We start from the raw sequence: 57,671 nt of genomic DNA, 5'->3' as shown, positions 1-57,671 counted from the left end.
GAGGGTGTCGACGCCGGCATTTCCCCAGAGGATGTTGGCGTTGGCGTCGCCGGTGAGCGTGTCGTTGGCGCTGCCGCCGGCGAGGTGCTCGATGTTGGCCAACGTGTCGGTGCCGATGCTGGCGCCGGTGGCCGTGCCGGTGGCCAGGCTGGCGGTGACTGCCGTGGCTTGGTCGGAATAGTCGGCGATGTCGCCGTCGGTGGCGCCGATGCCGTGGCCGCCGCCGTCCAGGCTGTCGGTGCCGGCGCCGCCGCGCAGCGTGTCGTTGCCCGCGCCGCCCTGCAGCGTGTCGTTGCCCGCGCCGCCGGAGAGCAAGTCGTTGCCGTCGTTGCCGGCCAGCAGGTTGTCGCCGTTGTCGCCGGTCAGGCTGTCGTTGCCGCTGCCGCCCTGCACGTTCTCGAAACCGCTGAGCGTGTCGCTGCCGCCCAGGCCGTCGCTGGCGGTGCCGGCGAGCAGGTTGACGGTGACGGCGCTGCTGCTGGCGCTATAGATCGCGGTGTCGATGCCACCGCCGCCAATCAGTGTGTCGTTGCCGGCACCGCCGGTGATGCTGTCGTTGCCCAGGCCGCCATCGAGGCGGTTGGCGCCGCTGTCGCCCACCAGCGTGTCGCCACCGGCGCCGCCGGTGAGGTTCTCGATGGAGACAAAGGTGTCGCTGCCGCCGCTGCCGTCGGTGGCCGTGCCGCTGGCGAGGCTGGCGCTGACGGCGTTGGTCTCGGCGCTGTAGTCGGCCGTGTCGGTGGCCGTGCCGCCGTCCAGCAGGTCATTGCCGGCGCCGCCGGCCAGCGTGTCGTTGCCCAGGCCGCCGGAGAGGCTGTCGTTGCCGCTGCCGCCGGTCAGCGCGTTGAACTCGTCATTGCCGGTGCCGGTGGCGTCGGCGCTGCCGGTGAACACGAGGTTCTCGACATTGGCGCCCAGCGCATACACGGTCAGCGCGGTGCGCACGGTGTCGGTGCCGCCGCCGCCGAGTTCGGTGACGGTGTCGGCCGCGTCGTCCACGGTGTAGGTGTCGTCGCCGAGGCCGCCGGTCATCGCGTCGGCACCCGTGCCGCCGTCGAGTTGGTCCGCGCCGGCGTTGCCGATCAAGGTGTCGTTGCCACCGCCGCCGGTCAGCGTGTCGTTGCCGCTGCCGCCGGTGATGGTGTTGTCCAGCGCATTGCCTGTGCCGGTGAAGGCGCCGGTGCCCACGCCGTTGAAGGCGGCGTTGCTGTAGCTGAGGTTCTCGACATGGGCGCCGAGGGTGTAGCTGGTGAGCGTGGTGCGGACCTCGTCCGTGCCTTCGCCGGCCGCTTCGGTGACGCTGTCGCCCACCGCGTCGACGTTGTAGAGGTCGTCGCCGGCGCCGCCGCTCAGCGCGTCGTTGCCGGTGCCGCCGTCGAGCAGGTCGCTGCCGTCGCCGCCGCTCAGCGTGTCGGTGCCGGCCAGGCCGTAGAGGCTGTCGTTGCCGGTGCCGCCGGTGATGACGTTGTCCAGCGTGTTGCCGGTGCCGCTGGCGCTGCCGCCGGTGAGGCGCAGGTTCTCGACGTTGGCGGCGAGCGTATAGCTGGCGAGTGCGGTGCGCACTTCGTCCGTGCCCTGGCTGGCGGCCTCGACGACGCTGTCGCCCGCCGCGTCGACGATGTAGGTGTCGTTGCCCTGGCCGCCGGTGAGGGTGTCGTTGCCGGCGCCGCCGTCCAGCAGGTCGTCGCCGACGTTGCCGGTGATGACGTTGTCCAGCACGTTGCCGGTGCCGGTGGCGTTGGCGCTGCCGGTGAAGGTGAAGGTGAGCTTCTCGACGTTGGCGGTCAGCGTGTAGCTGGCCAGCGTGGTGCGCACCTCGTCGTTGCCTGCGTTGAGGTTTTCGACGACCACGTCGTTGGCGTCCACCACCACGTAGATGTCGTCGCCCGAGGTGCCGGTGCGCGTGTCGGCGGTGCCGGTCATGGTGACCGTGATGACCTGCTGCGTGCCGTCCGCCGAGGCCACGGTGAGGCTGTCGGTGTAGGCCGTGCCGGTGACGAACGCGTCCTGCGCGCTGCCCATGGTGTAGGTCCACACGCCGGCGGTGTCGATGCTGAACGTGCCGTAGCCGTTGCTGCCCGCGACGTTGGTCTGCGCGACGAAGCTGGCGGTGCTGTCGACATCGCTGACGGCCAGCGTGCCGCCGGTGCTCTGCGCGGCGTCGGTCTCGGTCAGCGAGGCGGTGCTGGTGCCGGTGATCACCGCAGCGTCGTTGCTGCCGGTGAGGGTGACGGTGATGACTTGCTGTGTGCCATCGGCGGTGGCGACGGTGATGCTGTCCGTGTAGTTCGAGCCCGCCACGAACGCGTTGTGGGCGCTGCCCATCGTGTACGTCCACACGCCGGCCGTGTCGATGCTGAACGTGCCGTAGCCGTTGCTGCCGGCCGCGCCGGTTTGCGCGACGAAGGCGGCGGAGCTGTCGATATCACTGGCGGCGAGCGTGCCGCCTGTGCTTTGTGCAGTGTTGCTCTCGGTCAGCGCTGCAGTGCTGGCGCCGGTGATGACGGCGGCATCGTTGCTGCCGGTGAGCGTGACGGTGATGACTTGCTGCGTGCCATCGGCGGTGGCGACCGTGAGGCTGTCGGTGTAGGCGTTGCCGGCGACGAAGGCGTCTTGCGCACTGCCCATCGTGTACGTCCACACGCCGGCCGTGTCGATGCTGAAGCTGCCGTAGCCGTTGCTGCCGGCCACGCTGGTCTGGGCGATGAAGGCGGCGGAGCTGTCGACGTCGGTCGCACCCAGCGTGCCGCCGGTGCTTTGCGCGGCGTTGCTCTCGGTCAGCGCAGCCGTGCTGCTGCCGGTGATGACGGCGGCGTCGTTGCTGCCGGTCAGGGTGACCGTGATGACCTGCTGCGTGCCGTCGGCCGTGGCGACGGTCAGGCTGTCGGTGTAGGTCTGACCGCCGACGAAGGCGTCCTGCGCGCTGCCCATCGTGTAGGTCCACACGCCAGCCGCATCGATGCTGAAACTGCCGTGGCCATTGCTGCCGACCACGCCGGTCTGGGCGATGAAGGCGCCGGAGCCGTCCACATCGGTCGCGCTCAGCGTGCCGCCGGTGCTTTGCGCCGCGTTGCTCTCGGTCAGCGCGGCGGTGCTGGAGCCCGTGATGACGGCGGCATCGTTCGTGCCGGTGAGCGTGACGGTGATGACTTGCTGCGTGCCGTCGGCGGTGGCGACCGTGATGCTGTCGGTGTAGGCCGTGCCCGCCACGAAGGCATCGTGCGCGCTGCCCATCGTGTACGTCCACGCGCCGGCCGCATCGATGCTGAAGCTGCCGTAGCCATTGCTGCCGGCCACGCCGGTCTGGGCGACGAAGGCGGCGGCGTTGTCCACGTCGGTCGCGGCCAGCGTGCCGCTGGTGCTTTGCGCTGCGCTGCTCTCGGTCAGCGCAGCCGTGCTGGTGCCCGTGATGACGGCCGCGTCGTTGCTGCCGGTGAGGGTGACCGTGATGACCTGCTGCGTGCCATCGGCCGTGGCGACCGTGAAGCTGTCGGTGTAGGCCGTGCCCGCCACGAAGGCATCGTGCGCGCTGCCCATCGTGTAGGTCCACGCGCCGGCCGTGTCGATGGCGAAGCTGCCGTAGCCATTGCTGCCGGCGACGCCGGTCTGCGCGACGAAGGCAGCGGAGCCGTCCACGTCGGTTGCGCCCAGCGTGCCGCTGGTGCTTTGCGCGGCGTTGCCTTCGGTCAGCGCTGCGGTGCTGCTGCCCGTGATGACGGCGGCGTCGTTGCTGCCGGTGAGGGTGACGGTGATGACTTGCTGCGTGCCGTCGGCGGTGGCGACCGTGAGGCTGTCGGTGTACGTCGAGCCCGCCACGAAGGCGTCCTGCGCGCTGCCCAGCGTGTAGGTCCACGCGCCAGCCGCATCGATGCTGAAGCTGCCGTAGCCGTTGCTGCCAGCCGCGCCGGTCTGGGCAACGAAGGCGGCCGAGCTGTCCACGTCGGTCGCGCTGAGCGTGCCGCCGGTGCTTTGCGCGGCATCGCTTTCGGTCAGCGAGGCGGCGTTGCTGCCGGTGATGACGGCCGCATCGTTGGTGCCCGTGAGGTTGACGGTGATGACCTGCTGCGTGCCGTCAGACGTGGCGACCGTGAAGCTGTCGGTGTAGGCCGTGCCCGCCACGAGGGCGTCCTGCGCGCTGCCCATCGTGTACGTCCACGCGCCCGCCGCGTCGATGCTGAAGGAGCCATAGCCGTTGCTGCCGGCCACGCCGGTCTGGGCGACGAAGGCGGCCGAGCCGTCGACATCGCTGGCGGCGAGCGTGCCGGCAGTGCTCTGCGCGGTGTTGCTCTCGGTCAGCGCCGCAGTGGATGCGCCTGTGATGACGGCCGCGTCGTTGGTGCCGGTGAGCGTGACGGTGATGACCTGCTGCGTGCCGTCGGCCGTGGCGACGGTCAGGCTGTCGGTGTACGTGCGGCCGCCCACGAAGGCGTCATGTGCACTGCCCATCGTGTACGTCCACACGCCGGCCGCGTCGATGCTGAAGCTGCCGTAGCCATTGCTGCCGGCCACGCCGGTCTGCGCGACGAAGGCGGCCGAGCCGTCCACGTCGGACGCGGCGAGCGTGCCGCCGGTGCTTTGCGCGGCGTTGCTTTCGGTCAGTACGGCGGTGCTGCTGCCGGTGATGACGGCTGCGTCGTTGCTGCCGGTGAGCGTGACGGTGAGGACCTGCTGCGTCCCGTCGGCCGTGGCCACCGTGATGCTGTCGGTATAGACCGTGCCTGCCACGAGCGCGTCCTGCGCGCCGCTGAGGGCGTAGGTCCACGCGCCGGCCGCATTGATGCTGAACGTGCCGTGGCCGTTGCTGCCGGCCACGCCGGTCTGGGCAACGAAGGCCGCCGAGTTGTCCACGTCGGTGGCGCTGAGCGTGCCACCCGTGCTCTGCGACGCGTTGCTCTCGGTCAGCGCCGCCGTACTCGTGCCAGTGATGACGGCCGCATCGTTGCTGCCGGTGATCGTGACGGTGATGACCTGCTGCGTGCCATCGGCGGTTGCCACGGTGATGCTGTCGGTGTAGGCCGTGCCTGCCACAAAGGCATCGTGGGCGCTGCCCGCCGTGTAGGTCCATGCGCCGGCCGCGTCGATGCTGAAGCTGCCGTAGCCATTGCTGCCCGCCACGCCGGTCTGCGCGACGAAGGTGGCCGGCTCCGCCGGGTAGGCCGCCTGCAGCGTGCCGGTGGCGGTGAGCGCAGCGTTGGTTTCGGTGAGGTTGGCGTCCGCCGTGCCGGTGATGTCGAGACCCGAGCTGAGCACCACGCCACCGCTGAGTTCCAGCCGCAGCGTGTCGCCGTCGTGCTCCCGTGTGTAGACGGTGACGCCGTTGGTGCTGCCCACCAGCGTCCATTGCTCGGTGACCACCACGCTGTCGCCCGCATCGCCGCTGATGCGCAGCGTGTCGCCATCGGCGGGCAGCAGCGCACGCAACGCCTCGCTCGACAACGCCACTTGCGTGGTGGAGCCACTGGCCCCGCCACCCAAGTCCAAGGCCTCGATGTTGCGCAGCACGACCTGGCTGTTGCCGAGGTCGGCATCGCCGTCCAGGCGCAGCGTGTTGACGCCGGTGCCGCCGTCGGCGCCGATGTCGTTGCCGTCGTAGACCAGCGTGTCGTTGCCGGCGCCGCCGCTGAGCTGGTCGCTGCCTGCGCCGCCGTCGAGCACGTCGTTGCCGCCGCCGCCCTGCAGCGACTCGTCGCCGGCGCCGCCGTCCACCGTGCCGCCGGCCGCTGGCGCGGTCAGCGTCGAGGTCAACTCCACGCCAGGCGCCAGGCGAATGACGATGGTGCCGCCCACGCCGTCGGGGCGGCTGTAGTCGGTGTAGCCGGCCGGCGTGTCGGGGCCGTTGCTCGGCTCCCAGACTTCGGTGACGCTGATCACGTCGCCCGCGTCGCCGTTGATGAGCAGCACGTCCTGACCGGCCGGCAGCAGGTCGCGCACCGTCGTGCCGGACAGGTCCACGTTGCTGGCGCCGCCGCTGAGGTCCAGTGCCTCGATGTTGCGCAGGTCCACCAGGCTGTTGCTGAGATCGCCGTCACTGCCCAGCTTCAGCGTGTTGACGCCTTCGCCGCCATCGGCGCCGATGTCGTTGGGGTCGTAGACCAGCGTGTCATTGCCGGCACCGCCGCTGAGCTGGTCGCTGCCCGCACCGCCGTCGAGCACGTCGTTGCCGCCGCCGCCTTGCAGCGACTCGTCGCCAGCGCCGCCGTCCACCGTGCCGCCGGCCGCTGGCGCGGTCAGCGTCGAGGTCAACTCCACGCCGGGCGCCAGGCGAATGATGATGGTGCCGCCCAGGCCGTCGGGGCGGCTGTAGTCGGTATAGCCCGCCGGCGTGTTGGGGCCGTTGCTCGGCTCCCAGACTTCGGTGACGCGGATCACGTCGCCCGAATCGCCGTTGATGAGCAGCACGTCCTGACCGGCCGGCAGCAGGTCGCGTACCGTCGTGCCGGACAGGTCCACGTTGCTGGCGCCGCCGCTGAGGTCCAGTGCCTCGATGTTGCGCAGGTCCACCAGGCTGTTGCTGAGGTCGCCGTCACTGCCCAGCTTCAGCGTGTTGACGCCTTCGCCGCCGTCCGCGCCGATGTCGTTGGGGTCGTAGACCAGCGTGTCATTGCCGGCGCCGCCGCTGAGCTGGTCGCTGCCTGCGCCGCCGTCCAGCACGTCGCCTCCGCTACCGCCCTGCAGCGTTTCGTTGCCCGCACCGCCGGCCACCGTGCCACCGCTGGCCGGTGCCGTCAGCGTCGAGGTCAACTCCACGCCGGGCGCCAGGCGAATGATGATGGTGCCGCCCAGGCCGTCGGGGCGGCTGTAGTCGGTATAGCCCGCCGGCGTGTCGGGGCCGTTGCTCGGCTCCCAGACTTCGGTGACGCGGATCACGTCGCCCGCGTCGCCGTTGATGAGCAGCACGTCCTGACCCGCCGGCAGCAGGTCGCGCACCGTCGTGCCGGACAGGTCCACGTTGCTGGCGCCGCCGCTGAGGTCCAGCGCTTCGATGTTGCGCAGGTCCACCAGGCTGTTGCTCAGGTCGCCGTCACTGCCCAGCTTCAGCGTGTTGACGCCTTCGCCGCCATCGGCGCCGATGTCGTTGGGGTCGTAGACCAGCGTGTCATTGCCGGCACCGCCGCTGAGCTGGTCGCTGCCTGCGCCGCCGTCCAGCACGTCGCCGCCGCTGCCGCCCTGCAGCGTTTCGTTGCCCGCGCCGCCAGCCACCGTGCCGCCGCTGGCAGGTGCGCTGAGGGTGGAGGTCAGCTCGACGCCAGGCGCCAGGCGAATGACGATGGTGCCGCCCAGGCCGTCGGGCCGGCTGTAGTCGGTATAGCCGGCCGGCGTGTTCGGGCCGTTGCTCGGCGTCCAGACTTCCGTCACGCGGATCACGTCACCCGCGTCGCCGGTGATCACCAGCACGTCCTGACCCGCCGGCAGCAGGTCGCGCACGGTCGTACCGGACAGGTCCACGTTGCCGGCGCCGCCGCTCAGGTCCAGCGCCTCAATGTTGCGCAGGTTGACCAGGCTGTTGTTGAGGTCGCCGTCACCGCCCAGCTTCAGCGTGTTGAGGCCTTCGCCGCCATCGGCGCCGATGTCGTTCGGGTCGTAGACCAGTGTGTCGTTGCCGGCACCGCCGCTGAGCTGGTCACGGCCTGCGCCGCCGTCCAGCACGTCGCCGCCGCTACCGCCCTGCAGCGTTTCGTTGCCCGCACCGCCAGCCACCGTGCCACCGCTGGCCGGGGCGCTGAGGGTGGAGGTCAGCTCGACGCCAGGCGCCAGGCGGATGACTATGGTGCCGCCCAGGCCGTCGGGCCGGCTGTAGTCGGTATAGCCGGCCGGCGTGTTCGGGCCGTTGCTCGGCGTCCAGACTTCCGTCACGCGGATCACGTCACCCGCGTCGCCGGTGATCACCAGCACGTCCTGACCCGCCGGCAGCAGGTCGCGCACGGTCGTACCGGACAGGTCCACGTTGCCGGCGCCGCCGCTCAGGTCCAGCGCCTCAATGTTGCGCAGGTTGACCAGGCTGTTGTTGAGGTCGCCGTCACCGCCCAGCTTCAGCGTGTTGAGGCCTTCGCCGCCATCGGCGCCGATGTCGTTCGGGTCGTAGACCAGTGTGTCGTTGCCGGCACCGCCGCTGAGCTGGTCACGGCCTGCGCCGCCGTCCAGCACGTCGCCGCCGCTACCGCCCCGCAGCGTTTCGTTGCCCGCACCGCCAGCCACCGTGCCACCGCTGGCCGGGGCGCTGAGGGTGGAGGTCAGCTCGACGCCAGGCGCCAGGCGGATGACTATGGTGCCGCCCAGGCCGTCGGGCCGGCTGTAGTCGGTGTAGCCCGCCGGCGTGTTCGGGCCGTTGCTCGGCGTCCAGACTTCCGTCACGCGGATGACGTCACCGGCGTCGCCGGTGATCACCAGCACGTCCTGGCCCGCCGGCAGCAGGTCGCGCACCGTCGTGCCAGACAGGTCCACCTTGCCGGCGCCGCCGCTCAGGTCCAGCGCCTCGATGTTGCGCAGGTTGACCAAGCTGTTGTTGAGGTCGCCGTCACCGCCCAGCTTCAGCGTGTTGAGGCCTTCGCCGCCGTCGGCGCCGATGTCGTTCGGGTCGTAGACCAGTGTGTCGTTGCCGGCACCGCCACTGAGCTGGTCACGGCCTGCGCCGCCGTCCAGCACGTCGCCGCCGCTACCGCCCTGCAGCGTTTCGTTGCCCGCACCGCCGGCCACCGTGCCGCCGCCGGCTGGGGCGGTGAGGGTTGCGGTCAGTTCGACGCCAGCAGCCAGGCGAATCACCACCGTGCCACCGAGGCCGTCCGGTCGGCTGTAGTCGTTGTAGCCGGCGGGCGTGTTCGGGCCGTTGCTCGGCGTCCAGACTTCCGTCACGCGGATCACGTCGCCTGCGTCGCCGTTGATGAGCAGCACGCTCTGGCCGGCGGGCAGCAGGTCCCGCACCGTCGTGCCGGAGAGGTTGACGGCCTTGCTGGCGCCGCCGCTCAGGTCCAGCGCTTCAATGTTGCGCAGCGTGACCAGGCTGTTGCTGAGGTCGCCGTCGCCGTTCAGGCGCAGCGTGTTGACGCCTTCACCACCGTCGGCACCGATGTCATTGGCGTCGTAGACGAGTGTGTCGTCGCCGGCGCCGCCGTTGAGCTGGTCGCGGCCCGCGCCGCCGTCGAGCACGTCATTGCCGGTGCCGCCCTGCAGTGCGTCGTTGCCCGCGCCGCCGGTCAACGCGGTGTCCGCCGGGCCGGCCACGATGGTGGCCTGGTCCTGCACCGTCAGCACGGCCGGCGACCCGCCTGCCACGCCATTGACCACCGAGACCACCTGCACCGACAGCGTGCCTTCAGCCTGTCGCGTGGCGTCTCGTGCGATGGGCACGCTCACGGTGGCCTCAGTGGCACCGGCCAGCACGGTCACGCTGTACACGCCGGCCACGATGCGGCCGTCGCCCGTGCCGCTGACTTGCACGCTCACCGTCACGTCAATGGTGGTGGGCGTCGTCAACGAAATCGGCACCTGGGCGACGCCCGTGCTCTCGTCCACCACCAGGTCATGGACTGACACGGTAGGCACCAACAGCGGCGCCGGCAGTGGCGCTACCGGCGCGGGCGCTGTCGGCGCAGCGACAGGCGCGCTCACGACCGAAGCCGGCGGCAGCGGCGCCGCAGGTGCGCCATCGCCGGACGAACCGGAGGACACGCCGCCCGCGCCGGAAATAGGGGCCAGCGAGGTGCTGCCGGCGGAGCCGGGCACTGCCGCGCCGGTGAAGCCCGACAGGCCCGCCAGGCCGGCCGGGCCGCCCGTGGAGCCCAGCACGCTGGCAGCGCCGGACGAACTGCTGCTCAACGCGGCGTCCACGTTGCCTGCCGAACCGCCCACGCCGGAACCCGCCCCGGCGCCAGCGCCCGCACCAGCCAGGCTGGTGATCGAGGTGACCTGGGCGGCCGAGGGGGAGTCGGGGCTGCGGGCGGTTTCCACACCGGCCTGCAGGGTGACGCCGGTGCTGCCCACGGCCAGGCCGCTGCCATCCGCGCTGCTGCCGTTGGCGTGCACTGACACGCCAGCGCCGGGCGTCGCCACAGCGGCACTGATGCCGATCGGCAGCACGGTGGTTTCCTGGCTGGTCGGGTTGACGGTCACGCCAACGCCCTGGCCCTTGGCCACGACGCGGCCGGCGGGGGTTTCGATCGTGATGCCGAGGCTGTCGGCGCTTTCGCCGACCACCACGGTGCCAGCCACCAGGCGCACGCTCACCAGCGTCTCGTCACCAACCGGCTGCGTCTGCATCAGCAGGCGCGATTGCGCGCCCAGCGTGGCGGACACGGTGCGGTCGTCGGCCGGCGAGCCGTTGCGCTGCAGGTCCAGCTTGACCGGGCCGGCATCACCGCTTTCGACGACGTCGCCCAGCAGCAGCAGGTCGCCGGGACGCAGGGCCACCATCGTCCCGTCCCGCAGCACGCGTGCCGTGGCGCCGCTCTCGCGCACCTTGCCCACCACGGGGGGCGGGGCCTCGGCGGCAGCCGCAGGACCGGCGGCTTCGCCGGCTTGCGGCGCGGCCGCAGGCACATCACCACTGGCTTCCGGGCCTTGCACCGTCTCGGCGGGGAGCTGCTGCTTCGTGCCAGTGGTGGTGGCTTCGGCGACGTTCTGAGGCGCCTGGGGAGCTTGTTGCGCTGCGACCATGGTGGGGAAGGCTCTGAAAAAACGTCAAAAACGAAACCACAGGGGCACAGCGGGTGCCCCTGACAGCGAGGGGTGTGGGGACTTCAAAGAGCTTGGCCAGGCACGCAGCCCGACCGCCAGGCAACGCGGTGCCGGCCAGGCTCCGCAACGGCGCGTTTGTCGTGCACGCCGGTGCACCCTCATGCGGGTAAAGCTCGTGCTTGTTCTGGAAAAACCGGCCGGCCGAGACGGCGGCACGTTTTGTGTGCGCAAGTGCCGGTTTTCCGGCCTCCGCACCGCCGGCGCCCACTTGACCTTGCGCGAGCCGGCCGGCCCGGGCCGATGTGAAAATGCCCCGAATGTTTCCGTCTGAAACCGCTGCCAACTGCACGTCACGCCCCGCGCGCACGGGATGCGCGGCAGGCAAGTCCTGATGAACCTCGGCCTTCCCCCTGCGCGCACCCGACCCCGCCTGCTGCTGATCGACGACGACCCAGGGGCCCTGCGCGAGCTGGTGGCGATCCTGCAAGGTGATTTCGACGTGCAGCACGCGCTCGACGGGCGCAGCGGCCTGCACCGTGCGCAGGCATTGCGGCCCGACCTGATCCTGCTGGACGTGGTGATGCCGGGTACCGATGGCCATGCGGTGTGCCGCCTGCTGAAGGCCGATGCCAGCACGCGCGACATCCCGGTCATCTTCCTGACGAGCGTGCAAGCCGTCGAGGAGCGCCTGCAAGGCTTTGCGCTGGGTGCCGTCGACTATGTCGGCAAGCCGTTTGCTGCAACCGAGGTGCGGGCACGCGTGTTCGTGCATCTCCGTTTGTCCGGGCGGGTCGCCGCCAGCGATCCCGCCCTCACCCCTGCCGAGGGCGCCGAGCCGGCCACGTCCGTGCAGGTCCACGCCGCCATGCGCTACATCGCCGAGCACCTGGCCGTCCTCCCCACGGTCTCTCAGATCGCACAGAGCGTGGGCACGCACGAGGTTCGCCTGCTGGCCTTGTTCCGCCAGCAGCTGGGGCTCACCGTGTCGGGCTACATCGCCGAGGAACGCGTGCGTACCGGCTGCCGCCTGCTGGTGGAAACGCAGATGAGCGTGCAGGAGATCGCCAACGAAGTCGGCTACAGCAGCCCGGGGAATTTCATCAGTGCCTTCAAGGAGCGCATGGGCGTCACGCCCAAGGCCTGGCGCGAGTCGGACCACAGCGGCCACGCGACGCTGCCGTCCGAGAGCCGCGGGCTCGGCTGATCGATGGGGAGGCGCTGGTCACGGGCGGTGCTGTTCCTGCTGTGGCTGGCCTGCGTTGCGCCGGCCTGCGCCTCTGAGGCCGTCCTGCGCTGGTCGGTCTGGGAGGACCGCAGCGCCAGCCTGTCCCTGGCCGAGGTGCAGGCCCGTGACGCCGAGTTCCGCCCAACCACGCCGCGGCTGCTGAACCCGGGCTACAGCACCTCGGCCTGGTGGCTGCGGCTGGACGTGGACGTGCCTGCCGGCGACCCCTGGGAGCGCTGGGTGGTGCTCGGGTCGGCGCGGCTGCCCGACGTGCGTCTGTGGGCGCAGACGGCGCAGGGTTGGCAGGGCCAGCACGCCGGCACAACCGTGCCGCATGCGCGCTGGCCGCTGGACACGCCGACAGCGAGTTTTGCGGTCGGGCTGCCGGGCGGGCAGCGCAGCAGCCTCTACCTGCGCGTGGCCGGGCCCACCGCGCTGGCGCTGCACACCACGGTCTGCAAGCCGGATGACTGCCTGCGCGCCCAGGCGGGGCGCCTGGCGCTGGGCAGCGCGATCAGCGCCTTCCTCACGGTGGTGGCCATCGGCTGCGTGGCGATGACCTTGATGCTGCGCCAGCCCGCCGCCCTGACGGTGGCCGGCTTCTCGGTGGTCTACGGGTTCTACGAGCTGGCCGAGCAGGGACTGGCGTTCCAGTACCTGTGGCCGGAGTCGACCGGGTGGGCCACGCGTGGGCTGATCCCGATGATCGCCCTGACCCACATGATGCGTGCGCTGGTGCTGTATGCGCTGCTCGCAGGCGACCTGCCGCAGCGCTGGTTGCGCTGGCTGATGCTGGCGCTGGTGGCGCTGTATCCGCCCATCATCGCGCTGAGCTGCGTGTACGAGCCCCGGGACATCGGCCCGGTGGTGCTGCCACTGATGATGGTCGGCGTGCTGCTGGGCCCGGCACTGGCCTGGATGGCCTGGTGGCGCGGGGCACGCCACGGCCTGCCGGTCGCCGTGCTGATGACGCTGACGCTGCTGGCTGGCCTGGCACGTTTCGCCGAGGCGGCGGACCTGCTGTCGCCCTCGGTGTTCACGCAGTTCTTCGTGCCGGCGATCAGCGTGTTCAGCGGTCTGGCGATGCTGGCCATCCTGCTGTCACACATGCGCAAGCTCGACCGCGAAGGGGCCGCAGCCCTGGCCATGCTCCAGGAAACCCGCAAGAGCCAGGCGCAGCGGGCACGCCTGCTGGCCTACATCGGCCACGACCTGCGCGCGCCGCTGGTCACCACCCTGACGCATCTGCGCGAGCTGGAGCCGGCGCGTGACACACCGCAGCGGGCCGCGCGCAGCGGCATCGAGCGCAGCGTGGCGCACCAGCTCGAACTGATCGATGAACTGGTGGCCCACGCCCGCGGCGAGACCGATCAACTGGACCTGGTGCCGACCGCCTGCTTTCTCCACGGGCTTCTGCACGAGGTGGCCGACCAGGGCCGGGGGCTGGCGGGCCTGCGCGGCAACCGCTTCGAGGCCCGCATTGCCGACGACCTGCCGGAGGTCGTGGCGGTGGACGCCAAGCGGCTGCGTCAGCTGCTGATCAATCTGCTCTCCAATGCCGCCAAGTACACCGACGGCGGGCAGATCGGCCTGTCCGCCACCCTGGAGCGCGGCCGGTCGGGCGCGCCGGGCTGGCTGCGCTGCGAGGTGGTCGACGACGGCCCCGGCATCGCCGCAGCCGACCTGCCGCGCATCTTCGAGCCGTTCTGGCGCGCACCCGACCAGGCGGGCAAGCCCGGCACCGGCCTGGGCCTGGCCATCGCACTGCAACTGGCGCAGGCGATGGGCGGCACGCTCGAGGTCAGCAGCCAACCTGGCCAGGGCAGCCGCTTCCTGCTGACCCTGCCGCTCAGCCCGGCTGCGGCCAGCGAGGTCGCCTGGCCCAGCCTGGCGGCGGAAGCCCCCTCCCCGCTGGGCCGCGGCCGCTTGGCACTGCTGGTCGATCCCGATGCCGGCTGCACCGAGCATCTGGCGGAGTTGTTGTATGCCGCCGAATTCGACCTGCGGTCCAGTGCGGACGCAGGACAGACCGCCGAACTGCTTGCCGAGCTGCGACCGGCGCTCGTGATCGTGGGCGATGTCGGCGCTGCGGCAGCCGGCCAGCTGCTGCAGTCCTGCCGGGCGCAGCCCCGGCCGCCGGCCACCGTGCTCTATACCGGCCGGCCTCAGCCTGCGGCCCGGCCTGGCGAGCCCGAGTTCGGCGCGCGCTGTCTTAAGCCCATGACGGGCCCCGCCTGGTGGTCGCTGCTGAGCGATCTGCTTCACGATCAGGCGGCTCCCGCCCCCTGCGGCCCGGCAAAGAGATCATCCGCGCCCTGACCTGGATGCCTCCGACCGCGAGACCTGTCCGGGTGCAGGAGGGCTCGCAAAGGGATGCTGAGGGCGGCGGCTAGCTTGCTCGCATTGTTGGCTGTATCAAGCTGTTTGAGCCTATCCAAGCCGTATGGCTGTATAGCCGTTTAGCAGTTTCCTCAGCGCGGAAAAGTTCAGAGGAAGAATTCGATCCGAAGCGACGCGCTACCTCACGCACAAATATAGATAGGGCATCGGCGCTGGAAGCGCCATAACGCCTTGTCTCGTCAACTACTCCTGCCCTTGCAAAGCCGCCAGGGCATGTCTGCGTGCGGCCTTAGGCGCACGATGAAACGCCAAAACCATCTGCGCCATCTCATCGTTGTCGCAGTACAGAAAGGCAGTGGGGACTTGCAGCACGTGCGCGAGCCGCACGGACATCTGGTAGTCCGGGGCGTGAACCCCAAGCTCATAGCGGTTGATTCGCGTCGATGCCACGAACTCATCCAGGCCGGCATCGATTCCAAGCTGCTTCTGACTGAAGCCAAGGGCGACCCTCGCCTCCTTTAAGCGCTTCGGCCAGACCTCCCCTGCAGCAATCTCCGCCTTCGCCATGTTGCTACGAGGGTCGTAGTTTCCATACAATCCGACTACTACGAATTACGTAGCTTGCTGTGTTGGGGTGCGAGCGCGGCTGCGCAAGCTCACCTCGATGAAGGGGATGTGATGGCAAACACTTGGCCCACCAAACCACTCTGCTGCAGGTACGTCCTTGCAGAGTTCAAGACCCTCGCCTTGCCCGTCCGACGGGGCGCCGTGGTCGAGCAATCCCGCTGGCGTTGGGCTCTGGGTCTGTTTAAGGGGGACCAGTACGAGCTGCTGGGCGCCTGGTCTGCGCAAGTACCTGCGCTGAGCGTTGCCCATGAACTGCACGACCGCGGCATCGAGTACATCAAGGCGATTTCCACTGAAGACGGCGTGGACTGCACATCGACCTATCCCGATGCGGTCGCCTGGTCGGCGTGTATCGATCCTGATGCTGCAGGCACCTTCGGCCCACGGCGCCGTGCCGCACTTCTGTCGGCCAGCGCGACTGCTGCACGCTTGCAGGCCAGCCTCACCCGCACGATCAAGCGCCAGGCCCCGTTCGCGGACGAGGGTGCCGCCGCTGCGTTCCTGATGCACGCCCTCGAGAACGCCGACCGTCAGCTCCAGGGCCTGCCCAAGCTGAGATTCAAGACGGCCCTGCGGCGTTCTCGCGCCGCGGGGGCGCCTGCCTCGCAGCAAGCCGCCTGACCCGCCCATGACGGCAGCCTTGGTCACGAACTTGCGCGAGACGCTGGCGCGGGTGCGCGGCGCCCTGATGCGCCGGGGCCGCAACGCGCACGAAGCCGATGACCTGGTGCAGGAAGCCTGGGTTCGGCTTGCCTGCTACGAGCGCGACCAACCCGTCGAGCGGCCCGAAGCCTTCCTGATGCGCACCGCCCTCAACCTGTCCGTTGACGCCCATCGCGCGCAGACGACCCGAGGTGAAGAAGTCCTCGTCGAGGATGTCGTCATCATCGACTACGCGCCCACCGCCGAGGCCACGTTGCTCGCCAAGGAGCGGCTAGAACGCTTAAGCCTCGGCGTCAGCCGCATGAGCGAGACCACGCGGAGCATCTTCCTGGCCCACCGACTCGACGGGCTGACCATCGTGGAGCTCGCACGGCTGCACGGCCTGAGCACCACGACGGTCCACAAGCACATCGCCAAGGCCACGCTGCAGCTCACGACCTGGCTGGAAGGCTGGTAGCGATGGATCGCCCTCAGGCGTCCGCCGGGGCGGCGGAGCCCGAGGGACCGCCGCTCGTAACGAAAGACGTGGCCGCCGAGGCTGCCGTATGGATCACCCGCCTGCATGGCGGCCACCGCACCCCTCAGATGGAGCGGGAGTGCCGCGCCTGGCAGGCGCGCTCCGCCGCGCACCGGCTGGCGTTCGAGCGCTGCACCGACACCTGGCAGGACGTAGCCAGCCTCACGCTGGCCGGCTACGCCACCGCGACTGCGGCCCGCGAACCAGGCAGCCGCAGGGCAGCGCGGTCCTTGCCGTGGCGCTCCAGCCTGGCCATTGCCTTGGCGCTGGTGGCAAGCGTGCTGGCGCTTCGACCCTGGAGCGCCGGGGATGATTTCGACACCGGCGTCGGCGAACAACGCGTCGTGGTGCTTCAAGACGGCACCCGCCTGTCGATGAACACCTCCACCCGAATCCGCGTGGACTTCACTGAGTCCCAGCGAACAGTCAAGGTGGAGCGCGGCGAAGCCCTTTTCGAGGTCGCCAAAGATCTCAGCCGCCCGTTCGTCGTCCAGGCCGCTCGCACTGAAGTCGTCGCCACCGGCACGGCGTTCCTCGTGCAGGCGTCGCCCGCAGCCAAACCGGGTGACCAAGCGCTTGCCGTGACGCTGGTTGAAGGCCAGGTGGTGGTGCGAAGTGCTGCCGGCGAGAACCGCCGACTGCAAAAGCCGCTCGTCATGGTGCCCGGCCAGCGCCTGCGCCTCAGTCGTTCCGCTGAAGCGCAGCGCCCTGCCACGGCGACCCGCGTGGATCGGCCGCAGATGGATCAGGCGCTGGCCTGGCGGCGGGGCGAGGCCCGCTTTGACAATGTGTCGCTGCTCGAAGCGGTGAATGAGATGAACCGCTACGACCGCGTGCCGATCGTCGTGGCCGGCATGGCGGGCGAGAAGCGCGTGAGCGGCGTGGTCAAGACGGGCGACAACGCCAGCTTCGCCGAAGCCATGGCCAGTTTGCATGGCCTGGTCGTGCGCAACCATGGCAATCGGCTGGAACTCGTACAGCCGTAGGCCTGTTGCTCACCCCAGCGCACTGGCTGACATGGGCTTGGCGCGGCGGAGTTGATACGAATGGTGAACACGAAGCCAGCCTCCCGGGAAGGCATGCAGTTGCGCTTCACTTCGCTCGCTGTGACCAGCTCGCGGGATGACTTGCACCTCCAGGATGTGCGCCCATGCTGGGCGCACCCCAACAAAAAACCCGCCGAAGCGGGTTTTTGTGGAGCCGGCCCGGTCAGGCCGCCGGCGTCACATTGCGCAGCCGGATGTGCAGCTCGCGCAGCTGCTTCTCATCGACCAGCGACGGCGCGCCGGTCAGCAGGCACTGGGCGCGCTGGGTCTTGGGGAAGGCGATGACGTCGCGGATGGACTCGGCCTTGGTCATCATCGTGACGATGCGGTCCAGGCCGAAGGCCAGGCCGCCGTGCGGCGGCGCGCCGTACTGCAGCGCGTCCAGCAGGAAGCCGAACTTGATGCGCTGGTCTTCCTCGCTGATGTTGAGCGCCTCGAAGACCTTGGCCTGCACCTCGGCGCGGTGGATACGCACCGAGCCGCCGCCCAGTTCCCAGCCGTTGAGCACCATGTCGTAGGCCTTGGCGATGCAGGCGCCAGGGTCCGTCTTCATCAGCTCTTCGTGGCCGTCCTTGGGCGCCGTGAACGGGTGGTGCACGGCGGCCCAGCGGTTGTTGTCCTCGTCGTGCTCGAACATCGGGAAGTCGACCACCCACAGCGGCGCCCACTTGTCCTCGAACAGGCCATTGGTCTTGCCGAACTCGCTGTGGCCGACCTTCAGGCGCAGCGCGCCGATGGCGTCGTTGACGACCTTGGCCTTGTCCGCGCCGAAGAACAGCAGGTCGCCGTCCTGGGCGCCGGTGCGCTTGAGGATCTCGGCGACGGCCTCGTCGTGCAGGTTCTTGACGATGGGCGACTGCAGGCCTTCGCGGCCCTTGGCCACTTCGTTGACCTTGATCCAGGCCAGGCCCTTGGCGCCGTAGATCTTGACGAACTCGGTGTAGGCGTCGATCTCGCCGCGGCTCATCGCCGCGCCCTTGGGCACGCGCAGCGCGACGACGCGGCCGCCCGGCGTGGTGGCCGGGCCGCTGAAGACCTTGAAGTCCACCGTGGTCATCGCGTCGGTCAGCTCGGTGAACTCGAGCTTCACGCGCAGGTCGGGCTTGTCGGAGCCGAAGCGGTGCATGGCTTCCGCGTACTTCATGACCGGGTAGTCGCCCAGCTCGACGTTCAGCGCCTTGCGGAAGACGTGGCGGATCATGCCCTCGAACATCGAGCGGATCTCTTCCTCGGTGAGGAACGAGGTCTCGATATCGATCTGCGTGAACTCGGGCTGGCGGTCAGCGCGCAGGTCCTCGTCGCGGAAGCACTTGGTGATCTGGTAGTAGCGGTCGAAGCCCGACACCATCAGCAACTGCTTGAACAGCTGGGGCGACTGCGGCAGCGCGAAGAAGTGGCCGTCGTGCACGCGGCTGGGCACGAGGTAGTCGCGCGCGCCCTCAGGCGTGCTCTTGGTCAGCATCGGCGTCTCGATGTCGACGAAGCCGTGCTCGTCCAGGAACTTGCGCACTTCCATCGCCACGCGGTAGCGCAGCATCAGGTTGTTCTGCATGTACGGGCGGCGCAGGTCCAGCACGCGGTGCGTGAGGCGCGTCGTCTCGCTGAGGTTGTCCTCGTCGATCTGGAACGGGATGGGCACCGACGGGTTCAGCACCTCGATCTCGTGGCACAGCACCTCGATCTTGCCGCTGACGAGGTTGGCGTTCTCGGTGCCGGCCGGGCGCGCGCGCACCTTGCCGACGATCTTGAGGCAGAACTCGCTGCGGACGTCTTCGGCGATCTTGAAGCTGTCGGCGCGGTCCGGGTCACAGACGATCTGGACCAGGCCTTCGCGGTCGCGCAGGTCGATGAAGATGACGCCGCCGTGGTCGCGGCGGCGATGGGCCCAGCCCATCAAGGTCACGGTCTGGTCGAGCAGCTTTTCGCTGACTTGTCCGGCATAGCAGGTACGCATGGTGTTCTTCTCCGAATTCTTGTCGAGGGGTGTCTGGTGGGCGCTGACGGGCTCAGGGGCCCTCAGGGTTGAACGCCGGCCGGGGCGCTCAACCCTGCTAATTTCGGCCCGGCTGATTTCGTGCCGCGTCCGGCGTCAACGCGACCGCATCGCCAACGTGCGGCAGCGGCGCCACGGTGCCCATCGAGATGATGTATTTCAGCGCCTCGTCCACCGTCATGCGCAGGGGCTTGACGTCCACCTTGGGCACGATGAGGAAGAAGCCCGAGGTCGGGTTGGGCGTGGTGGGCACGTAGAGGCTGACGTGCTCGTCTTCCAGATGGCAGGCCACCTCGCCGCTGGGCGAGCCGGTGACGAAGGCAATGGTCCAGGAGCCGGCGCGCGGGTACTGCACGAGGACGGCCTCGCGGAAGGCATTGCCGCTGCTGGAGAACAGCGTGTCCGACACCTGCTTGACCGAGCTGTAGATGCTCTTGACGATGGGGATGTGGGACATCAGCCGGTCCCACTGCGTCAGCAGCCACTGGCCGAAAATGTTGGCCACGAAGACGCCCGTGGCCAGCAGGCCGCCGGCCAGGATGAGCGCGCCAAGGCCCGGCACGTTCTGCAGGCTCAGCAGGTTGTCGCGCCAGGCGTAGGGCAGCACCAGCGCGATCGCGGACAGCAGTGAGCCGAACACGCCGTTGACGACGTCCAGCACCTGACCCAGCACCCAGATCGTGATGGCCAGCGGCAGCCATACGAGCAGGCCGGCGACGAGGTATTTGCGTAAGGAAGCGCCCACGAAGATCCCTGGTCAGTGGCAGGCGCAGGAGCCGCCGCCATGCGTGGACGGCGACGTGCTGGCAGCCTCGGACTTGGGCGCTTCGCTGGCAGCGGGCGCAGCAGCGGCACCTGTCGCCGCCGCTGCAGCCGGCGCGGCCGTGCCGCCGCCCTTGAAATCGGTCGCGTACCAGCCCGAGCCCTTGAGCTGGAAGCCGGCAGCGGTGACCTGCTTGGAAAAGCTCTCGGCCGCGCAGGCGGGGCAGGTGGTCAGCGGCGCGTCGGACAGCTTCTGCAGCACGTCCTTGGCGTGGCCACAGGCGCTGCAGCGGTAGGCGTAAATCGGCATGGTGGGCTCGCGTGGGTCTCGGGAGACGAAAAGCCCGCCATTTTAGGGGAGGCTCAGCCGTGGGGCTTCAGATGGTGGCTGACATGCTCGTGGCGGTCGGTCAGCACCTGCGGCGCGAGCGACCCCACCACCATGCCGACGAGCGCGGCCAGCAGGCCGGCCAGTTGGCCCGGGAAGAACTCGCCCCAGGTCGACACCTGCGGGAAGAAGGCCACCCAGACGGCGATGCCGGCAAAGATCGAGAAGATGGCGCCCTGCGTCGTCGCCCGCTTCCAGTACAGGCCGAAGACCAGCGGCGTGAAGGCAGCCACCAGCGTGACCTGGTAGGCCGCGCTGACCAGGTCATAGATCGGCGTGCCCTGCAGCGCGATGGCATAGGCGAGCACGGCGCCGGCGAAGACCACCAGCGTCACGCGCATCGCCAGCAGTGCCTGCTTGTCGCTCATCTCGGGGCGGATCTGCTTGAGGATGTTCTCGACGAAGCTGGTCGTCGGCGCCAGCAGCGTGGCCGACGACGTGCTCTTGATAGCCGACAGCAGCGCGCCGAAGAACAGGATCTGCATGAACAGCGGCATGTGGCCCATGATGAAGGTGGGCAGCACGCGCTGGTAATCGTTCTGCGCCAGGTCCAGCGCCTGGTCGCCCATGACGACCACCGCCGCCAGCACGATGAACATCGGCACGAAGGCGAAGGCGATGTAGCCGAAGCCGCCGATCATGGCGCCGCGCTGGGCGGTCTTGGCGTCCTTGGCGGACATGACGCGCTGGAACACGTCCTGCTGCGGGATGGAGCCCAGCATCATCGTCAGCGCCGCGCCGATGAACATGGCGATGTCGGTGAAGCTGGGCTCGGGGAAGAACTTGCCCAGGTCCCGCTGCACGGCCAGGTCCAGCACCTTGGCCGAGCCGCCGGCCAGGTCGGCGGAGAACACGGCAATGATGCTCAGGCCCACGACCAGCACGATCATCTGGATGAAGTCCGTCCAGGCCACGGCCAGGAAGCCGCCGATGACGACATAGACCAGCACCGCCAGCAGGCCGACGATCATGCCCATCTCGGGGCTCATCGCGCCGTTGGTCAGGATGCTGAAAACCAGGCCCAGCGCCGTGACCTGGGCGGCCACCCAGCCCAGGTAGCTCAGGATGATGGCCAGCGAGCAGAAGATCTCCACGCCCTTGCCGTAGCGCTGGCGGTAGAAGTCGCCGATGGTCAGCAGGTTCTTCTGATAGAGCTTGGCGGCGAAGAAGGCCCCCACCAGCACCAGGCACAGGCCGGCGCCGAACGGGTCCTCGACGATGGCGCCCAGGCCACCCTGCACGAACTTGGCCGGGATGCCCATGACCGTCTCGGCGCCGAACCAGGTCGCGAAGGTGGTCGTGATGACCATGACCAGCGGCAGGCTGCGGCCGGCGACGGCGAAGTCCGATGTGTTCTTGACCCGCGTACCGGCCCAGACGCCGATGCCCAGCGTGCCGAGCAGGTAAAGCACGACGAAGACGATGAGCGTGGTGTTCATGGGCGTGGAAACGGATGGGCCGGAAAAATTCCGCGCGGATTATGAAGGCGGCGCGCCGGCGCCGAGCTAGAAGCCCAGGTCCAGGAAACGCAGCGCCACCCATGCAAGAGCGATGCCGAAGGCGAACCCGACCGCGCCCCAAAGCAGGCCCGACAGCAGCCGGTTGGTGCTGCGCAGCTCGCGCACCAGCGAGCGCAGCTCGGCGTCGCCACCGCGCTGGGCCTGGCTCTTCAACGCGTCGTGCAGCAGGCGCGGCAGCGCGGGGACGAGCTGGGCAAAGCGCGGCGCCTCCTTCAACAACTGCTTGTTGAATGCCGGCCAGCCGACCTGCTCGTTCATCCAGCGCTCCAGGAAGGGCTTGGCCGTGGCCCAGAGGTCCAGCTCCGGGTCGAGCTGCCGGCCCAGGCCTTCGACGTTCAGCAGGGTCTTCTGCAGCAGCACGAGCTGGGGCTGGATCTCGACATTGAAGCGACGCGAGGTCTGGAACAGGCGCATCAGCACCTGGCCCAGCGAGATGTCCTTCAGCGGCCGGTCGAAATGCGGCTCACACACGGCCCGGACCGCGCTCTCCAGCGCATCGACTCTCGTCTCGGGCGGCACCCAGCCGGAGGCGATGTGCAGCTCGGCCACGCGCTTGTAGTCGCGCTGGAAGAAGGCGATGAAGTTCTGCGCCAGGTAGTCCTTGTCCACCTCGGTCAGCGTGCCGATGATGCCGAAGTCCAGCGCGATGTAGCGGCCGAAGGTCTCGGGCGCCAGGCTGACCTGGATGTTGCCGGGGTGCATGTCGGCGTGGAAGAAGCCGTCGCGGAACACCTGCGTGAAGAAGATGGTCACGCCGTCGCGCGCCAGCTTCTTGATGTCGACGCCCGCCTCCTCCAGCACGGTGCGCTGCGAGATCGGCACGCCCTTCATGCGCTCCATGACGATGACTTCCGGGCTGCACAAGTCCCAGTGCATCTCGGGCACCATGATGATGTCCAGCCCGGCCATGTTGCGGCGCAGCTGGGCGGCGTTGGCGGCCTCGCGGACGAGGTCCAGCTCGTCGTGCAGATACATGTCGAACTCGGCGACCACCTCGCGCGGCTTCAGTCGCCGGCCGTCGGCGGAGGAGCGCTCCACCCAGGCGGCCAGCTGGCGCATCAGCGAGAGGTCGTCGTCGATGATGTCCAGCATGCCCGGGCGCAGCACCTTGACGGCCACCTCGCGGCCGTCCTTCAGCGTCGCGAAGTGCACCTGCGCAATGCTGGCGCTGGCCACCGGCTCGGCATCGAAGCTGGCGAACAGCTCCTCCAGCGGCCGGCCGAAGGCGCGCTCGACCAGCTCCCGCGACTGCGCCGCCGGGAACGGCGGCACGCGGTCCTGGAGCTTGGCCAGCTCCAGCGCCACATCGTGGGGCAGCAGGTCGCGCCGCGTCGACAGCACCTGGCCGAATTTCACGAAGATGGGGCCCAGCCGCTCCAGCGCGAGGCGCAGGCGCACGCCGCGCGGCTGCTGCCAGCGGCGCCCCAGCCGGGTAAGGCGCCTGAGGACCTGGAAACGCCGCCGGCTCAGGCCCGACAGGGCGAGGTCATCGAGACCGAAGCGCCAGACCGTCCACAGGATGACCAGCAGCCGCGAGACAAACCTCATGCGCCACTACCGGACATCTTGGGCGCGAAGCGCTCGGCCATGCCCGACAAGGTGCGCCGCAGCGCGCGGCCGAACTGCGCCAACTGGCGGGCCGGCAGCGGGCCGACGATGCCGGCCAGATCGTCCTCGATGTCCCAGCGCAGGTTGTCCATCAGCCAGTGCATCTCGCCGGCGAACGCCGCGTCGCCCTGCACGCTGACGCGCGGCGCCTCGCCGCTGAGCGCGCCCAAGGCAAGCTTCGCGGGATTGGAAGCGTCGATTTCGATGCGCAGGCCGCCGGCGCCGGCAGGCGCCTCCTCGACCCGCTCGAACAGGCCGGCCGGCGTCACACCCAGTATCAGGTCGGGCGCCGCCGGCAGCAGCTTGGGCCACTGCGCCAGGTGCACGACCAGCCCACGCCCGGCCAGCGGCCGCAGCCGCTGCGCGGCGATGGGTTCGCGCGACACCACATGGTTGATCAGCAGCACGAGGCGGTCCTGGAGGACCGGCGTCAGCAGCGGCGCGAGGGAAGGCAAGGGCCAGGGGGCAGACATGCCGAAGATTGTAGGCAGCGGACCCTGAACAGGGGACGAGCCTGGAACGGCTGTCAAACTTGTTGGTACAGAATCCCGGATCGATTTTTGCGTACCCATGCCCACACAGGCCACCGACCCCCATCACGATGTTTGAGGACCGCAGCTACAAGAGGACGTTCTACAGCGCACCGCAGTCGGTCGAATCGCTGATTGCCGCGTTCCTGGAGCCCGGCATCATCGTGCTGACCTTCCTGCTGGTGAACGGGCACTTCGAAGAGCCGGTCATGCGCCCGACGCTGACGCTGTGCCTGCTGATCTTTGCACTGACCTTCCCGGGCCGGAATCGCTTCAACGACCACCCGGCCAGTGCGCTGGTGGATGTGGTGTCGTCGTGGCTGGTGCTGCTGGGCATCCTGCTGCTGTGCGGCTACGCCACCAGCAGCCTGCATTACTTCGAGAACGAGGTGCTGATCTCCTGGGCGGTCATCACGCCCATCGTCCAGATCGCCGCCATCGAGATGGGCCGCCGCATACAGCGCTGGCGCGCCCGCGACCCCAGCGCCCGCCGCACGGCCGTCGTCGTCGGTGCCGGCACGCTGGGCCACAAGGTCACCCGGGCGCTGCGCGACACCCAGGGCGTCATCTGCCTGGGCTACTTCGACGACCGCAACCGCGAGCGCCTGCACCCGGACGCGGGCGGCGAAATACTGGGCCCGCTGACCAAGCTCGCCGAATTCGTCCGCGAAAAAGGCGTGCGCGAGGTCTACATCACGCTGCCGCTGGGCTCGCAGCCGCGAATCGTCGAGCTGCTGGAGCAGGTGCAGGGCACGACCGCCTCGCTGTTCTTCGTGCCCGACGTGTTCGGCATCAGCATCATCCAGGGCCGCCTGCAAGACATCTCCGGCGTGCCGGTCGTCGGCATCTGCGAGACCCCCTTCACCGGCACCAACCAGCTGGTCAAGCGGGTCAGCGACATCGTGCTGTCGTCCATCATCCTGGTGCTGATCTCGCCCATCCTGCTGGCGCTGGCCATCGGCGTGAAGCTCAGCTCGCCCGGCCCCGTCATCTTCAAACAGCGCCGCAACGGCCTGGATGGCGAGGAAATCATCGTCTACAAGTTCCGCTCGATGCGCACGCAGGACAACGGCGCCGTCGTCAAGCAGGCCACCAAGGGCGACTCGCGCATCACGCCCTTCGGCGCCTTCATCCGCAAGACCTCGCTGGACGAGCTGCCGCAATTCATCAACGTGTTGCAAGGCCGCATGAGCATCGTGGGCCCGAGGCCGCATGCGGTCGCCCACAACGAGGAATACCGCAAGCTCATCAAGGCCTACATGGTGCGCCACAAGGTCAAGCCCGGCATCACCGGCTGGGCCCAGGTCAACGGCCTGCGCGGCGAGACCGACACCATCGACAAGATGATCGCGCGTGTTGAATACGATCTGGAGTACCTGCGCAACTGGTCGCTGGCCCTCGATCTGCAGATCATTCTGCGCACGGTGCGGCTGGTCGTATTTGATCGTCATGCCTATTAAAAAACCTCTTCGACTCGATGCTCGCGTTCCGCTGGCGCTGGCAGCAGCCGCTGCGCTGGCGCAGCCGGCGTTTGCGCAAACTGACGACACGACGCCCTTCTACGCGGGTGGATCGCTCGGCGTCTCCCACGTCTCCAATGTCTACCGCGAACCCAACGCGCCGAACAGCGACACGGTGACCAGCGCCGGCTTGCTGGCGGGTATCGACACTCGCCTCGGGCGCCAGCATCTGACGCTGGACGGCTCGCTGCAGAACAACCGCTACTCGACCAACAGGGACCTGAACTACCGCTCGCACAGCCTGCGCGCCGCGCTGAACTGGCAGACCGTCGGCAACCTGTCCGGCGTGCTGAGCGCCAAGTCGGACGAATCGCTCGCCGACTTCAACATCGGCGGCGTCGATCCGACCGTCATCGCGCGCAAGAAGAACATCGAGAGCAACGACGAGTACCGAGCCTTGGTGCGTCTGGGTGTTGCCACCCGCTACACGCTGGAAGGCAGTTGGACACATCGCCGCCGCGACTTCACGGCGGCTGAGTACGACCGCTTCGTCTACCGGCAGGACACGGGCTCCTTCGGCGTCTACGCCACGCCGGCGGGCAATGTCAGGCTGGGACTGGCTGCGAGACGCACCGAGGGGTCGAACCCGCGCTATCCCGTCATCGAGTTGACGCCGATTCCGCGCCTTGTCATCCTGCCCAACGACTACACGCGTGAAGACATCGACTTCACGACCAACTGGCGCGTTGGCGGCAGCAGCACGGTGAATACGCGCATCAGCCGCAGCAAGACCAAGAACAGCCTGGATCAGCTGCGAGATTTCAGCGGTACGACCGGCAGCGTGGGATGGACCTGGACGCCCTCTTCAAAGCTGCAGTTCAACGCTCAGTACTCGCGCGACACCGGCCAGGAAAGCGTGGTTCGCTCAACGGACTTGGATCGCGTGTACACGTCCTGGCAGTTGGGCAGCACCTATGCGGTCACGGGCAAGGTCTCACTCAGCGCACGTGCGACAAACAACAGCGCACGCCGCAACAGCGACTCGGGCGCGGCCGTTTCCGACGCTCTCGAGGACACCAGAAGCTACAACGTCGGCCTTCGCTGGGCTTATTCCCGCTCGTTCAGTGTCAGCTGCCAGTACGACCGCATCAGCCGGGACCACAGCCAGAGCATTTACGCCTACAGCGCCAACAGCTACGGCTGCACCGGCCAACTCCTCGTGTATTGATGACGACCATTCTGCTCACCGGCGCCGCCGGCTACATCGCCTCGCACACCTGGCTCGCACTGCAGCGGGCCGGCTACCGGGTCGTCGGTGTCGACAACTTCGTCAACAGTTCGCCCCGTGTGCTGGAGCGCCTGGCCGAACTCGCGACCGCGCCCATCGAGTTCGAACGCGGCGACGTCTGTGACGCGGTACAGATGGACGAGGTCTTCGATCGCTACCGGCCGGCCGCCGTCGTGCATTTCGCGGCCTACAAGGCGGTGGGCGAATCGGTCAGCAAGCCGCTGGCCTACTACCGCAACAACCTCGGCGGCCTGGTCAATACCTGCGAGGCGATGCAGCGACACGGCTGCTCGCGCATCGTCTTCAGCTCCAGCGCCACCGTCTACGGCGCGCCGGAGTCGCTACCGCTGCGTGAGGACGCGCCGACCTCGGCCACCAACCCCTACGGCGCCACCAAGCTGATGGGCGAGCAGATCCTGCGCGACCTCGGCGTGGCCGACAGCACTTGGCAGACCGCCTGCCTGCGATATTTCAACCCGGTCGGCGCCCACGAGAGCGGCCGCATCGGCGAAGACCCACGCGGCACGCCCAACAACCTGATGCCCTACGTCGCCCAGGTGGCCGTGGGCCGTCGCGACAAGCTGGCCGTCTTCGGCAACGACTACGACACGCCCGACGGCACCGGCGTGCGCGACTACATCCACGTGACCGACCTGGCCGAAGGCCATGTCGCTGCGCTGCGCCGGCTGTTGAATCACCCCGGCTCGCTGACCGTCAACCTCGGCACCGGCCAGGGCTACAGCGTGCTCGACCTGGTGCGCGCCTACGAGGCCGCCAGCGGCCGCAGCGTGCCCTACGAGATCGTCGCGCGCCGCGCCGGCGATATCGCGGCCTGCTGGGCCGACCCGACAATGGCCCGCGAGTTGCTTGGCTGGGAGGCCCGGCTGGACCTCGCCCGCATGTGCGAGGACAGCTGGCGCTGGCAGCACACCAATCCCCAAGGTTTCGACTGAACTAAAAGCATCATGGCTTCCAAGACCTCCGTACTGCCCGTCATCATGGCCGGCGGCTCCGGCACCCGGCTCTGGCCGCTGTCCCGCGCCGGCTATCCCAAGCAGTTCCTCGTGCTGTCCGGCAACGAGAGCCTGTTCCAGCTGGCAGCGCGCCGCCTGGCGGCGCTGGCCTCGCCCGAATTCGAACTGGCCGACCCCTGCATCGTCGGCAACGAAGAGCACCGCTTTCTGGTGCTGGACCAGTTGCGCGAAACGAAACAGGAACCCAGCAGCGTGCTGCTCGAACCCCTGGGCCGTAACACCGCGCCTGCGCTGACGCTGGCGGCGCTGGCCGCACTCGAAGGTGGCAACGACCCCGTGCTCGTCGTCACGCCCGCCGACCAGACCGTCACGAATGGCGCCGCCTTCACGGCCGCGCTGCAGGACGCCGTCCGCATTGCCGCCGAGGGTGGCATCACCATCCTGGGCATCACGCCCGACCGGCCCGAGACCGGCTACGGCTACATCCGCACGCAAGGCGATGCCGGCGGCCTGGCCGTGGCCCAGTTCGTCGAGAAGCCCGACCTGGCGACCGCACAGCGCTACCTCGCCGAGGGCGACTACTACTGGAACAGCGGCATGTTCGTGCTGCGGGCCAGCGTCTGGGTCAAGGCGCTGGAGCGCTTCCGCCCCGACATCCTGGAGACGACGCGGGCCGCCTGGGCCGTGCGCAAGACCGACGCCAAGTTCGTGCGACCCGGCAAGGCGGAATTCGCACTCGTACCCAGTGAGTCTGTGGACTACGCCGTTATGGAGCGCTGCCCGGGCACCGACATCCCGCTGCGCATGGTGGCGCTGGACGCCGGCTGGAACGACCTCGGCGCCTGGGAAGCCGTCTGGCAGGTGGCGGACAAGGACGAGAACGGCAACGCCTTTGTCGGTGACGCGATCATTGCCGACAGCCAGAACACCCTCGTGCACGCCACCAGCCGCCTGGTCGGCGTGGTCGGCCTGAAGGACATCGTGGTCGTCGAGACGCCCGACGCCGTGCTGGTCAGCGACCGCTCGCGCAGCCAGGAGGTCAAGCAGATCGTCAACCGCCTGGGCGCCGAGCAGCGCGGCGAGCACGCGCTGCACCGCAAGGTGCACCGCCCCTGGGGCTGGTACGACAGCATCGACAACGGCCCGCGCCACCAGGTCAAGCGCATCATGGTCAAGCCGGGCGCGTCCCTGAGCCTGCAGATGCACCACCATCGCGCCGAGCACTGGATCGTCGTCAGCGGCACCGCCGAGATCGTCAACGGCGACAAGACCATCCTGCTGACCGAGAACCAGTCCACCTACATCCCGTTGGGGCAAACGCACCGCCTGGCCAACCCCGGCAAGGTGCCGCTGGAAATCATCGAAGTCCAGTCCGGCTCATACCTGGGCGAGGACGACATCGTCCGCTTCGAAGACACCTACGGCAGGGCCTGAACCATGACCATCCTCGTCACCGGCGGCGCCGGCTTCATCGGCAGCAACTTCGTGCTCGACTGGCTGCGCCAGTCGGACGAGCCCGTCGTCAACCTCGACGTGCTGACCTATGCCGGCAACCTCGAAAACCTCGCATCACTGGACGGCGACGCCCGCCACATCTTCGTCAAGGGCGACATCTGTGACCGCGCGCTGATCGACAGCCTGCTGGCCACGCAAAAGCCGCGGGCCATCGTGCACTTCGCGGCCGAGAGCCATGTGGACCGCTCCATCAGCGGCCCCGGCGCTTTCATGAAGACCAATGTCGACGGCACCTTCACGCTGCTGGAAGCTGCCCGCGCCTACTGGGGCGCGCTGGAAGCCGAGGCCAAGGCCGCTTTCCGCTTCCATCACGTCTCGACCGACGAGGTCTATGGCTCGCTGAAGGCTGATGACCCGCCCTTCGCCGAGACCAACCCCTACGAGCCGAACAGCCCCTACTCGGCCAGCAAGGCCGCCAGCGACCACCTCGTGCGCGCCTGGCACCACACCTATGGCCTGCCGGTCGTCACGACCAACTGCTCCAACAACTACGGGCCCTATCACTTCCCCGAGAAGCTGATCCCGCTGATGATCGTCAACGCGCTGGCGGGCAAGCCCCTGCCCGTCTATGGCGACGGCCAGCAGATCCGCGACTGGCTCTATGTGACCGACCACTGCAGCGGCATCCGCGCCGTGCTGGCCGGCGGCAAGCTGGGCGAGACCTACAACATCGGCGGCTGGAACGAGCAGGCCAACATCGACATCGTCAGGATCGTCTGCGCCCTGCTGGACGAACTGAGGCCCGACCCGGCCGGCCCCTATGCGCGCCTCATCACTTATGTGAAGGACCGCCCCGGCCACGACCGCCGCTACGCCATCGACGCCCGCAAGATCGAGCGCGACCTGGGCTGGCGCCCGGCCGAGACCTTCGAGACCGGCATCCGCAAGACGGTGCAGTGGTACCTCGACAACCCCGAGTGGGTCGCCCGCGTACAAAGCGGCGCCTACAAGGACTGGGTCTCCAAGCAATACAGCGCAGCATGAGCATGACCGAGCGCCGGGCCGCGCCAAGCCGGTCATGCATCCCCTCGGGGGATCGTCCGACGTACCCGGCGGACGAGGGGCAGACATGAAGATTCTTCTCCTCGGCAAAGGCGGCCAGGTCGGCTGGGAACTGCAACGCTCGCTGGCCGTGGCCGGCGAGGTCACGGCCCTGGACTTCGACGACGGCGGCGACTTCACCAAGCCCGACGAGTTGCTTGCCCGCGTGCAGGCGCTGGCCCCCCAGGTCATCGTCAACTCCGCCGCCCACACCGCCGTCGACAAGGCCGAGAGCGAGCCCGACCTCGCCCGCCAGATCAATGCCACCACGCCCGCCCTGCTCGCCATCGAGGCCAAGCGCCTGGGCGCGCTGTTGGTGCACTACTCGACCGACTACGTCTTCGACGGCAGCGGCGATCAGCCGCGTGACGAAGAGGCCCCCATCGCGCCGCTGAGCGTCTACGGCGTCACCAAGGCCGAGGGTGAGGACGCCATCCGCGCCAGCGGCTGCCAGCACCTGATCCTGCGCACCAGCTGGGTCTATGCCGCCCGCGGCGGCAACTTCGCCAAGACCATGCTGCGCCTGGCCGCCGAGCGCGAGCAGCTCAAGGTCATTGCCGACCAGATCGGCGCGCCCACCGGCGCCGACCTGCTGGCCGACCTGACGGCCCACATGCTGCGCGCCGCCCGCGCCAATCCGGGCTTGAGCGGCACCTACCACGCGGTCGCCGGTGGCGAGACGAACTGGCACGACTACGCCCGCTTCGTCATCGAGTTCGCACGCAAGCAGGGCAAGCCCATCAAGGTCGCGCCGGACCAGATCCTGCCGATCCCGACCAGCGACTACCCCACGCCCGCCCAGCGCCCGCTGAACTCGCGCCTGTCCACCGCCAAGCTGCAGCAACGCTTCGGCCTGAGCCTGCCCCACTGGCAGCAGGGCGTCGAGCGCATGCTCACTGAAATCCTTTAAGGCCAATCATGACGAACCGCAAAGGCATCATCCTCGCCGGAGGGTCCGGCACGCGCCTGCACCCGGCCACGCTGGCCGTCAGCAAGCAGCTGCTGCCGGTCTACGACAAGCCCATGGTCTATTACCCGCTGAGCACGCTGATGCTCGCGGGCATCCGCGACGTGCTCATCATCAGCACGCCGCAGGACACGCCGCGCTTCGAGTCGCTGCTGGGCGACGGCTCGCGCTGGGGCATCAACATCAGCTACTGCGTGCAACCCAGCCCGGACGGCCTGGCCCAGGCCTTCATCCTGGGTCGCGACTTCGTCGACGGCCACCCCAGCGCGCTGGTGCTGGGCGACAACATCTTCTACGGCCACGACTTCGCCGGCCTGCTCGACAGCGCCACCCAGCGCGACAGCGGCGCCAGCGTGTTCGCCTATCACGTGCACGACCCCGAGCGCTATGGCGTCGTCGACTTCGACGCCAACAAGCGCGCGCTGTCCATCGAAGAAAAGCCCAAGGCGCCCAAGAGCAACTACGCCGTCACCGGCCTGTACTTCTACGACGAACAGGTCTGCGACATCGCCGCCAACATCAAGCCCAGCCCGCGCGGCGAGTTGGAGATCACCGACGTCAACGCCGAGTACCTCAAGCGCGGCCAGCTCAACGTCGAGATCATGGGCCGCGGCTATGCCTGGCTGGACACCGGCACGCACGACAGTCTGATGGAAGCCGGCCAGTTCATCGCCACGCTCGAAAAGCGCCAGGGCCTGAAGGTCGCCTGCCCGGAGGAAATCGCCTTCCGTGCCGGCTGGATCGACGCCGTCCAGTTGGAAGCCCTGGCCAAGCCGTTGGCCAAGAACGGCTACGGCCAATACTTGCTCAAGCTGCTGACCGACTCGCGCGCCTTCTGATGTTGACCGTCACCCCCACCGCCCTGCCCGAGGTGCTGGTCGTCGAACCCAAGGTCTTCGGCGACGCCCGCGGCTTCTTCACCGAAAGCTGGAACGAGGCGCGCTTCAACGCCGCGCTGGGCTACGACGTGCATTTCGTGCAGGACAACCACTCCCGATCCTCGCGCGGCGTGCTGCGCGGCCTGCACTACCAGCTCGACCCGCATGCGCAAGGCAAGCTGGTGCGCTGCACCTCCGGCGCGGTCTTCGATGTCGCCGTGGACATGCGCCGCTCCAGCCCCAACTTTGGCCGCTGGGTCGGCTACGAGCTGACCTCCGAGAACCACCGCCAGCTGTGGATTCCGCCCGGCTTCGCCCATGGCTTCGTCGTCATCAGCGAGACCGCCGACTTCCTCTACAAGACCAGCGGCCGCTACGCCCCCGAGTGCGAAGGCGCCGTGCGCTGGGACGACCCGGCCATCGGCATTCAGTGGCCGCTGGATGGCATCACGCCGCAGCTGTCGGCCAAGGATGTGGCGGCGCCGCTTCTGGTTGACGCCAAGACCTTCGACTGACCTGCCGCCGTAGGGCGGGTCGCGCCCCGCCAAGCCGGTCGGCATGACGCCACCAAACGGCGGGTCATGACCCGCCCAGGCTCACAAACCCACCGTCACACCACCAACTCCTCCGACCACACCCGGAACCGCGCACCGTCAGCCACCGGCTCCACCACAACCGGTGAAACGTCCAGACTCAGCAACGCCGCCAGCTGACTCGCCAACAACGGCGCCGAATCCGCCGCGAACACGGCAGACGCCTCCCCCCGCACCGGCGCCGCCAACAGCGCCGACATCGTCGGCCCCGAGCCTCCCACCGCCAGCGTCGTGTCGCGCGACTCCTGAAGCGTCTTCAGCGCATTCAGCCAACCCCAGGCATCGGCCGTAGCAGCCGACGGCTGATCAGGCACGGCGGCCACGCTGGCCTGACGCGACGGTGAACCCAGCGCCACCAATTGCTGATAAAGCTGGTCGCCGTCCAGCAGATTGAACGCCGTGCGGCCGTTGCTCGCGCTGTCACGCAGCACAACACCGCGCGGCGCATCCACGTCCAGCTTGTCGGCCTGCACGTCCAACGCCGCAGGTGCCTCCGACGCACCACCGCTCAGCGCCGGGCCCCGGCCGCGCAGCGTCAGCACATCGGCGAACACGTCGGCCGCCGCGTCGGCATTGGCCTCGCTGATCGTGCCCATCGTCGAAGCCAGCACGACCGCCGCCATGGCGCCACCGCCGCTGGCACGCGTGTCGATCTGGCCGATGCGCAGGTCACCGGCCGCCTGCAGCCGCACCTCGCCCGCCTGCGTGGCCAGCACGCCATCGGTCGCCATGCGCAGCGCGCCGCCGGCCGTAGCCCGCATATCTGCACCCGCCGCTGCCAGCGCCAGCCGACCGGCGAGTGCCAGGTCTTGCCCGGCACTCAGGTCAAGCAGCGTCACGGCCGCGTTCAGGCCGGTGCTGCCGCCCTGCAGGTCGAGGCTGGCGCCGGCCAGCGTCAGGTGCGGCGTGGCCAGCGTGCCCAGCGTGGCCACGTCGACGGCAGTCGCGCCCTGGTCGCTGCGACCGATCAGCACCTGGCCGAAGCCCTGCATGGCGCCCAGCTGCGCAGCACTCAGCGCCAGGCCCATGCCGGTACCGCCCACGCTGACACCACCGGCCGCGCCCGCCAGCTCCAGCCGGGCAGCCGCGCTGCCGCTGATGAGGCCGGACAGCGTCAGCGCATCCACGCGGATGACGGCGTTGCCGCTCGTGATGACGACGTTGCCGATGACCAGCTCCGTCGCGCCGACGATGCTCAGAGACCCGCTGCTCAGGTCCAGCCCGCCCTTGAATTCCACCTTGCCGGAAGCCTGCAGCGTCAGGTCGCCGGCCAGCTTCACGTCCGCGTCGAAGCGCACGTTGCGCGCGTCGTTGATGGCCAGGCCGCCGAGCCGCTCGGTGGCGCCGATGGCGCCGCCGAAGACGACGTCCGCGCCGTCGCTGGTGACGACCAGTTGGTCCGCCGCCCCGCCGGCCGTGCCGTCGATGGCGCCGCCTATCGTCACCGGGCCGTCGCCACGGCCGCCACCCTGGCCGCCGGTGATGGTGACGGCGCCGTCGAACTTCAGGCCGCTGTCGATGCTGACCGGGCCCTGCTGCTCGATGCTACCGGCCGGCAGGTTAACGACCGCAGCCGCGCCGCCGGCCTTCAGTGCGACGCTGCCTGTGCCATGGGCCGTCACGCTGCCGCCATCGGCAGGTGCCGTGCCGTCTACGAAGTTGATGCTGCCGTTAGTCGTCGCCAAAGCGATGCTGCCGTTGCCGCCGGTGGTGACGAGGTCAGACTGCGTCGCGTCGTCGATGGTGGCCGTGGTGGTGGCCAGCGCGCTGACGCGACGCACCGAGGCGGCCGTGTCGCCGATGATGATGGCGTCGGCCTCCTGCAGCCAGATGCCACCACCGGCCGCGCGGGCGCTGACGCGCTGCACGGCGATGTCCAGGCGGTCGCTGCCCGTGCCGATGCCGACGGCGGCCGACAGGCGCAGCTGGGCGGCGCTGGCTTCGCTGCCGCTGTGGCCCGCCGCCGCGAGGATGCTGCCGCCGGTGGAGATCAGCGAGATCTGGCCCAGGCCGGCGGCGATTCCGCCGACGGTCAGGTCGCCGCCGGCCTGCACGCGGATGGCGGAGTCGATGACGGCGAGGTTGGCCGCCGCCGTCATGGTCACGGCGCCGCCGGCCTGCACGTCCAGCGTGCGGCCGGTGCGCGTGATGGCCACGTCGGCGGCCACGGTGATGCTGGCGCCGGCCAGCAGGCTGATCGCGCCCGACGAACTGCGCAGCGCGGCGAGCACACCCAGGTCGCCGCCCACGTCCAGCAGCACATTGCCGCCCGACTGAAGCGCCAGGCCGTCGGCATTGCCACCGTCGTTCAGCGCCAGCGTGCCAGCGCCGCCGAGCACCAGCACGACATTGCCGCCGGAGACCAGGTCGGACAGCGCCGCATCGGCGACCGCCGACTGCGTGCCATCGGCGGCGACACGCGACACCGCCACAGCCACGGCATCCACGGCCAGCGCGTCGGCCTCGCTGGCGAAGAAGCCGCCGGCGCCCGTGCCGGCGATGCTGGCCGCCAGCGTGGCCACCTGCAGCTGCAACGGCGCGGCGCCGGTGCCAAAGCCCTGTGTCGTGCCGGTGCCGGTGGTCAGCACGCGCAGCGCGCGGGCGGTCACGTCGGTCTCGGTACCGCCGGCATCGGTGATAGAGCGCGCCAGCAGGCTGACATCGCCCCCGGTCTGCAGCGCGCCGACGCTGAGGTTGAGCACGGCGGACAGGCGCAGCGAGCCGGTGCCGCTGGTGAAGACGCTGCCGTCGGCCATCGTCAGCCCCGCGCCGGCCTCCGCGTCCAGGCTGCCGGCGCCGGCCAGCGTCACATCGCCGCCGGCCGTGAAGTTCAGTTCGCCGCCCGCGCGCAGGCTGGCGTCGCCGGCCGCCGTGATGCCGGCCTTCACGGCCACGCTGCCGGAGACGGCACGCAGCAGCAGCGAGCCGCCCGCATTGACGGCCTGCTCGGTGCTGGCCGTGCCGCCGTTGATGGTCAGGTCGCCGCTGTTGACGGTCAGCAGCAAGGTGCCGTTAGCGGTCAGCAGGTCTTCCTGCGCGCCGAGGTCCACGGCGCTGAGGCTGCCGGTGCTGGAGACGCGCTGCAGGCTGGTGGCGACGCGGTCGATGGTCAGCGCCTGGGTCTGCACGAGCGACAGCAAGGCCGCACTGGCGCTCAGGCTGGTCACGGCCGTTTCCAGCGCATTGGCCGCCGTGCCGGCGGCGCCACCCGCCGTCAGGCGCAGCGCAGAGGCTGTGATGTCGGTCTCGGTGTCGCCCGCCGTGTCGCCGTCGACGATGGCGCCGCCCGCGATCAGCGCGGCGCCGGCCGTGCCGGCATTCAGCGCCTCCAGCGTGATGTCGCGGCCGGCCTGCAGCGCGATCACGCCGTTGGCCGTCTGCAGGCTGGTGCCCTGGGCCTGCGTGAGGTCGCGCACAGCCTGCAGGTCCAGGCTGCGCGTGCTGCCGGTGCTGCTGAGATTGGCGTTCAGCAGCAAGTCGTTGCCGGCGTTCAGCGAGACGATGAGGCCGCTCAGCACGGCGCCCACGGTCAGGTCGCCCGCGCTGGTGACCAGCACCGAGCCCGTGGCGCCGCTGGCCGCGTTGAAGCTCAGGTTGCCGCCGCCGGCCAGCACCAGGCTGTCGCTGCTGGACAGGCCGGCCAGGGCCGCGTCGGTGACGGCGGCGGTGGCCACCGTGCCGTCGGTCTGCACGCGCGAGCCGGAGAACGCGGGGAGACTGTCCACCACCAGCGCGCCGCTGACCTGAGACAGGTAAATGCCGCCGCCGGCTGTGGCCACGCCCAGGCTCTGCACGGCGATGTCGAGCGCGTCCGCGCCGCTGCCGACGCCGTCGGTGGCTGCGGTGCCCGTGGTCCGCAGCACGAGGCTGGCGGCGGTCAGGTCGGCCGTCGTGGCGCCGTCACCGGCGAGGTCCTTCACCTGGCTGGCGGTGACGCTCATCGCGCCGCTGCCCGCGTCCAGTTCAGCCAACGCCAGCGCGCCGGTGGCGGCCAGGCGCAGCGCGCCGCCGCCGCTGGCGACGCGGCTGCCCTGGGCCTGCGTCCAGGCGCCGCCGGCTTGCGCGTCGATGGCGCCGCCACTGCTGCGCACGCTGCCGGCTGCGGCCTGGGTCACCGCGCCGCCGGCCAGCAGGCTGAGGGCACCGCCGTTGCTGGCCACGGCCGCGTTCAAGGTGACAGCGCCTGTCGCGTCCAGCCGAATCGCCCCGCCTTGCGACTGCACGGCGGCATCCACCGTCAGCGCGCCGCCCAGCAGGCGCAGCACCAGTGGCGAGTTGCCGCTGGACAGGCCTTGCACTTCAGTGGCCGTCAGCGTGCTGACGCTGCCGTCGGCACCGACACGCTGGACGGTGCCGAAGTTCGTGCCCAGCGCGCCGTTGATGGCCAGCCCGTCCGTCTCGTCGATGAAGACGCCACCGCCCGCGCTCGCGCCGAGGTAGTCCGCCGCCGTCTCCACCGCATTGCCGGCCTGGCCGATGCCGGCCGTGGCGATCAGCACCAACTTGCCCGCCTTCAGGTTGACGCTGCTGTCGCCAGCCGCGTCGGCGTCGGTCAGGCTGCCGCCGGCATTGATCGTCAGCGACTTGGTGCTGCCCACGTCGACGACGCCTACGCGCACGTCGCGCACGGCTTGCAGCAGCGCGGCGCCCTGGGCGGTGGCACTGACGCCGGGGTTCATCAGCAAATCACGGCCGGCGGACAGGTCCAGGCCAGCCGCCGCGTTCACGTTGTCCTGCACGTGCAGGTCGCGCGCTGCGGCCAGCGTGATGACGCCGCCGCTGGTCAGCCCGCCGCTGAGCAGGCCCACGACCAAGTCGTTGCCTGCGGACAGGTGCATGCGCTGGGCCGTCACGGCCACACCGACGACGAGGTTGCCGCCGGCCGACATCACCAGGCCGGCCGCGCTGCTGATGCCGCGAAGCTCTGCCTCGGCGGGCCGCATGGCCAGCGTGCCATCGGCCTGCACGCGCGTGAAGCTGCTCGCCGCAATCGCGTCGACGATCACGGCGTCGGCTTCGCTGATGAACACACCGCCCGCGCCTGCCGATTGGGCCGCCAGGCGCTGCACCTGCAGCGACACGGCATTCGCAGCGCTGCCGATGCCATCGGACGTGCCCGTGCCGGTGCTGATCAGTCGGGCGTCCGAGGCCACCAGGTCGATGCCGTTGCCCGCAGCACTGACGATGTGCGTGCCTTGCAGCCAGGCCTCTGCATTCCCGGCACTGAGCTGGCCCAGGGTCAGCACGCCGCCGGCCTCCATGCGCAGCCGGCCACCGGCCGTGTTCACGGTTGTGCCGGCTGCGAGCGTGATGGCACCACCGGCCTGCTCGTCGATGACCTGAGCGGCCGTGGTGACGCTGCCCGTTGCGGCATGCGTGATCGCGCCGCCAGCCTGCAGCGTGACGAGGCCGCCGGTGCTCGCCACCGCCGCGTTGACGGCCAGCGCGCCGCCCGCACCGACACGCACATGTGAACCGGCAATGGAAGTCGCATTGACGGCACTGTCCAGCGACACGGCGCCGCCCGCGGTCAGCACGATCACGCCATTGCTGTTGGACAGACCTGCGAGCGCGCTGGAGGGCGTCAGTGCCGTGACGGTGCCGAGCGCGCCGACGCGGTTGACCGCTGGGTCGGCCACGCTGCCGACGCTGATGTCGTCGGTTTCATTGAGCACCATGGCCCCGCCGGCCGAGGCGGCCAGCTGCGCCACGTGCAGCGCGAGCGGTACGCCGCCCGTGCCGATGGAGCCGCCCGCCTGAAGGCGCGCTGCGCCGGCGGTGAGCGTGGTGCCCGTGGTGGCGGCGACGTCTTGAGTCGCCACGACCGCGACCGTACCCGTGCCGGCGTCCACGCTGCTCAGCGTGACGAACGGCGCCTGCAGCCGCAGGTGGCCGCCCGCCGTGGCCAGCACCGTCGCGGCGCCTGCGGACAGGCTGGTGCCCGCGCGCAGGTCCAGCGTCTGGCCGGCGCTGCGGGTGCGCACCTCCGTGCCGGTAGCGGCCACCGCACCGGCCGCGAGCAGGCTGATGCTGCCGCCCTGCGCCAGCACGTCGCTCTGGACGTAGAGGTTGAACGCCATGGACTCCAGCAGGATGTGGCCCGTGCCATTCGCATGCACGGGGCCCTGCACGGTCAGGTCGCTGGCGGCATTACGCACGACGACGGCGCCGCTGCCGGCCGTCGTCAGGCCGCTGGACGTGACCGTCAGCGCCGTCTCCTCGGCAATGAAGATGCCGCCGGTCGTGCCGCTCACTGTCGCCGTCAGGCTGCCGATGGCCGTGCGCAGCGGCGCGCTGCCGGTGCCGACGCCGTTGAGGGCCGTGAGCGACACGATCGCTGCTTCGCCCACCAGGTTGGCCGCGTCGCCCGCGAGCGCATCGAGGATGGCGCCGCCGGTGGACGACAGCGTGATGCTGCTGGCCGCGTTGATGATGCCCACCTTAAGGTCGCCCACCGACTGCAGCGCGATGGCGCCACTGGGACCGGCGTTCAGCGTGATGCCGGACAAGTCCAGCGCCGCGCCGCCGCTGAGCGTCAGGCTGCCGCCGACGGTCGTCACGTTGGCGGCCAGTGTCAGGCTGCCCGTGCCGCTGCTGATCGCGACGGCCGAGGGACCACTGGCGGTGATGGGTGCGGCCACGCTGGCCGAGAACGCGTCGGCCGCGCTGAGCGTCACCGCGCCGCCCTGCACGGCGATGGGCGCGAGCAGGCTGATGTCGGAGCCGGTGCCGAGCGCCGAGATGCTCAACGCACCGCTGGTCGCCAGGCTGATGCCGGCGCCGGCCGCCAGCGTGATGTTGCCCGGCCGCGCGCTGCCGTCATTGCTGCTGACGCCGGCCTGGCTGGTCAGCGAGATGCCGTTGGTGCCGGTGAGGCCCGTCTGCGCCAGGCGCAGCACGGTGACGCTGCCGTCGATGGCGGTGTCCGAGAAGCGGCTCGTCGAACGCGCCGCGTTCTCGCTCAGCACGATGTTGCCCTGGCCGCTGTTGACGACGTCCAGCTGGTTGACTTCCAGGTTGGGCAGGTTGACGCCGGTCACCGCAGTCGCGGTTAGCGACAGCGCGCGCAGCGGCTCGGAGACGCCGTCGCCCGGCTGCAGATCGACCTGCTGGATGAGGCCGGTCGCGGAGGTCATCGTGACCGTGTCGACCTCGGTGAAGTTGTTCAGCGTGATGTTGGCGCGCGCGTCCAGCACCAGCGACTTGGCCGGGCCCAGCTTGAGGCCGCGCTCGGGGCTGTCCTCCGCATTGACGGCGGTGATGTGGTTGCCGAACACCGTCAGCGAGCCACCCACCACCGGACCGACATCCTCTGCCGTGCCGACGCGCACGTCGCCGCTGCCCGCCACCGCATGGCCGGAGGCCGACCAGCCGAAGGTGTACTGCGTAAAGCCGCTGCCGAAGGCCTTCATCTCGGCAGCCGTCAGCTGCAGCGCGCCGGCCGTGGGCACGCCCGGCAGGTAGAACAAGTCCATCGGCGTGGACAGCGTCGACGGGCGCAGCGTGACCGTGCCGGTGCCGGCGATGGCGCCCGAACCGAGCGCGCCGGAGAGCATGTCGATGGAGTCCGCCTCCAGCAGGATGCTGCCGCCCTGCTGCAGCAGCACGGAGCCGTTGAAGACGACGCGGTCGGCGCCCAGCACCGTCAGGTTGCCGCCGCTGCCCAGCGTGATGCCCTGCGCGAACGTGACGATGCCGCCGGCGGTGATGGTCAGGTTGCCGTTGACCTCCACGGCTTCGTGGAAGGTGACGTTGTTGGCCTGCGTGATGGTCAGGCCGGACAGAAGGTCGCCGCCTTCGCTGCCGTCGTCGACGGCGCTGTAGATGTTGATGTTGCCGTTGGTCGCGGCCTTCAGCGTCAGCTGGTCGGTCGTGCCGCTGCTGTTGCCGCCCAGATAGTGCGTGTTGTTGCCGCCCAGCGCGATGGAGCCGCCGGACTCGATCGTGAGGCTGCCGCTGATGCGCACCGAGTCAGCGTTCGTGTAGCTGCCGCCGGCCGTGACGTTGCCGTTCAGCACGTTGGTGTGGCCGGAGCCAAAGGCGGTGTAGTTGCCGGCGACGAAGAGGTCGCCGTCTTGAAGGATCTCACCGCCGGGGCCGTCGGCGTAGAGGGTCAGATCTCCACCGACGATGACCGGCGAACCATCGGCGTTGCCGATCCGGATGGTGTCGCTGCTGCCCGGCGTGCCGATGACGGACTTGCCCTGGGCGATCAGCGTGGCGGCGTCGATGGCCTCCGGTTGGTAGGCGCCGTCCGCGTCGCCGGCGGCGCCGGTGTCGGGCGGCAGCGCGATCAGCACGGCCCCCAGCACGGGGTCGGCCGACAGCAGCACGCGGGGCTCCAAAGCTTCCAGATGCCAGGCGCGGGCGCTCGGCTTGACAGCCAAGGGAGCGGAAGGCGCGGCTTCTCGCCAACGGCGCGGCAGCAGGGAGCGGAGTTTCACGGGGGTGTTCCTTGTTATGAGGCAGCCTCCTCCCTCCGTGGTCAGAGGGCCAGGCTTTCCTCCCAGATATCGAAGGCAGTGTCGGGCACGGCGCTCATGCCGCTGGCGGCCGGCTGCTGCGAGCCGCTGCCGAGCAGCCAGGCGCGCTCGAGGCTCTGTGCCAGGCCGAAGGACGCATCAGACAGCAGATTCAGCGCCTCGCCCGCCGTGGCGGCCTGGGTGTCGCCTGCGGGCGAGTTGGTGAGCGTGGCCAGGTAGACGCTGGCTGCGCTGTCGCGCGGCAGGTCGGTGTGGTCGTGGCCCAGGCTCAGCGCGACGCGCGTCGGGCCGTCCAGCAGCGAGCCCTGGCGCAGTTCGGACAGCGGGCGCAGCGCCTGCATCCAGGCGGCCATCTGGGCCGTCGCGTCGCTGGCACTGCTGCCGCCCGCGCCCGGGGCGATCGGCGCCGTCGAGCCGCGCAGCGGGCTGCCGTCGGCGACGACCTGCTGGTACAGCACGCCGTTGTCCAGCAGGTTGAAGCGGGTGCGGCCATCGGCGCCGGTGTCGCGCAGCATCAGGCCGCGCTGGTCGTCGGCGTCGAGGCGGCCCACGGCCACGTCGATGGCGGCGGCGCTGGTCGAGCTGCCGGGCGTCAGCGCCGGGCCATGACCGCGCAGCGACAGCCAGGCGGCCTGCACGTTGACGCCCTCGTCGTTGTCGGCGTCGACGATGGAGCCCGTCAGCGCCTGCAGCAGCACGCCACCGCTGCCGGTCTCGACACGGCCCAGCGTGATGCCGGCATCGGCCAACGCGGTCACGTCGCCGCCGCTGGTCGCGATGCGCGAGCCGGCGGCCATCGTCAGCGCACCGCGGGCGTCGATGCTGAAGTCGGCGCCCGGAGCGCTGAAGGCGGTGCGGCCGCTCATGGCCACGTCGCCGCTGGCGCGCAGCGCGAGGTGATCGCTGAACTGCAGGTTGGCACTGCCGCCCTGCAGGTTGAAGCTGGCGCCGCTGATGTCCAGGCCGGTGGCGGCCAGCGCGCTCAGCGTGTCGGTCGAGACCAGCACCTGGCCCGTGGTGTCGAGCGTCACGGCGCCGAAGCCGCGCAGATTGGCCAGCGTCGCGGCGCTGAGCAGCAGGCCGTCGCCGCTTTCGGCCAGGCTGATCGCGCGGCCGGTGGCGGTGGGCTGGATGGTCAGAGCGCCGCCGGCCGAGGTCAGCGGGCCATTCAGCGTCAGCGCGTCCACGCCCAGCACGACGTTGCCGCCGGCGATGCTGCTGGCGCCCAGCGTCAGGCTGGTGGCGCCGTTGATGACCAGGTCGCCCTGGGCGATGACGACGCCGTTGAGCACGACGCGCGTGGCGCCGACGATGTGCAGGCTGCCGCCGTCCAGCAGCAGGTCGCCATGGAACTCGACGGTGCCGCTGGCGTGCACGGTCAGGTCGCCGGTCAGGCGCACGCTGGACGCGAAGCTCACGTCGGTGGCGCCGTCAATGGCCATGCCGGCCAGAGCCGTCGTGGCGCCGACCGCGCCGAGCACGGTGACGGCGCCGCCGTCGGCATGCAGCGTCAGCGTGTCGGCCGCGCCGCCGGCCTGGCCATCCACAGCGCCGGTCAGCGTGATGCCGCCGCTGCCGGCGCCCTGGCCGGCGTTGACGACGAGGTCACCCTGCAAGGCCAGGTTGCTGTCGAGGACGACATCGCCGTCCTGATCGATCGTCTGCGCCGGCACGTCCAGCACCGCTCCCGCGCCTTGCGCCTGCAGGCTGACCTGGCCGCTGCCATCGGCCTTCACGGCCACGCCGTTGGCCGGCGCGCTGCCGTCGTTCAGCACGATGGCGCCGGCCAGCGTGCGCAGACCGATGCTGCCGTTGGCGCTGGTGATGAGGTCGCTCTGCGCGGCGTCGGCCACCGTGCTGAACTGGCCGGCGGTGCCCAGGCGGGTGACGCTGACGGCCACGTCGTCGATGGTGATGGCGTCGCTCTCCAGCAGCCAGATGCCGCCGCTGCCGGCGCGGGCGGAGACGGTGGCGACCTGGGTCTGCAGGCGGTCCGCGGCGTTGGCCGTGTCCAGGCCGATGCCGTTGCCGGCTTGCAGGCGCAGCACCGGCGCCGTGATGTCGATGCGGTCGGCGGCGCTGCCGAGGACGCTGCCGCCAGCGATCAGCGACACGGCCGTGGCGCTGCTCAGCGTGCCGAGACGGATGTCGCCACCGGCCTGCAGGCGCAGCGCGGCGAGTGCATCGGCGCTGGCGCTGCTGGCGAAGACGATGTCGCGCTGGGCCTGGGCGTCGATGCTGGCGGCGCTGGACAGGCGGCCGTTGACGGCGAGATCGCGGCCGGCGGCGAGGCTGGACGGGCCGGTGGTGGTGCTGGCATTGCCGCCCAGCGTCAGGTCGCCGCCGCTGGTGAGGCTCAGGCCGGTGCCGGCGGTCAGCGCGGCGCTGGTGGTCAGCGTGGTGCCGGCGCTGGCGAGCAGCAGGTTGTCGCTGTGGACGGCGGCCTGGATGCTGGTGGCGCCGGTGCTCTGCAAGGTGACGCTGCTGCCGTGGGTCGTGCCGCCCAGCGTCAGGTCGCCGCCGGTGCTGAGGCTCAGGCCACTGCCGGCCGTCAGCGCGGCGCTGGTGCTGAGCGAGCCGTCGGCGCTGGCCAGCAGTTGGCCGGTGCTGTTCACGGTGGCTTGCACGCTGGTGGCGCCGCTGCTGTGCAGCGTGACGCTGCCGCCCTGGGCCGCGCCGCCCAGCGTCAGGTCGCCGCCACTGCTGAGGCTCAAGCTGTTGCCGGCCGTCAGCGCGGCGCTGGTGGTCAGCGCGCCACCGGCGCTGGCGAGCAGCTGGCCGGTGCTGTTCACGGTGCCCTGCACGCTGGTGGCACCGGTGCTCTGCAGCGTGACGTTGCCGCCCTGGGTCGCGCCGGACAGCGTCAGGTCGCCGCCGCTGCTCAGGCCGAGTTCGCCCTGGGCTGTCAGGTTGGCAGACACGCTGAGGTTGCCGGTGCTGGCAAGGTCCAGCGTCTGGGCTGTCAGTGCCGCCGAGACACTGAGCGCCGCGCCGGCATCGAGCGTGATGGCGCCGCTGGCCGTGACGGCTTGCTGCAGCGTCAGGCTGCCGCCGACCTGCAGGGTCAGGCTGCTCACTTGCAGCGCGGCGCCGCTGAGGGTCAGGTCGCCCGCGTTGGCGACGCTGACGGCGCCGGTAGCGGCGAGTTGCAGGGAGGACACGTCGGCGCTCACGCCGGCAATGCCGCCGCCGGCCGTGAGGCTGGCACTGCTGCCCAGCACCTGCGTGGCCGGTGCGCCGGTCGCGACACGCAGGTCGCCACCGGCCGTGATGGCGACGCTGGCAGCACCCGTGCCGCGCGCATCGGCCTGGCCGAGGACCACGTCGCCCGAGGCGGTCAGCGTGATCGCGCCGCCCTGGCTGCTGGCGACGCTGCCGCCGGCCATGACCAGGCTGCCACCGCTGACAGCCAGACCCAGGCTGCCGCCCTGCGTTGTCGCGCTGGCGTCGAGTTGCAGGTCGCCATTGGCCACCTGCAGTTGCAGGTTCTGGCTGCTGGTGACGCCGCTCAGTTGGACGGTTTTCGCGGCGGCGCCGTCGACGGAAAGGTTGGCGCTCAGCGAGCCGACCGTCAGCGTGCCGGTCTGCGTGAGCTGCAAGCCCGCACCGCTGGCGGCGAGCTGGCCGACGGCGATCTCGAGGGGGGCGCTGGCCGTACCGGCAGTGCCGCCGGCCTGCAGCAGCAACGAGGCGGCCGTCACGTCGGCGGCGCTGTCGCCATCGAGCACACTGCCACCAGCGACGACGACCACCGCGCCCGGCGTGCGCACATCGCCCAGCGTGACGTTGCCACCAGCCACCAGCGCCAGCGAACCACCGGCGCTGATGCGCTCGGCGTCGGCCATGACGAGGTTCTGGGCGGCGCGCAACTGCAGGTCGTTTGCGGCGGTGGCGCCGGCGAGGGCCGCGTCGGTGATCGCTCCGGCGGTGACGCTGCCGTCGGCGTTCACCGTGCCCACGCTGATCGCGCCGCTGCTGCCGACTGACAGGTCGGCCGCGCTGGCGAGGTTGAGGTGCGTGCCGGCCTGGGCGGCGACGCTGCCGGCCAGCAGGTCCAGCGCGTTGGCGCTGCTGCCAACGCTGCCGGCCGCCTGCAGGCGCACGCTGCCGGCGGCGATGTCGTTGCCGGCGCCGCTGTCGGCGTCCAGGATGCTGCCGCCACTGACCAGGCTGACGGCGCCGCTACCGGCGTTGACCAGCGCCACGGTCAGGTCGCCATCGGACTGCAGGCGCACATTGCCGCCGCCGCTGCTGATCTGCGCGCCATCGGCCTGCGTCAGGCTGCCGCCCACCGCGCGCACGTCGACCGTGCCGCCGTTCGTGACGAGCTGCGTGCCGGCCGCCTGGGCGATGCTGCCCTGCACCACCACCGTCAGCGCGCCGCTGCCGGCGTCGACGTTGGCATTGAGCTGCAGGCTGGGCTGGTTCAGCGCCGTGGTGTTGACGGCGATCAGCACGTTGCCGCTGCCGGCGGCCGTGATGTCCTGGCTGACGGTCAGGCGGCCTTCGTGCGTGTTGGCGCTGGTGATGACGACGGCGTCATTGCCCTGGGCGCCGGCCAGCGCGCCGGTGCTGCCGACGGCGGCCACGGCGCCGACCTCCAGGCCGTTGCCCTCGGCGACAAACACACCGCCCAGCGTGGAGCGCACGGCCAGCGTGTTGATGGACGTCTCGATGGCGTTGGTACTGGCGCCTATGCCGGTGCCCGCCTGCATCTGCAGGCCGTTGGCGGCGACGTTGGCCGTCTGCACGCCGCCGGTCGCGTCGGCGTCGAGGATGCTGCCGGCCGTGACCAGCGCGACATTGCCGGTGGCGGCGCTGACCTGGCCCAGCAGGATGCCGGCCGCCGCGTCGATGCGCTGCGAGCCGCCGGCCGTGACGAGGCGGGCCGTGGCGGCCATGTCCAGCCGGCCCTGCGTGGTCAGCTCGATGGCGCCGTTCGCGCCCTTGGCCTGCACGCGGCTGGCGGCGCTCATCGTCACGTCGCCTGGTGCCAGCAGGCGGATGTCACCGATGTCCGAGGTGACCAGGCTGTTCAGCACCAGGCGGCCGGTGAGGGACTGCAGCGCGATGAGGCCGTCGGTCGACGCCGTGTTGGTGACAGTCTGGTCCAGCGTCAGGTCGCCGGTGAGCAGTTGCAGCGACAGCGCGCCGCTGCCGGCCACGGCCAGGCCACCGACGCCCAGGTTCAGCGCCGAGGCCTCGATGAGGGCCAGGCCGCCGCTGGTGCTGTTGGCGGCGGCCAGCGTCGCGACATCCGTGCGCAGCTCGGCGCCCGCGGCACCGATGCCGGTGGCGGCGTTGAGCTTCAGGCTGTCGGTGCGCAGGTTGGCAGCGTCGCCCGCCAGACCGTCGATGAGGGCTCCGCCGGTGGACGCGGCGGCGATGCTCAGGCCGGCGGAGACGATGGACAGGCGGATGTCGCCGCCAGCGTCCAGCGTGACGCGGCGAGCGTCCTGGCTGCCGCCGCCGACGGAGCTGACGGTGACGCCGCTGGTCATGCTCAGCGCACCACCGGCCACCAGCTTGACGAGGCCGCCCGGGGTCAGCACGTCGGCGCCCAGGCTGATGTCGCCACCGGCGTTCAGCGTTAGCGCGGCGGCGCCGCTCGGGGCGATGCGGCCGGCATTGCGGGTCGTCAGCGTGTCCTGGGCGCTCAGCGTGATGCTGCCGACGCCGCTGGTAACGAGCTGGTCGATCAGCAGGCTGGCGCCGCTCTGGCCGGCGGCCGACAGGCTCAGCGTGCCCGCGCCCAGCGTGTAGACGCCCGCGCCGCCGGCCACCACGTGGATGCCACCGGCCACGGTGGCCAGCGAGATGGAACCGTTGTCGAGGTTGCCGAGCTGGGCAAGGCGCTGCACGTCGACGTTGCCGTCGATCAGCACCAGCGGCAGCAGCGCGGTCGCGCGACCGGCGTTGACGGTCAGGTCGATGTCGCCGCTGCCGGTGTTCTGCACGTCGATGACGCGCACTTCGAGCGAGGCGAGGTTGACGCCTGCATTGGCCTGCACGGTCAGGTTGACGGCGCGCAGCGCCTCGCCCAGCACGCCGTCGGCGGCGGAGTCGACCTGGCGGATGCTGCCCGTGGCCGAGTACAGATTGACGGTCTCGGCCTCGACGGCGTTGGACAAGGTGATCTGGTTGGCGGCGTCCAGCGTCAGGCTGCCGTTGTTGCCGACGCGCAGCACGGCGCTGGCCTGGTCCAGGTCGGCCACCGTGATGGTGCTGCCGAAGATCTGCACGTCGCCGCGGAAGGTCAGCCGGTCGGCCAGCAGGTTGGCGCCGATCGTCACCGCGCCGCTGCTGGCCAGCGCATGGCCGTTGGTGCCCGGCTTGCCGATGATGATCTGCTGGAAGCCGCTGTCCAGCGTCATCAGCTCGTTGATGCTGAGCTGCAGGATGCCGGCCGTGTCGGCCGCGCCGGGCGAGGCGATCTGGATGGCCTGGCTGAGCGTCGTCGCGCGCAGCGTCAGCGTGCCGGCGCCGGACAGCGCGCGCTCGGGCATCTGCAGGTCGATCTCGTCGGCCTCCAGCAGCACGTCGCCCGCGTCACCGGCGTTCACGCCGCTGAGCACCACGGCGCCACGCATGACGATGTGCTGCGCGCCGCGGATGATGAGGTTGCCGCCGTTCAGCAGCGTCACCGAGCCGTTGAAGGTGATGTTGCCGGTGGCGTCGATGACGAGGTCGCCGCTGATGACGACGTCCTGGTCGAAGCGCACGTCCTGTGCGTTCAGGATGGTCAGGCCGGCCAGCGCATCGCTGGCCTCCTCGCCCGCGCCGATGCGGCCGGCGATGGCGACGTTGCCGTTGCGCGCATCCAGGCGCAGCGTGTCGACCGTGGCCGTGCCGTCGCCGCCCAGGTAATGCTGGCTGCTGCCGCCCAGCGTGATGCCGCCGTCCAGCGCGGTGATGAGGCGGTCGCCCTGGATGCGCACCGAGTCGTTGATGATGACGTTGCCGACCGAGGCGGTCGCGTCGGCGGCCAGCAGCGTCGTGTCGCCGGAGCCGAAGATGGTCAGCGACGGCGCCAGCAGCGCGGTGCCGATGTTGACGTGGCCGCCGATGCCGTTGGTGTAGAAGACCACGTCGTCCTTCAGCGTGACGCTGCGGCCCGAGGTGTCGGTGATGTTGATGCCGTTGGAGCCGCCGTCGGCACCGAACACGAGGCGGCCGAAGCCGTCGCGCAGCTGCGCCAGGTCGTCGCGGTCCAGCTGCATGGAGCCGGCGCCCGAGCCGCCCAGTTCGCCCAGCACGATGGTGCGGGTCGGGTCGATGGTGGCGAAGCTGAGCTGGCCACCGGCGCTGCGCACGGCCTCCTCGATGTCGACGTCGTCGGCGGCGATGCTGACGGCCTCGCCGTTGGCGTCCAGCGCGGAGCTGAACACCTGCTTGCCGGACAGGCTGACGACCTCGGTGCTGCCGCCGCGCGCGCCGTTGCTGCTGCCGGACGTGCCCAGCGTGACGGCGCCGGTGGAGACGATGGCGACGGTGTCGCGCTGCGAGCTGCTGGCGGCGACGAAGCCGGCGTCGATGAAGACGGCCAGCGGGCTGACCCGGAAGCCGTCGACCGACTGGCCGATCTTGTCCAGCGCCGACAGCGTCAGCTGCCCGCCCGCCGTGCGCACGAAGGCGCCGCCGGCCGCGCGCAGGACGTCGCCGTTCTGGACACCGAACAAGGCAGCCTCGTCCGGCGTCAGATTGGCAGCGATGACGGCGCCGTTGACGATGCCGGCCGTCAGGCCCAGCTCGAAGCGGCCGCGCGACAGCAGGCGCTCCAGCACCGGGTCGAAGCTGCCGTTGCCCAGGCGGTCCCAGTGCGCGGCGGCGGCGTCGGTCAGGATGGAGCCCTGCACCGAGCGGATCAGCACGTTGCCGCCGCCGTTGGTGGCGCCCGTCGGCGTGGCGTCGATGCCGGCGCCGAGCAGCACGTTGCCGGTCTCGGCCGTCAGCGCGATGGCGCCGCCGGCCGTCGTGATGTCGGAGCCCAGCGTCAGCGAGCCGGCCGCATAGAGCGTCAGCGCGCCACCGGCGATGGCGATGCCGTGGGTGCTGGTAATGATGTCGCCGCTGCGGTTGGCGATCTTGACGCTGCCGCTGGCGGACTGGTCAATGCGCTCGATGATGACGCCGTCGACCTCTTCCAGCGCGATGTCGCCGCTGCCGGTGTTGGTCAGGTCCAAGGCGCGGACCTGGATCTCGATGGGGTTGGGCCGCGTGCCGATGCCGCCGCTGGACGTGATGACCAGGCGGGCGTCGGCCGCAATGATGTCCGTGTCGCCCTCGCCGCCGTCGACGACGCCGCCGGCATGGACGACGAGATCGGCGGCCGAGTCGCTGCGCAGCTTGCCCAGCGTGATGCGGCCGGCGGCGTCGAGTTCGAGGGTGCCGGTGCCAGCGTCCACATAGGTCTCGGACGTCATCTCCAGCACGCCCGGCGTGCCCGAGGCCACGGTGCCGGCCAGCAGCTTGATGTTGCCGCCGGCCGTCGTGATGTCGGCCAGGGCGCCCATGAGCAGCGAACCGGCGGCGGAGACGGTGACCGCACCCGTGCCGGCCTGCAGCGCCTGGTTGAGCTGGATGCCGCCAGCCGTCGTCGTGACGCTCAGCGCGGCACTGCCGGTGACCGTCAGCGCGGCATTCATCGTCAGCGCGCCGCCGGCCTGCACGGTGATGGCCGCGCCGCCGCTGGTCAGCGTGTCGATGGTGACGGCGTCGCGCTCGTTGATGGTCACCGCGCCGGTGGCGCTCACGTCCAGCGTGCCGGCGGAGACCTCGACGTTGATGAAGGCGCCGGTGTGCGTGGAGGTCAGCGACACGCGGCGGTCGGCGGTGGTGACCGTGTCGGTGGCGGCGAAGTCGAGGATGCTGATGTTGCCGTCGGCAACGATGGTGATGTTGCCGACGCTGCCGATGATCTGGTTGATCGTCACCGAGCCCTTGGCGTGGATGGTGATGTCGCCGCCGTTGATGCTCAGGGTCTCGATGGTGAGCGGGCCGGTGCCGACCTGGTCGAGCACGAAGTCGCCGCCGGCGTCGCGCAGCGTCACGTTCATCACCGTCACTGCCGTCGTCAGGCTGAGGTTGTGCGCGGTGGTGTTGCTGGCGTCGCCCGCCGTGGCGGTCAGGCGGCCGGCGACGATGGTGTTGCCGACGGTCAGGCTTTCCTTGGCCGTCAGGATGACCTCGCCGGTCGTGTCGACATCGAGTTCGGAGACGACCACCAGCGAGCCGCCCGAGGAGCCCAGCGTGATGCGCTCGCCGCCGTTGGCTTCCAGCTCGACGACGGCCAGGTCGCCGCCCGCCACCATCGCGTAGTTGCCGTTGGCGCGCGACGGCAGGATGAGCACGAAGTCGCCCGGGGGCGCCAGCGGCAGGCCGGCAGCGCTGCGGTCGATGGACGCGCCGGCCGCGAAGGCGGCGTTGTCGACCACGGCTTCGAGGATGAGGCTGGTGCCGTTGACGTCGACCGTCGCGACGACATTGCCGTCGGCCGTGATGTCGGCGGCCAGGCGGCCGAGCAGGCTGGCCCAGCTTTCGTTCAGCGTGGCGGTGGCGTCGTACAGGCCGCCGGCGTTGACCTTGACGACATTGCCCAGGGACAGCGTGCCCGTGAAGTCCAGCCTGTCCTTCTGCTTGGCCGTGTTGCCGATGGCCGTGACCTGGGCGCTGGTTCCGAGCGAGACGCTGGAGTCGACCTCCTGGCCGTCCAGCACCTGCACGTTCAGCACGTTGAAGGCCGAGTTGATGTTGTCGGCGGTCAGGCGCAGCGTGCGCGGGTTGGCGTTGGAGTCGTGGCTGGCGGTGACGGCGAGCGGGCCGTCGGCCTGGATGTCGTCCTGCAGCGCCTGCAGCACGTCGTCCCAGCTGGTGTTGCCGGCCGTCACCAGGTAGCTGAAGGTCTTGCTGCCGATGTCCAGCGTGACCTTGTCGCCCGCCGCCAGCGTGGTGTTGGCGAAGACGATGTCGGTGACCTGGGTGGCGTCCGCACCGACCTCGCGCAGCGGCGTGTCGGCATCACCGGCGGCGATGGCGCGCGCCTTGACGGCCGGCGTCAGCGCAATGCTGAAGCCGATGGCGTCGGTCTTGCCGGTCAGCGTGACGACACTGCCGGTGGCGCTGGCGGTGGCCAGCGCCAGGCTGTCGCCCTGGATGGCGGCGGCGATGGCTGCAGCCAGCTCGGTGCCGTTCGGCGTGGCGTCGGTCATCACGCCGTAGTTGCGGCCGCTGACGCTGAAGGCATACATCGTCTGCGGCAGCGGCTGCGACGACACGGTGATGGTGCTGACCTGCTTGACCGAGGCGCCGGCCGACGTCGGCGTGGCCTGCGTGGGCATGTCGGTGACGGAGACGGTGCCGACGCTGAAGGCCGTGTTGTCGGCCTCGCCCACCAGCCAGAGCCTGCGGCCGGCCGGGTCGTCGACGACGAGCGCGGCGTTGTTGGTGGTGACCGCCTGGGCAATGGTGACGCCGCCGGTGACCAGCACATCGGTGCCGGCGGAGCGGGCCACCAGCGTGCCGTCCAGGTCCAGCTGGCGGGCCAGCTCGGCGGCCACCTGGCCCAGGCTGGTGCCGGCGGGCGGAGCATAGCTGGCGGTCACGCTGCCGATGGTGATGGAGTACGCGGCCGTGCCGTTGAAGCCGGCCGGGTCCAGGGAGCCGAGGCTGACGACACGCTCGGCGGCATCGACATTGGCATTGGCGTTGGCACGCGCGGCCAGCACGCGCAGCACCGACGCGAAGTTGTTACTCGTGACGGTCACGCCGTCGACGACATCGCCGAGCTGGGCGGTGTAGGTGCCGCCACCGGCGGTGACGCTGTAGGTCTTGAAGGCATCGACGCCGAAGTTGGCCGCAAACTCGACGCCGGTGAGCTGCTTGATGTCGGTGCCTGCGGCCACCAGCGGCTGGTTGGGGTCGCCGACGACGGCGCCGATGTCGGCGCTGGTGCGCGAGGCGGCGGCCACCGACAGCCCGAAGGAGATGGCGTTGGTGTTGCCGGTCAGCGTCAACACCGCGCCGGAAGCGCCGGCGACGGCGGCGCGGCCGCTGTCCGCCGTGATGGACGCAGCGAGACCTGCGGCCAGCTCGGTGCCGGTGGGCGTCGCGTCGGTGACGAAGGTGTAGCTGCGTCCGCCGACCGTGATGGCATAGGCCGTCTCGGCCAGCGGCGTGGCCGAGAAGCTGACCGTGCTGACCTGCTTGACGCCGGTGGTCGCGGGCGTCGGCGTGGCCGACACGGGCGTCTCGGTGATGCTGATGGCGCCGACGGAGAACGGCACGTTGGCTGTCTGGCCCAGCAGCCACAGCGTGCGCGCGCTGGCCGGGTCGACCGACATGCCGGCGCCGGAGGTGCTGATGGCCGTCGCGCCATCCACGCCGCCGGTCAGCAGTATGGTGCTGCCCTGGGCCTGGGCGATGTAGTTGGTGCCGGCATGGTCGGTGATGGCCTGGGCCAGCGCCTGCGCGACCTCGGCGGCGCCGTCGCCCACCTGGGCCGGGTAGCTGAACGTCTGACCAGCCACCGTGACGCTGTAGGTGCCCGGCGTGGTCTGGTTGACGCTGACGGCCGACAGGTCGACGACGCGCTCGGCGGCGTCGATCTTGCCGGCGATGTCGGCGTCGATCTGGGCCGCGAAGACGCGGACCAGCGAGGCGAAGTCGTTGGCGATGACGGTCGCATTGCCGGCGCTCGTGCCGACCTGGGCGGTGTAGGTCACGCCGTCGACAACCACGCTGTAGGTCTTGCCGGCGTCGATGACCAGGTCGGACGCGAAGCGCACCGCGCTGAGCTGGACGATGGACGTGCCGGCGGCCGTGGTCGGCACGGAGCCGTCGTTGGTCGTCTGGTTGGCGAAGGGGACGAAGACGTTCTCGCGCACGGCGGCGGCGGCCGTGAACGAGGTGTTGAACTGCGTGCGCGTGATGGTCAGGCTGCCGTCGCTGCCGATGTCGACGGTGAAGTCGCCGCCCAGCTCGATGTCGGCCTTCAGCAGGCTGAGCATGGCGGTGAACTCGGCCGCCGTGGGCGCGACGCCGGCGGCCACCAGCGGCTGGGCGTAGCGATCGCCGTCCAGCGTGACGACGTAGATCTGGTTGGCTAGCTGCGCGCCGTCGAAGGCGATCAGCTCGACCTGCTTGCGGTAGACGCCGGGCGCGGTGATCTCGGTCGGCTCGTAGTTGACGATGCTGCCGCCGGCCACCGCCTGCGCTTCCTGCGTGACGGTGGTGGCGCCCTGGGTCAGCAGCGCGCCGATGATGCGGATCTCCAGCTGATCGGGGTTGGCCGAGTCGCCGCGGTCCTGCGAGGTGACGAGGCGCTTGGCGACCACCGTGCCGTTGTGCAGGAACTGCAGCTCGGCGGCGTAGATGTCGGCGGCGTCCTGGTCGAAGCTGCCGGCGGCCGTGGCCAGCTCCTTGATGGCGCCGCCCGCGTCGATGGTGACGCGGCCGATGCCGGACGCGGCGCCGGTGGTGACCTTCTGCGCACCGACGGCAGAGCCGGCCTCGATGTAGTCGATGAGGATGTTGCCGGCGGCCTTGACGTAGATGTCGTCGCCGTCGGCGAAGTTGACGATGCGGCGCACCGACAGGTTGCCGCCGCCTTCCAGCCGGATGGCGCCGTCGCGGGCCTCGACGGACTCGACCATCACGTCGGCGCCGGCCTCGTTGATCGTGATGTCGCCCTGCACGGTGCTGGTGGCGCGCAGGTGGGCGGTCAGCGTGTTGAGCTGGATGCCGCGCTCCGCCGTCACGGTCAGCGTGTCGGCGATGGCGACGGAGGCCTGGTCGGTCGTGAAGGTGTCGGCCAGCAGCGTCAGCTCGCCCTGGGCGCGCACGATGCCGCCGCGCAGCGTCAGCGTGCCGGTGGTCTCGATGCGGATGTCGCCGGTGGCGTCGAAGTTCTCAACGCCGCCGACGAAGCCGGTCAGCACGAGGTCGCTGGCCAGCTTGACGTTGACGGTCTTCTCGGCGCGCAGCTCGAACTTGGCGGCGGGCAGCGCGGCGATCTGCAGGTCCAGGTGGCCGGACTCGACCGTGGCCGGCCGCTCGTCGATGAGGATGCTGTTGCTGAGCGAGCCGTTGCCGTCGTAGTCGACGGCCAGGATGGCGACCGGCCGGCCGTCGGCAGCGAACAGGCCGTCGGCAAAGCCGTCGTTGTTGGCGTCCACGCCGGTCTCGACGAAGACATCTTCGCTGTCGGTGTCGCCATTGATGTTGATGGACTTGCTGATGTCGGTGTCGCCGCGCGCGGTGATGAGCACCTGCTCGATCAGCGTGCCGGTCACGGCCGTGCCGCCGAAGTAGTGGCTCTTCAGCAGGATCTGCGTCGGCGTGGTGGTCGTGACATTGCCCACCGTCGTCACCAGGTCGCCCAGGCGCACGTCCTGGCCCGAGATGATCTCCAGGTGGCGGTTGGCGCTCAGCGTGCTGCCACGCAGCGCCAGCGTGCTGCCGCTTTCCAGGATCAGCGTGTCGGCGCTGAGCACGCTGGGCAGCATGCGGGTGGCCTGGGCGTCGGTGCCGAACAGGAAGTAGTCGCCGGCGCGGTACTCCATGTGCTGGTCGGCATTGAAGAAGCGGTAGAGCTGCACCGAACCCTTGGCGCTGAAGGCGACGCCGGCGGTGTAGTGCAGCGAGTCCAGCGGATCCAGCGGGTTGCCGTTGACGAGGCTGCTGCGCGCCGGCGTGGTGGCGGCGGGCGGCAGCACGTGGACACTGTCGGTAGTGCTGGTCAGGCGGAGGGTGTCTCCGCGCACCCAGCCGTCGGCCAGCACGCGCAGGTCGCCCTCGATGCCGGTGCGGGTGACGTTGCCGGCGTCCTGGCCGGTCGTCGTGATGGCGACCGTGGTGCCGGCCTCCAGCGCCGTCGTGGCGCGCATGACGGTCAGGCCCGGCGTGGACTCGGCCTTGCCGTCGATGTCGAAGAGGACGATGTCGCCGCCGGTGGTGCTGGCGTCCAGCCGGTTGGCGGCAATCTCCAGGCCCAGGATGCCGGTGCTGGCGCGCAGCGTCAGCACGTCGGCGACGATGTCGGGGCCGGCGTCGACGAAGTTCTCCAGGATGCTGCCGCCGGTGGACGTGATGCTGATGTCACCGGCCGACGAGAAGGCGGTGACCAGCACGTTGTTGGCGTCGCGCACGACCGGCAGCGGCTCGGTGGCGGGGATGAAGATGCCGGCGCTGACGCTGCGCACGAACACGTCACCGGCCGCGATGACGGTGATCTCCGCATCGGCCAGGCCGTTCTCGCGGTTGGTCGTGATGGCCACGCTGGCCAGGTCGACGGCGCCGGCCGCCGTGATCTTGATGGTGCCGTCGGCGACGCTGGTGTCGTGCACCGTCAGGCGGCGGGCGGTCTTCTGGTCGACGATGACATTGGCCACCGTCTGCGTCGTCGCGCTCAGCGAGAACACCGAGGTGTTGAGGTTGATGCTGCCCTGGCTGCTGGCCGAGTCGGCGCGCGAGCCGGCCAGCACACTGAGGGCTTCGGCCGTGACCAGCGAGCTGGCGTTGAGGGCCGTCACGCTGCCCTGCGCGTTCAGCACGATGTCGCCACGGTCCAGGCTGGTGGTGGTGGCGTCGCTGCCGGCGGTCAGCACGCCGACGGACAGGTTGGCGGAGGCGACGCCGTTCTGGAAGGTGCGCAGCGTGATGTCGTTGCGGTCCGAGGCGCCCTTGGCCAGCACGGACGTGGCGGTCAGGCTGCCGTAGACGCGTACCTGCACGAAGCCGTCGGCGGCCTCGGCGGCGTCCAGCAGCAGGTCGCCCTTGTTGACGAGGTCGATGTTGCCTTCGCCGGTCAACTTGGCCAGCCCGATGTGGCCCACACGCGTGGCCAGCACGATGCCGGCCTCGGCCGTGACGTTGAGCGACTGGGCGTGGATCTCGCCGCTGATGGCGGTGTTGGCGCCGCTGCCGGTGACGGCCTGCAGCACCTGGCCACCGGCGGCGGACAGGTCCACCGCGCCGCTGGCGTCCATCAGGCTCTCGCGCAGCATGACGCTGCCGCCTAAAGCGCCGGCATGCACGCCGATGTCGCCGTTGAGCGCGTAGATGCGGGTGTCGTTGTCGGTCGTGACGCTGCCGCTCAGGCCGCCGCTGCCGTCGGCCGCCGCCACGCCGGCGCGGATGCTGATGCTGCCGCCGGTGAGGCCGCCCGAGAGACTGACATCGCCCTGGGCCGCGAGGCTGACCAGGCCCATCACCGCGCTGCCGCTGGCGCCGACCGAGCCGGCGAACAGCAGGTCGCCGTCGCTGTGCAGCGCCACAGTGGCCGGGGACTGGCCGCCGACCTGCGTGCCGCGGATCATGGCGCTGTCGTCCAGGCGCAGCGTGACGCCGGCCTGCAGGCTGACCTGGTTGCCCTCCACCTCGACGGCCAGCGGCTTGGTGCCGTTGGCGTCGGTGTGCAATTGGCCGCGCAGCGCGACCTCGTTGCCACCGCTGATGGACAACTGGCCGGTGGCCTCGACATGGCCGGACAGGCGCACCGTGTTGCCGGCATCGATGACCAGGCTGCCGCCGCTGATGGAGGCGTCCGAGCCGCCCAGGCCGGCGGAGATCGTCGTCGTCGTGACGACGCTGCGCATGATCGTCTCGGTCGACAGGATGGGCTGGTCCTTCCAGACCGTGACCAGATGGTTGACGACCTGCGGCACCATGGACGTGGTGGTCTGGTAGACCGGGCGCTGCTCGACGATGTCGGTCGACTGCGTCGTCAGCGCGTAGTGCAGGCGCTCGCGCGGCGCATAGATGTTGGAGGCGCCGCTGGTCCAGGTGTAGGTGTAGTTGGTGAAGTTCTCGTAGACCTTGCCCCAGGCGATGTAGGCCGAGATGGAGTCGTCGCCCACGGTGGAGCCGCGCAGGTCGTAGTAGTGGTCCCAGAGGTCGCCGCGCGCGGCCAGGCCGAAGCGGGGGTCGGCGGTGTAGTAGCTGCTGCTGGCGCCCGAGGGGCCCACGTCGCGGTAGGCCGTGACCTGGTAGACGTTGGAGCCGATGCCGACGGCCGTCGCGTTGTCGTGCGGATAGCCCCAGATGTTGCCGAACAGCGGGTCGGGCGTGTTGCGGATGTCGGCGTCGATGTTGCCGCCGCGGCCCTGGTCGAAGGTGTAGCCGCGGCCGCCCTGGCCCGGGTGCTCGTACAGCACGAAGTTGAAGGCCGCGCCCAGGCTGCCGCCGACCATGTAGTAGCCACCGTACTGCGACGCGGCGTTCGTGAAGGTGGAGCCGGCCAGCTGGTCGGCGTAGAGCTGGGCGGCTTCGATGGCCGTGGTCGCGCGCCCACCGGAGACGGTGTCGGTATGGGGGCTGGCGACCGGACTGCCGACAGCCCAGTCAGGCACGCGGGACTGGCTGAAGAAGGTCGGCTCGATGGCGCCCGGCACATCGGTGTTGACGAAGTTGAAGATGCGCTGGCCGGTGTCCTTGTACGAGACCTTCCAGGCGGCACCGACGTTGTTGCCTTCCGGGTCGAGCGTGTTCCAGCCGTCGCCCACGAAGGCCGACTTGCTCTGCTGGTACAGCACGTTGGCGCGCTGCTGGAAGGTGCCGACCAGCTCGCCACTCGTCGTCGACTGGC

At 70.1% G+C, this 57,671-nt stretch carries 23 protein-coding genes (2 of these 23 running past the window's edge); 13 read left to right on the top strand and 10 right to left on the bottom strand.

From position 1 onward, the window contains the following. Positions 1 to 10,650, bottom strand: partial view of a VCBS domain-containing protein gene (locus tag ACG00Y_RS04625; protein ID WP_394476434.1) — the 5' portion only. 11,034 nt of this gene lie to the left of the window's left edge; the window shows 10,650 of its 21,684 coding nt (coding positions 1-10,650); it begins with the start codon at positions 10,648 to 10,650; its stop codon lies beyond the left edge, outside the window. Positions 10,651 to 11,062: 412 nt separating this feature from the next. Here ACG00Y_RS04625 and ACG00Y_RS04620 point away from each other — a divergent pair, with 412 nt between their 5' ends. Continuing rightward, positions 11,063 to 11,875: a response regulator transcription factor gene (locus ACG00Y_RS04620; protein ID WP_394476432.1), complete on the top strand. Its 813-nt coding sequence runs from the start codon at positions 11,063 to 11,065 to the stop codon at positions 11,873 to 11,875. A gap of 27 nt (positions 11,876 to 11,902) precedes the next feature. Next, positions 11,903 to 14,215: a sensor histidine kinase gene (locus ACG00Y_RS04615; protein ID WP_394476430.1), complete on the top strand. Its 2,313-nt coding sequence runs from the start codon at positions 11,903 to 11,905 to the stop codon at positions 14,213 to 14,215. A 264-nt stretch (positions 14,216 to 14,479) separates the two neighbouring features. Here ACG00Y_RS04615 and ACG00Y_RS04610 read toward each other — a convergent pair whose 3' ends face one another. Beyond that, positions 14,480 to 14,803, bottom strand: a complete 324-nt coding sequence (locus tag ACG00Y_RS04610; RefSeq protein WP_394476428.1) for a helix-turn-helix domain-containing protein — start codon at positions 14,801 to 14,803, stop codon at positions 14,480 to 14,482. Between the two features lie 201 nt (positions 14,804 to 15,004). On the opposite strand from ACG00Y_RS04610, the gene ACG00Y_RS04605 reads away from it, so the two are divergent. From ACG00Y_RS04605 to ACG00Y_RS04595, 3 genes are read left to right on the top strand one after another with little or no spacing between them, the layout of a single operon-like run. Continuing rightward, complete coding sequence (locus ACG00Y_RS04605) at positions 15,005 to 15,484, top strand: hypothetical protein (protein WP_394476426.1); 480 nt, start codon at positions 15,005 to 15,007, stop codon at positions 15,482 to 15,484. A 7-nt stretch (positions 15,485 to 15,491) separates the two neighbouring features. Beyond that, positions 15,492 to 15,983, top strand: coding sequence for an RNA polymerase sigma factor (locus tag ACG00Y_RS04600; RefSeq protein ID WP_394476424.1), 492 nt, complete (start codon positions 15,492 to 15,494; stop codon positions 15,981 to 15,983). 2 nt (positions 15,984 to 15,985) lie between these two features. After that, entirely contained in the window at positions 15,986 to 17,029 is a 1,044-nt protein-coding gene (locus ACG00Y_RS04595) for a FecR family protein (RefSeq protein ID WP_394476422.1), read from the top strand. 223 nt (positions 17,030 to 17,252) lie between these two features. Here the strand turns inward: ACG00Y_RS04595 and aspS are convergent, their stop codons facing one another. From aspS to ACG00Y_RS04565, 6 genes are all read right to left on the bottom strand, one after another. Next, positions 17,253 to 19,043 (bottom strand): aspartate--tRNA ligase, encoded by a 1,791-nt coding sequence (aspS, locus tag ACG00Y_RS04590; protein ID WP_394476420.1) that lies wholly within the window; start codon positions 19,041 to 19,043, stop codon positions 17,253 to 17,255. 97 nt (positions 19,044 to 19,140) lie between these two features. Continuing rightward, complete coding sequence (locus ACG00Y_RS04585) at positions 19,141 to 19,827, bottom strand: DUF502 domain-containing protein (protein WP_394476418.1); 687 nt, start codon at positions 19,825 to 19,827, stop codon at positions 19,141 to 19,143. Positions 19,828 to 19,839: 12 nt separating this feature from the next. Further along, the gene (locus ACG00Y_RS04580) at positions 19,840 to 20,154 is read right to left on the bottom strand and encodes an FmdB family zinc ribbon protein (RefSeq protein WP_394476417.1); all 315 of its coding nucleotides are present in this window, start codon (positions 20,152 to 20,154) and stop codon (positions 19,840 to 19,842) included. A 53-nt stretch (positions 20,155 to 20,207) separates the two neighbouring features. Beyond that, positions 20,208 to 21,671: a high affinity choline transporter 1 gene (locus ACG00Y_RS04575; RefSeq protein WP_394476415.1), complete on the bottom strand. Its 1,464-nt coding sequence runs from the start codon at positions 21,669 to 21,671 to the stop codon at positions 20,208 to 20,210. Positions 21,672 to 21,737: 66 nt separating this feature from the next. After that, a complete protein-coding gene (gene ubiB / locus ACG00Y_RS04570) occupies positions 21,738 to 23,300 on the bottom strand; it encodes a ubiquinone biosynthesis regulatory protein kinase UbiB (protein WP_394476413.1) in 1,563 nt (520 codons plus the stop codon). Continuing rightward, positions 23,297 to 23,833: a hypothetical protein gene (locus tag ACG00Y_RS04565; protein ID WP_394476411.1), complete on the bottom strand. Its 537-nt coding sequence runs from the start codon at positions 23,831 to 23,833 to the stop codon at positions 23,297 to 23,299. The genes ubiB and ACG00Y_RS04565 overlap by 4 nt, the downstream gene beginning before the upstream one ends. Before the next feature lie 128 nt (positions 23,834 to 23,961). Between ACG00Y_RS04565 and ACG00Y_RS04560 the strand changes: the two genes are divergently transcribed. The 8 genes from ACG00Y_RS04560 to rfbC all read left to right on the top strand — a co-directional run bounded on the left by ACG00Y_RS04560 (position 23,962) and on the right by rfbC (position 32,528). After that, positions 23,962 to 25,350 carry an undecaprenyl-phosphate glucose phosphotransferase gene (locus tag ACG00Y_RS04560; RefSeq protein ID WP_394476409.1) on the top strand — a complete coding sequence of 463 codons (1,389 nt, stop codon included), beginning with the start codon at positions 23,962 to 23,964 and terminating at the stop codon, positions 25,348 to 25,350. Further along, on the top strand, positions 25,340 to 26,578 hold the full coding sequence (locus ACG00Y_RS04555) for a porin family protein (protein ID WP_394476407.1): 1,239 nt from the start codon (positions 25,340 to 25,342) through the stop codon (positions 26,576 to 26,578). The genes ACG00Y_RS04560 and ACG00Y_RS04555 overlap by 11 nt, the downstream gene beginning before the upstream one ends. Further along, entirely contained in the window at positions 26,575 to 27,591 is a 1,017-nt protein-coding gene (gene galE, locus ACG00Y_RS04550) for a UDP-glucose 4-epimerase GalE (RefSeq protein ID WP_394476406.1), read from the top strand. Before ACG00Y_RS04555 ends, galE begins: the two co-directional genes overlap by 4 nt. 12 nt (positions 27,592 to 27,603) lie before the next feature. Beyond that, positions 27,604 to 29,046: a mannose-1-phosphate guanylyltransferase/mannose-6-phosphate isomerase gene (locus ACG00Y_RS04545; protein WP_394476404.1), complete on the top strand. Its 1,443-nt coding sequence runs from the start codon at positions 27,604 to 27,606 to the stop codon at positions 29,044 to 29,046. 3 nt (positions 29,047 to 29,049) lie between these two features. Beyond that, positions 29,050 to 30,111: a dTDP-glucose 4,6-dehydratase gene (gene rfbB, locus ACG00Y_RS04540; RefSeq protein ID WP_394476402.1), complete on the top strand. Its 1,062-nt coding sequence runs from the start codon at positions 29,050 to 29,052 to the stop codon at positions 30,109 to 30,111. Positions 30,112 to 30,196: 85 nt separating this feature from the next. After that, on the top strand, positions 30,197 to 31,078 hold the full coding sequence (gene rfbD / locus ACG00Y_RS04535; protein WP_394476400.1) for a dTDP-4-dehydrorhamnose reductase: 882 nt from the start codon (positions 30,197 to 30,199) through the stop codon (positions 31,076 to 31,078). A gap of 8 nt (positions 31,079 to 31,086) precedes the next feature. Next, complete coding sequence (gene rfbA, locus ACG00Y_RS04530) at positions 31,087 to 31,974, top strand: glucose-1-phosphate thymidylyltransferase RfbA (RefSeq protein WP_394476398.1); 888 nt, start codon at positions 31,087 to 31,089, stop codon at positions 31,972 to 31,974. A gap of 2 nt (positions 31,975 to 31,976) precedes the next feature. Beyond that, the gene (gene rfbC, locus ACG00Y_RS04525; RefSeq protein ID WP_394477483.1) at positions 31,977 to 32,528 is read left to right on the top strand and encodes a dTDP-4-dehydrorhamnose 3,5-epimerase; all 552 of its coding nucleotides are present in this window, start codon (positions 31,977 to 31,979) and stop codon (positions 32,526 to 32,528) included. 95 nt (positions 32,529 to 32,623) lie between these two features. On the opposite strand, the gene ACG00Y_RS04520 is transcribed toward rfbC, so the two are convergent. Together ACG00Y_RS04520 and ACG00Y_RS04515 are read right to left on the bottom strand one after the other, a co-directional pair. Then, on the bottom strand, positions 32,624 to 41,050 hold the full coding sequence (locus ACG00Y_RS04520) for an LEPR-XLL domain-containing protein (protein ID WP_394476396.1): 8,427 nt from the start codon (positions 41,048 to 41,050) through the stop codon (positions 32,624 to 32,626). A gap of 41 nt (positions 41,051 to 41,091) precedes the next feature. Further along, a protein-coding gene (locus tag ACG00Y_RS04515; protein ID WP_394476394.1) for an LEPR-XLL domain-containing protein crosses the window boundary here: on the bottom strand, positions 41,092 to 57,671 show its final stretch. 24,847 nt of this gene lie beyond the right edge of the window; the window shows 16,580 of its 41,427 coding nt (coding positions 24,848-41,427); its start codon lies off the right edge, out of view — the gene reads right to left on this strand; the stop codon is at positions 41,092 to 41,094.

The organism is Pelomonas parva (assembly GCF_043555835.1).
GTDB lineage: Bacteria > Pseudomonadota > Gammaproteobacteria > Burkholderiales > Burkholderiaceae_C > Pelomonas > Pelomonas parva.
This window is presented reverse-complemented; position numbering and strand designations above follow the sequence as displayed.

Coding starts and splice junctions, on each gene's coding strand:
- ubiB (WP_394476413.1), bottom strand. CDS start 23,300: ATGAGGTTTGTCTCGCGGCTGCTGGTCATCCTGTGGACGGTCTGGCGC.
- ACG00Y_RS04595 (WP_394476422.1), top strand. CDS start 15,986: ATGGATCGCCCTCAGGCGTCCGCCGGGGCGGCGGAGCCCGAGGGACCG.
- rfbD (WP_394476400.1), top strand. CDS start 30,197: ATGAAGATTCTTCTCCTCGGCAAAGGCGGCCAGGTCGGCTGGGAACTG.
- ACG00Y_RS04580 (WP_394476417.1), bottom strand. CDS start 20,154: ATGCCGATTTACGCCTACCGCTGCAGCGCCTGTGGCCACGCCAAGGAC.
- rfbA (WP_394476398.1), top strand. CDS start 31,087: ATGACGAACCGCAAAGGCATCATCCTCGCCGGAGGGTCCGGCACGCGC.
- ACG00Y_RS04560 (WP_394476409.1), top strand. CDS start 23,962: ATGTTTGAGGACCGCAGCTACAAGAGGACGTTCTACAGCGCACCGCAG.
- ACG00Y_RS04545 (WP_394476404.1), top strand. CDS start 27,604: ATGGCTTCCAAGACCTCCGTACTGCCCGTCATCATGGCCGGCGGCTCC.
- ACG00Y_RS04555 (WP_394476407.1), top strand. CDS start 25,340: ATGCCTATTAAAAAACCTCTTCGACTCGATGCTCGCGTTCCGCTGGCG.
- aspS (WP_394476420.1), bottom strand. CDS start 19,043: ATGCGTACCTGCTATGCCGGACAAGTCAGCGAAAAGCTGCTCGACCAG.
- ACG00Y_RS04620 (WP_394476432.1), top strand. CDS start 11,063: ATGAACCTCGGCCTTCCCCCTGCGCGCACCCGACCCCGCCTGCTGCTG.
- rfbB (WP_394476402.1), top strand. CDS start 29,050: ATGACCATCCTCGTCACCGGCGGCGCCGGCTTCATCGGCAGCAACTTC.
- ACG00Y_RS04575 (WP_394476415.1), bottom strand. CDS start 21,671: ATGAACACCACGCTCATCGTCTTCGTCGTGCTTTACCTGCTCGGCACG.
- ACG00Y_RS04565 (WP_394476411.1), bottom strand. CDS start 23,833: ATGTCTGCCCCCTGGCCCTTGCCTTCCCTCGCGCCGCTGCTGACGCCG.
- ACG00Y_RS04600 (WP_394476424.1), top strand. CDS start 15,492: ATGACGGCAGCCTTGGTCACGAACTTGCGCGAGACGCTGGCGCGGGTG.
- ACG00Y_RS04610 (WP_394476428.1), bottom strand. CDS start 14,803: ATGGCGAAGGCGGAGATTGCTGCAGGGGAGGTCTGGCCGAAGCGCTTA.